This window comes from Sporosarcina sp. FSL K6-6792 (assembly GCF_038004885.1).
GTDB lineage: Bacteria > Bacillota > Bacilli > Bacillales_A > Planococcaceae > Sporosarcina > Sporosarcina psychrophila.
The window spans coordinates 865073-922743 of sequence record NZ_JBBOSA010000001.1 but is presented as its reverse complement, the minus strand read 5'-3'; the positions used below and the strand labels follow the sequence as shown (position 1 = coordinate 922743).

Below are 57671 nucleotides of genomic sequence, written 5' to 3'. Positions count from 1 at the left end.
TGCGGGAAGGGTACATCCCCTATTTGCAACAGTATTCTCGATACTACTATTCCTAACGCTAGGGCCGATTTATGTGGTTCCACGAACAACATCGGTGGTCTATGAAATTGCGATCAATCCGTTAGTGCTAGATAAATCAAACACCAGTCTCTTTCTTTTTATTTTCTCGTTGTTATTTATAGTCCTGACGATTTACCTATCATGGAACACAACGAAGTTTGTGGATCGCTTAGGCAAAATCATAACGCCGATTTTTGTAGTGCTCTTAATTGTACTTGTTGGCAAGTCCATTATTACACCTATGGGGAGTTTTGGGGAACCCCAAGGTGATTATATAAAGGGGGCCTTCTTAAAAGGATTCACCCAAGGGTATTATACAATGGATGTTCTCGCGGCTTTTGTATTCGGTGGAATATTTATCAAATCAATTAGTGCCTTTGGTATAAAGTCTGAAAAAGAAGTATCCAAGTTATTTATTAAAGCTGGAATAATTACAATTATTGGTTTGGTGGCTTTACAAATCTCAATGGCATGGATAGGTGCTTCCAGTGTTAATCCAATTGGCTATATGGCTAATGGTGGAGAAGTATTAGCGCAAAGTGCTATCGTCTTATTTGGACAGTTCGGGATTTATATTATCGGAACTGTTATTTTGTTAACAGGAATCACGACAAACGTTGCTTGTTTAGCAGCTGTTGCGGAGTATTTTGAAAGAATTATGCCTACTGTTTCATATAAAAAGTGGTTGATAGTATTTGCTTCTTTAGGTTTAGTTATTACAAACTTTGGACTTACGACTATTCTGACGTTGGCGTCTCCAATTTTGCTTTTACTCTACCCAATAGCAATCGCTTTAATCGTTCTAATATTTGCAAACAACTTGTTTAATGGCCATCAATCGGTTTATGTAGGAACTGTGATTGGTGTCGGTTTTGTTGCAATTCTTGATGCGTTAAAGGAGGCGACTATTTTTCCAGAAGCCATCAATACGATGTTTGGATTTATCCCTTTATTTGAAAATGGTGCGGGATGGGTTGTAACGGGGATCATTGGATTTGTTATTGGTCTAGTCGTAGCGAAATCGAGAAAAGAATCTGTTACATTAATCAATATCGCTGGTGAAGAAGTCCATTAATGATTAGTGGATTGAATAGTAGTTAGTTTTTATATGAAAGGTAAAATGCCGCAGGGGACATAAAAACTCCTGTGGCATTTTTATATCAAAGTTTTTTAAGGAACCTATACAAGATATACCGTTGAAAGTTTAACTACCTCGCGCCAACTCATTGACTTCTATAAATCACATACGTATAATACCTAGTAAACAGGTAAGAATAGTTTTTTGGAGAGTATCCTTGAAAGGGTGTTTACTATGACAAGTAAAGCGATTTCAATTTATGCTAATCAACTTTATCTTTCGGGGGTTCTTCATTTTCCAGAAAGAGTGCATCATAGAAAGGTTCCGCTTATTGTATTATTACATGGATTTGTCGGTAGCAAAGTCGGAGAACATCGGTTATTTGTGAAAGCAGCACGGTATTTCACAGCGAAGGGTTATGCGGTTTTTCGATTTGATTTTAGTGGTTGTGGGGAAAGCGACGGGGATTATGCGGATGTTACGGTCACGAAGCAATTAAGTGAGGTTCAGGCGGTGTTAAATTATGTATCCATGTTACCTGAAATAGATGCAAACAATATTATATTAATCGGTCATAGTCTTGGAGGTGCTGTCGCTTCATTAACTGCTGCAGTAGATTGTCGAATTCGTAAACTTATTTTATGGTCACCAGTTGGGAAACCTTATAAAGATATTACCGGAATTTTAGGCGAGAACGCTATGAAAACAGCGGCACTAAATGGGGTAGTTGATTATCATGGGTTTTATGTGAGTCAATCATTTTTAACTGATTTGAAAAACCATCACCCTCTTGAAGCGATTCGTTCGTACCAAGAGGCAGCGTTGATCATTCATGCACAACAGGATAAGGATATACCGAAAGAACATGCTGCGCGTTATTCTGCATCATTGCAACAAAGACTTGTTCCTGACCGAGTAAACACGCATTATATTGAGGATGCAGATCATACATTTTCAAGCTACACATTTGAAAATGAATTATTCATGAAATCTACCGAATGGCTTGGTGATTGTTATGAGCATCCTGGAAAAGTAGCATTGTAGTTTTAAAGATGATTCAAAGAAGTTGATGGACTTAAAAAAGAGTCCGTCAACTTCTTTGAATTTCTTTTTAAAAAGAGTATCCCTTCTTAGATTCCAACAGTTTACAGAAGAAAACTCTTTTATTAATAATATTGATGTTGATGAAAAACAAAAGGACCATAAATAACTTAGTATTAAGGGTGCTAAGTTACTCCTGGCCTTCTAATAAGAATAATTGCTCCCTTTCACTGGACTATTACGAATACTTTGATTGAGAAATGGTTTGTGATAGTCAAACAGTCATTTTTCTTTCATTTCATGATATAGGTTGCGATTATCCCAAGAATGATTCCAATTATTATGGTAGCACCAAATATTAATACTTGTTTCAATTCTCCATCCCTTCATTGTTATTATTTAAAGTTTATTGACGAGGTCTGGAACATATTCAGTGGAAAAAATAGATATTCAATATAGTTTTGAAGATCTCCCAGGTGACGCGATTATTCGTATACATGGTTTTATAAAGAAAATGATGGTCGTATCACTTTGGGCGTAAAAGCCCTATATATACAATAAAAACAATTATCCTTGAAATTTTTTTTCGTAATTGGTAAGCGCAAGCAAAGGAAAGATATATTGATAGCTATGATAGTGGATATAAAAACCTCCACCCATTCCTTGTCCAACCGGATAGAATAACGTCCAATCGACTTTATTATAGGTTTCTAGCAAATAGGAAATCCCTGCATCAATTACGGGTGTTGCCTTTTCTGAAACCGCAATGAGTGTATCCAGTGCCCATGCTGTTTGAGTTAGGTTGCTGGAACCAAGAGGGATGTACTTAGATGCGAGGTCACTTTTGCAAGATTCTCCCCAACCGCCGTCATGATTTTGTATCGAAAGTAACCAGTTTACAGCTTTTTGAATAGTTGGACTCCCTGGGCTTACACCTGCCGCGATAAGACCAGTAATTGCCGCCCATGTTCCGTAAATATAGCAAATTCCCCAGCGCCCGTACCATGAACCATCCACTTCTTGATTATGAATTAGCCAATCTACCCCGCGTTTCATAAGGTCATGATTTTTCGGTAAGTTCGTATATTCACCTAGAAATTCAAGTGTTCTACCGGTTAAATCGGCACTGCTTGGATCTGTCAATAAAAATTTACCGCCTTCAATTGGAAGCAAGTTCAATAATTGATTATCAACATTTTTTTCGAATGCAGGCCATCCACCGTCACTATTTTGCATAGACATTAGCCAAAGAATTCCTTTGTCCCAAGCTTGATGAATGCGAGTGTCTTTCTGAACTAGCTGTGAAATAGCCCTTAGTGAAGCCGTAGAGTCATCTATATCAGGATTCATCGTATTTACAGCTGAGAATCCCCAGCCCCCGGGTAAAACTCCAGGATTATGAATCGCCCAATCGCCATATTTAGTTTGCTGCTGCTCTAACAAGTATTCGTTTGCCTTTTCGATTACCGAATCAGTCGAAGGAACTCCTGCTTTTTGAAGAGCATAGCTAATTAAGGACGTATTCCACACCGTTGCAGTTGTATATTGTATATGCTGCTTACCATGAATCGTGCATTTCATCGCTTTTAGTCCTTCGACCGCCTTTAAAATTATCGGGTCGCTGTTGGAGTGACCAAGAGAGAGCAGGGAAAATATCATCAGAAACGTAGAACTAAAATAACTGTAAAGGGTTCCATCTGGCTCAATGTGATTGAGCATATACTGTTTTGTTTGATTGAAGGCTAAAGAATTGAAAGTTTGAGATATACCCAGAAAACTTTTAAGGTCATGTTCAATTATAGAAAAAAGTTCTTGGATATCTTGTATATTGAAAAAATCATCAGCTGTCTCTGGAAGGAACAATTCAGATAGATTAGGGCTGCTTTTTGTTGTTTTTACGTATTTCTTATTTGCTAAAATCATAATCGGAGCAAGATTTGCTCTTCCGTACACGGAAAGATCATAGAAATTGATGGGGAAATTGAGCGGCAAGAGGATAATTTCAACCGGTATTGGGAAATATGCGGGCCATGGATATTGACCGGTTAACGCCAGCATGATTTTTGTTAACATATGTGAATTTTCAAGACCACCGTTTGCCAAAATAAACTTTTTTGCCGCAAGCAATCTATAGTCTTCCTTGCTGACATAGCCTGAATAAAGAAGTGAGTAATAGGCTTCAACCGTAGCGGATATGTTCCCATCACCTTCATCATGGAAAAGCTTCCAAGCGCCATTTGCCTCTTGTTTACTCAATATTCTTTCAGCTAAATCGCGAACTAAATTTTCATCATCTATTTCCAGTGTCCTTACTAAAATAATCATATAGGCATCGGTTGAAATACCCGTTTCAAAGGGGTAATCCCATGAACCATCGGGTGTCTGGTCAGTTTTTAGTTGTTGGACTAATTGGCTAATCAACTGTTCGGTACGATATGTCAACGTCTCATCATCTCCTTAGTAAAGGTTATTCATATCTATATATCCCTATTCATAATCCTAAAGGAGGAATGATTTTTAGTAGGGGGGCGGCCCGTGTTCAATTTATTAAGAAAAATAGGGGGAAAACAACAACTTCCGGAAAGTTTACTATTAATTAAAGCTGATTTGAAGAAGTATAACTCTGTTTCTATTCTGGAGGAACAGCATTTATCTTGGGGGGATCAGCAACTTCTTCAACTGATTCGTTTAAAAACGAAACAGTTGAACCTGAATAATTTGACGAGAACAAAAGCTTACCTCGATTTCTATATTTTTCGGCCAGAAATTCACTGGGCATTCCTAGGACATATGGTTTCGAGAAATGGCGGATGGAATATGACAGATTTAAAAGGAGAGTTCCTTTCTAGACTCATGAATGAAAAAACAAAACAAGATTTCTATTCATTCTTGGAACGTGGGAACTGGCTTATATTCCAAGATGTATATCCGCAGTTCTTATTATATGAAGAAAGTCTATTTCAAAGTCGGAATTTGTTTTATTTGTTGCCTTACTTAAATGTTTCTGCTTTTATGGAAGTGATTTGGAATCGTTTCTGGGAGGAAAGTGATTCCTATACGCTTGCGATTGCGCTCATAATTAATGAACAAAATTATTTGGAGAACAGAATCGTGCGAAATTCCTTCTATCAAAGAAAGGTTTTTCAGACGTTCGAATTCGTACTCCAGGATCTGCTATCATTCAATCAAATTTTGTTTCCCTTTACTGACAGTGGAAAGCCGACTGAAAAGGCACCTCTTACGGGATTAACGCTCCATCAATTTGGATCGCTACATGAACGTATTATGCTCGGAAAGGATTTGTATCGATTACTATTTCATGAGGCAGACCTACTAGAAAAAGTTTATCGCTGGGCAACTACCCACCCACATACTGGTTCACGTAAGGACTATTGGCCGGATGTTTTTAACGATGTATTCGAAGGGGTGCCAGGATTGGCTATTACGAGGAGGTTAAAGTCTTGTGCGCTAAGAAAAGGAGCGCTTAGGTTGTATAGCCCGCGGCTTGAGTATGTGTGGGAAAACATCCCTCATCATGAAGCGGAAGCTGGAGATTGGTTCGAGCATTGGCGTGTTGTAGATTACTTAATAGAAGTAAAAGAACCGATTAATGGAAAGGTGATGGGTGAATATTGTGAAACACTTGAAAGGCTTGAACTCGCCGCTATCGCGAAAACGGCTATCTTCACGTAATGCATTCTTGTATTTGCCATCTATTTTAGTGGCTTCTTTACTGGGTACCTATTTAGATTTGTATTTTGTTGGAAAACAATTATATCAGTTCCCGGTTCGCCCTTTCCCAGATGTATTTTCGATTAATATTGTATTTACATTAATCATCCTACCTATGTTAATAGGGCTATATCTTTATTTGGTAGATAAAATGTCAAAATGGAGTAGGCTGATTTTTACTTTTTTTCTTAGCGCACTCGTGCCATTCATTGAGAAAAAGTCAATGCAATTAGGTTTTTTTTATCATGAGAATCAATGGAACCATATCTATTCGTTCATAGGTTATTTCCTCTTTCTGTTGCTGATTTGGAAGATTTTTGAATGGGTGAAATCAGAAGTTAGAAATTCGTAATGAGGAAAAGCTGAATAAGTGAAATTTGTTCGAAGTTAGACTATTTATGTTGACATAAAGAATTCTCTCAACAATGCCCGCGCTAGGGGGAGCCTTCGCTGGACATTATATAGAATCATTAGTGCAACATATATAGGTCTGTATATGCTGAAGAATCATGGAGAGGAACTTATTTATTCTAGAGCCTAGACTATAGCGGTTAGTCTGGTGTCACCGCTATAGGAATAACGAAAGAAAAAATAACCGGAGATGAAAGTCAAGGAGTTAGTTGCTAAACGAAGTACAATTGAAGCTTTCGGAAATTTTTTTCAAGCGATAGGGAACACAGCACTATTCAACAATGAGCTACTTAAAAAAGCAGTGATTGTCGGTAATAAGCGATAATCACTGCTTTTTTATTTTGAAATTCAACTTATGGGTATCTGAACTAAGTATGATTTAAAGTATATTGAATTACATGAGTACCTTTTTTTACGTTTGTATGACAAGGGGAAAATCAATTATAAATATAACTTGATGCAGCTACAGCGAAGCGAGGGATACAATTGAATCAGGAAATACCATTTAGCATCAGTGTAGCGCCGACAAGTAGTGAGACGGTTGTAGTAACTTGATACGTCTGATGATAGTGGTCGGTACCATGAATGGTGAAAATAGTGTTAGCACCATTCATGGAAGAACGATCTAGACATTGGTTGGTGGGGAGCAGGTACACCAAGCAATACTAAAATAGTACTCCCAATTGTATAGGAGACACCTATAAGAGGTAGAGGTCAAAGTTGTCACCGTAGGCTAGGGTGGACTATTAGTTCCGTTAGAATATACAGTTGCAAAAAAATGCACCTATAATAATCATTTCTACTATTTATGTCCTTCCGCTATTGAATTTTTTTAGCACAGTTTGCTAATGTGTGTAATAAAAAATAAGTCGTTACCACTCTCAAAAAGCGGAATCCTTGCGGTATTCTATTTTATCTGATAAATGGTATACTAATAGGAAGAAATGAAATTGCTTTACTACCATTTAGGGGGTTCATAATGATTAATTTTCCGAAACCAACAGTCGAGCAATTTTTCCGTACGTATACGATTACAAACTTTGCAGTAAGTAGCGATGAAAAGCGATTAGTGTTTAACGCTAATTTAAATGGCAAAATGAATTTGTGGGCGATGGATTTGCCGGACACTTATCCATATCTGTTTGCTCATAGGGATGAATCATGTAATTTTATAAAATTCGATCCAGAGAACCGGTATGTGTTAGCGGGATTTGATAAGGATGGAGATGAGAATTATCAAATTTATGCGATACCAAACGAAGGTGGATTGCCGCTTCCGCTTATTACAGGAGATGCATCTGAAAAATATTATTTTAGCCATCTGAGTGCAGACGGAAAGCGCGTGTACTATGAGACATCAAAAGAGAATCCGTCTTTTTTGAACACGCGGATTCGTAACTTGGAAACAGGAGAGGATAGACTGCTGAATGTCGGAGAAGTATCAACTACCGAGCTAGCTGCAGTATCCGAGAATGAAGAATCATTTGTTTATTTACGAGCATTTGCCAATACATATATCGTTGGCTTTGTAAAGATGGGGGAAGAGACCTTCAACATTACACCAGACCCAGAGAAGGTCCATGTAGCCATGGAACCAGTTTTCACCGATAATGAAACAATTTACTTTGCAACGGATTACGACAGCGATGAAATGTATTTGGCTAAGTTCGATTTGACATCCAAAGAGTTTTCCAAAGTCCTAGCCTTTGATGGGGAAAGTATTCAATCGGTTAAATGGGATAAGGACAACAAAGCGTTCTATCTTATCACTGTCAAAGGTGTTACAGATATTTTATATCGGTATGACGTTGCCAACGACAAAGTTGAAGAATGCTCGTTGCCTGTTGATATCATAGAACAAATACAAGTGGCGAAATCGGGAAATCTTTATATATTAGGACGCAGTGCAACCGTACCACATAATATCTTTCAATCGTCTAACGGTGTAGAGTGGAAGCAATTGACGAACAATCGTGTCTTGGGGTTAAGTCCAGAGGATATGGTGGAGCCAGACATTGTTTCCTATACAAGCTTTGATGGAATGGAAATCGAGGCTTTATTGTTCAAAGCGAAGCCCGAAAATGATAACGGTTATACGATTTTCTGGCCACATGGTGGACCGCAATCAGCTGAGCGGAAAATGTTCCGTTCGATGTTCCAATGCTTCATTAATAGAGGCTATACAATTTTTGCGCCGAACTTCCGTGGAAGTACAGGATATGGATCGGCATTCACAAAGCTAGTTGAGCTGGATTGGGGCGAGGGACCAAGACTTGACTGTATCGCTGGAATCGAGTGGTTGTTTGAAAGTGTGTTTACAGACCGAAATAAGCTGTTCCTTGTCGGCGGTAGCTATGGCGGATACATGGCACTATTATTGCATGGCCGACATTCAGACTATTTCAGAGCAGTTGTTGATATTTTCGGGCCGTCTGATTTGTTTACCTTCATCAACTCTGTTCCACCACACTGGAAGCCGATAATGGAACGATGGCTTGGAGATCCCGAGCGCGATAAAGAACGTTTCATCAAAGACTCACCTGTTACTTACTTAGACGGCATGGTAAAGCCTATGCTTGTCATTCAAGGAGCAAAAGATCCACGAGTCGTCAAAGAAGAGTCTGACCAAATTGTTGCAAAATTAAAAGAAAAGGGCCGTGATGTCGAATATCTCGTTTTGGAAGATGAAGGACATGGGTTCTCGAAAAAAGAGAATGAAATTAAAGTATATAGTTTGATGCTGGCATTTTTGGAAAAGCATCAGGCGTAGATTATTAATTCAATACGAATAGCTGCTTTGAGAGATGGAAATCCAAATCTTAAAGTAGCTATTTTTTCATTAATCCATGTCATATGGCGTTGAAATTTAACCTAGACAAACACTAATGTATTGATTCACACTCAAATTAGTGAATCGACATGAAATCAATCTATGGAGACAAGAACAAGCACTTGGCCCAAAAAAGTAGTTTACAAGAACTATTGAAAAGTAATATTTCCTGTCATACCAATAACTGCATGATTGGATTCAGTCAATGCTAAGCATTCACATCCTCCCGTAAGACCTTCTTAATAGGTATCGAAAATTAAAATAACATGATTAGTCTTTAGATTTTCACGAATTATAATTTAATGTATTAAAACACTCTATTGGCAGAAGATAAGAACAAGTCTTAGCGATTTACGGATGAATTGTATTTATTGTGACCATTCCTGAAGGTATCATCCAGACAGCACTCGGGAAAGACCTTACGATGAGAAAAAAGAACATTTCATTAGTGATTGCGGCGGCGATTAGTTTATAAAACGGAATAGTAATATGGAGGAGGTGTTAATTCATGAGAGCGATACAACGGATTGCTTTGGCATTAGTAATTATTGGTGCTATTAACTGGGGTTTAATTGGGATTTTTAAATTTGATTTAGTAGCATCAATATTTGGTGGGCAAGAGGCATTTTTGTCAAGGGTGATTTATGTTCTTGTTGGTCTAAGTGGACTGGTTTGCTTAGGGATTTTGTTTAAACCAATGGAAGAAGTAGTTGAGGATGCAAATCATCGCAACTTTAGAAATCTCAATTACGACACGGAATTTGGGGAAGAGACAGACTTTTCAAAGGTACAAGCATCTTCCGAAAAGAAATCAGGTGGAAATAAAGTTAAAGGTAAAAATAAGAGTAAAGGTTCTTCAAAAAAGAAGAAATAATGAAAACAGTGTGAAGTTGCGATATTTTTGGAAATATCCCTGTCCATGTCAACAGAACATAGACAGGGATATTTGCTTGAAAAAGTATCTGATCCAAACACAATGAGTAATATTCAGGGCCCTAGACTGGGCGTAGTTTGGAAACCTAATTGCAATTGCAGATCTGGTTGCGATGGATAATACACTTAGTATTCCTCAATGGGGAATAGGGATTGTAATCGTAGCTGTATTGGTTTCATCATTTTAGGTGGAGTTAATCTAATTCTAGGTGTTGCAGAGATTATCATTTCGTTCATGGCATACATGTTGGTTGCATTCGTATTCATCATAATGAATATCAATCTATAACTTAAAGTCTACGCTTTGATTTTTTAAAGTGCTTTTGCCATGAATCCTATTCTTGAATCTAAGAAGATTTGCATGCTGAGGTTTGGGAATAGGACTATAAGCTGGATTCTTATAATCGTTTAGAATGTTAGGATTACCATTCTTGCCTATACTTAGTATTTATACATATAGAAAAGTGGAGGGGATTTGCTTCTACTATAATTCTGAATTAGACTCAAAAAATAGTTGAAATCAGCCATGTATATGAATGGCTGATTATTTCGTGCTTTCATTCTTTCAAATAAAATTGTTCGTCATATTGTGTCATGAGACGGTCCTTATATATGTGGACAAATACGTTAAATGTAGTGTGGTAAAATAGGGTAGGCAACGATTTGTGGAGTTGAACCGAATCAAGAGCAAACAGATTATTTACGATGTAAATGGGGGGAAAATATGAGGTTGAATCAATTTATTAGCTCATCGGGGCTTTGTTCCAGGAGAAAGGTCGATGTGTTGATAAAAGAGGGGAAAGTGACAGTGAATGGGAATCAGATTTCACTAGGACATGTGATTTGTGAAGGAGACCGGGTAGAAGTGGATGGGCAACTTATAAAAGCGAAAGAAAATGATATTTATCTTATGCTCAATAAACCACCGGGTGTGACGTGCACCGCAGCGAGCCGTATTGAAGGGAATATTATCGATTTCGTCAATTACCCGGAAAGAATTTTTCCTGTTGGACGTCTAGATAAGCAGTCTGAAGGATTAATTCTTCTGACGAATGATGGCAGCATTGTAAACGAGCTTTTACTGGAAGAAAATAATAATGAAAAAGACTATATGGTCACAGTTGATAAAAAAATAACGGCGGCGTTTATAGATGAAATGGCTAAAGGCGTGGAAATTTATAATCCTAGAAAAAAAGGGAATGTACTAACAAAGCCGTGTATAGTCATTCAAATAGATGATAATTGTTTTAAAATCACCTTGTCACAAGGATTGAACCGACAAATTAGAAGAATGTGCAGACGGTTTCAAATTAATGTCACTCGTTTACAACGGGTGAGGATTAAAAAGCTCCCTCTTGGTACATTAGCACTTGGTGAATGGCGTCAATTATCGAAAGAGGAAATAGCTGGGTTGAAATGAAATTGTATGTAAGTAGTAATTTTGAAAATTCGAAAGTTCGAAAGTTCTTAATCTCTATGAAAAGTACTGGCTTTTTCTAGTGTGTTTACTCATGGGGTTGAATTGACATAAATGAGTTTGGCTCGAAAAGTGAAAAAATTATGGGAGTGTACATACGCCTTTAGGACATACTACAATTTGAACGGAAAAATTGTAGTATGTCTATAAGGAGGTGAAAGAACTAATGACGAAAAACAAAAATATCAATAGTGATCACAATAACGATAAAGGGAAGAAAGCCACTAGTGTAACGCCTCAAGGTTATGGAGATACTGAATTCGCTGAAGAGCCAAAAAGCAAACTGGAAGAAAGAGCTAAAAAGAAAAATACCAAATAGACTTTAGGTGTTCAACACATTGGTATGACCAGATAGAAAATGCCCTGTCTCGAAACAAGAGACAGGGCATTTTCATTTTTACTATAAAAGACTTTTTACGAATCACAGGACTTGTATTTTGTTCCGTTGGTTCTTATTTTTTCGTATTTGATAAATAGCAATCAGCAAAATGAACCAAACAGGAGTTATGAACAAAGCAACACGAGTATCTTCTGCAAGTGCTAGTACGACAAGAACGAATGCAAGGAAAATAAGGATTAAGTAATTGGAAAATGGATGAAGTGGCATTTTAAATTTGTTCACTTTCGCAAGGTCTGGTCTAGTTTTACGGTATTTCAAATGACAGATGACAGTTATTCCCCAAATAAAGATGAAACACACTGTAGAAATACTTGTAATCAGTGTAAATACGCCTTCCGGCATCACATAGTTCAAAACAACAGCGATCAGAATAATAACGGTTGAAAAGAACAGTGCATTGGAAGGGACTTTGTTGGTAGTCAATTTTGTAAATGGTACAGGTGCATTATTATCTTTAGCTAGCGAGTATATCATACGGCTTGTGCTGAAGACGGCGCTGTTACATGCCGAAGCTGCAGATGTTAGGACGACGAAATTGACGATACCAGCAGCTGCAGCGATACCGACTGCAACGAAAACTTGAACAAACGGGCTTTCCAGTGGATTGATAGCGTTCCACGGATAAATACTCATAATAACAATCAGAGCACCGATATAGAATATTAATATCCTAATAGGAATATTATTGATTGCTTTCGGGATAACTTTTTCCGGGTCTTCGGTTTCTCCTGCTGTCAGTCCTACAAGTTCAATGCCTACAAATGCAAATACAACCATCTGGAATGATAGGATAAAGCCATGAATGCCATTAGGGAACATACCACCGTGGCTCCATAGATTAGAGAAGCTGGATGGACCTGAATCGGTAGAAAAACCTTTTATAATCATGAAGATTCCGATAACAATGAGTCCAAGAATCGCGATGATTTTAATTAAAGCAAACCAAAATTCCATTTCGCCAAAAAGTTTAACAGTTGCAAGATTCATAAATAGCAAAATGACAAGTGCAATTAATCCTGGCATCCACTGTGGCACTGTAGGGAACCAAAACTGGGTATACAGACCAACGGCAGTTAAGTCAGCCATTGCGATTGAAATCCAGCAGAACCAATAAGTCCAGCCTGTAACGAACGCAGCCATATTCCCCATATAGTCTTGTACAAAGTCAACAAAAGAGTTATATTCCAAATTGGTTAAGAGCAGTTCTCCAAGTGCGCGCATGATTAAAAAGCAAACTATGCCTGTAATCAAATAAGCAAATAAAATGGAGGGTCCTGCTAAATGAATCGACTTTCCGGCACCAAGGAATAATCCTGTTCCGATTGCTCCCCCAATGGCAATTAGTTGTACGTGCCTGTTTTTTAGGCCTCTTGCCAATTGTTGTTCCTGCATACGAATTTCCCACTCTCTACTAGTTATATGTCTTGTTTAAAATATCATACAATTGCAAATTAATACCCTAATGAAAGTTTAACATGTTTTCAGTTAACCGAACAATAGAGGGGTTAATAGTCATTATATTGCGATAAAAAAGTTTTATCCAAAACTATTCTAGGTGTCTGCAGTAATGCTTCTTTATTGTTTTATTTTGAACTTCAAACTACGCTTGATTCTGAAGAGGTTGGTATAGTGAATTGAAAGAACCAAATTCACCGGACTAGGCTAAAATAGGACATAAGTATAAAAAAGCGTATCGATTCAGCAACTTTTGCTGTCCAATACGCTTTTACAAGACATGATTTTCTGTTTCAATAAATGTTCCGGAAACCGAAATTGAATTCGTTCCAGTTCTGAATTTCATATGTAGGTTTAGCGGTAGTTGAGTTTTTCTTTTGTTGCGGATTGAACCAACAAGTATCGATACCAAAGTTATTTCCGCCTTGAATATCAGATGAAAGTGAATCCCCAATCATTAGGACACGGGACTTGTCTGTTAGTTGCAATTTATTGAATGTATACTCGAATATCTTTGACTGTGGTTTTTGGTAACCTGCCTCTTCAGATGTAATAATAGCTTCGAAAGAGTTTTTTAAGACTGATCCACCGATTCGAGCTAACTGAACATCTTTAAATCCGTTCGTCAATATCGCCAATCTGGAACCTTTAAGGCTACTCAGCATTTCTGTCACACCGTCAATAAGATGAACTTCTTTACCCAAGTTATCAAGATAAGTTTGCCCAAAAACTTCCGCATTCATATCGAGGCCGTGTTGCATGAACAATCGCTTAAACCTTTCTGTTTTTAACTCCATCAGTGTGATATGCGCTTGTTCCAAATCATCCCATAGCAACTTGCTGATTGCGTTGTAACTATCCCTATAGTCCTTCAACCCATTCGGAAAGCCGTTTGATTCGAAAGAGTGAGTGAACGCACGTTTTTCTGTTTCGCCAAAATCAAACAATGTATCGTCTAAATCAAATAAAAATACATCATATATCATAAAAATTTCATCCTTTACAAATTAAAATTTTCTATTGGATGATAGTATAACATGGTTTACACTTTTAACATCAGCAATAATTGGCACACAGAACTAGTTCCATTCATTAAAAAAGTGCGACTGCAGAACTAGCTCATCTGCACGCGCACTTTTTAGATTTTCGGAAATAACTTTCTTGCTGCTATAAATAACCAAGTACATAAGATGAAAGGGAACGTTAGCGCAGGCAGACCAAGTGGATCGAGAAGGAACTCCAATCCTGCAGTAATTGGAACTGTCAAGGTGGCAGCTACTATTCCAGTCAGCGGCGTTTTTTCTGGTTTATTATCAAATACGAGACTGACGGCTATGATTGTCAAAACAGCGTTGTAATTATATAAACCTAAATTCAATGATTGCGCATCTACACCCATAAAATAAGCAGCAAGCCAGGATACAAACGTACCGATAATTGCATAAACTCCAAATCGCCAACCTGCCAAGAAAAGCCCTACAAGAATTAGGGAGCCTGTCAAAAGAGAGTCAATGATGAAAACTTCACCGATTCCTTTTATCAATCCAACTAATAAAGTTGGCGTTCCCTCAGTTTGTAAATTCCAACGCGCGGGGGAGCTAATGACAAAACCAGGATCCATGTGAAGCACGTCGGTCCTGTAAGTAACAAGTAGCCCAATCCAAGTAATAAAAACGAATGGCACTGTTAGTATAGGGATTCCCCATTTAGCAATCCATTTCGTTAGTATAGCCATTGATAAAGCAGCAATTGCAGCGGCAATCAGTGCAATCAGCCAGCGATTTCCCCCAGTTAAAAAAAGAACTGCGGCCATTCCACTTAGAACGGAATTAAAACTGTAAATTCCAGCCCGAATCAGCGAATGATCTCCACCGCAATACCGCGCGGTAAGGGTTCCTATTATAGAAGATAGAAAAGCCATAAGACCAAGAAATGGTGAATGAAGCGTAATCCCCATTAGTATTAAAAACCCTGAAAAAGCATTATCAACTAAAATAACTTGCGAAAAGCCTTTTAACGACGCTGAAATAAGAATTATAAACTTATTAAGAAGTGTGGGATTTGAATTAATTTGCCGCATTTGGACATCTCCTGTTTATTATTTGCGTTAAAGAGTTCATAAATTAGTTGTCCAATGAGCGCAAAAAATAGTGATATAAAGTACCTTTTAAATACTATTTAAGTATAGTACCACGAAAAGGGCTTTACTTATACAAGAAAAAGTGTAAAATGATAATTTGTAAATAAAAACTCATTTAGGAGTGTCCAATGAAATTATCAGAGAAAAATGTTCTGATTGCCACAGGCGTATTGTTTGTAATTGTCGTCGCCATGTTGAACCTTGGTAATAATGAGACTGCTAAGCAACTTGAGAAGCATTCTAATATAGAAATCTCTTCATCATCCTATAATGTGAATGATGGAAAATTAACATTGGGATTCGAGAAACCGACTAAAGAATTTGAATTAGCACGAATAACGATAATTGATAAGAACAGTAATTCGTTTAATGGAGAGCCTACGAAGCAGAAAAATTATATACTAATTGATGCCTATATCCCTGAATTAACTAAAGGGGATCTATTGAATATAGTAATCGAAGATACTATTTCAACAAAGGAATTAAAGATCGAGTACCAGATTCCTGAAAATATAAGTATCACGATTTAATTATAAGTTGAAGACATTCGAGGGCTTTTAGGTGCAATATCCTTGTCTTCATTATAAGATTGAAAAACCTGTGACTGATTGTTTCCGAATATGGAGCAATCAGTTTTTAGTTGTCCAAATATAGGTCTGGAAATGTGGCCTTTATAAATCAGATTAACTGTCACCTCTATTAGTAATTGAACCAATTGAGTGATTGTATACATTTATCCTGAATACAGTGTCATACTTAAGAATAGACCCAATTTACGAAAGGAAGGCATGCTTAATGGGACATAAATCAACCATAAATGTGGCGATGCGCTGTGGGCTTGAAATTACGGCTAACGCACGCAAAGAACTCATAAAATGGTCAACGGATGAGCACGCCTTTTTTTCGATGCAGGTTGCCTTCGATGTACATATTGAAAAGCGTCCCAATAATAGACAGGGCAATATGTCCTTTTCGTTGTTCTTCGACAATGGCTCAAACGAAGCTTTGTCGAAGCGTTTAAACGATAGAGTAGCTGTAATGGAATGTGTTTATCAAAATGATGGTTTTTTAGCGACTGGTTTCCACGTTAGGGGCCGTAGAGAACCCGTACAGACGAACAGACGTCTTCCAGTACGATTGAAGTTTCTTGTAGGCCGTAGTGCCGGCGTCGCGATGCCTATCGATTTGTACACAAGCATTAGAGAATTACCGATTGCACAAGAACGTTCTGAGTACGTGAAGAAAAGAATTGCCAGCTGGGAAGGTTATTTACGAATTCAAGAAAATAATGCGGATGTTGCAGATTTGACAACAACTTTTTCAATGGCCAGTTTTAATGAAGATTTCAGTAAACTAAGTATTGTTTGCAGTGGATTAAAAGGAAATGAATGGAATACAATTAAAGGTTTTAGTGCCAAGATGAAAGGGCTATCAAATGACATTGGTAGCGTCATAAATACAGATAGGTCTAAGAAAGTTATTGAAATCGAACTGAGTCGGAATTATAAAGAGATGGCAAGACGGAATGAATGGCATCCGAAATCGTATAAGGAAGTTGTATTTAGTAACTTTGCTGAACTTAGCCAAGTAAAAAGATTAAGGAAAGGTTTTAAAGATCTCCAAGATGGTCTAGCTGCAAATGCAAATTTAGAAAAGGTCCTTTTCGAGGAGCGGCCAGTCGTTCGTATTTCAAAAAAACAGCAAGAGCTTGTTTTTCATAATGAATTAAATGAGTTTCAACAAGAAGCTGTAACTGGGGCCATGACGTCAAATGATTTGTACGTGATTCAAGGGCCTCCGGGGACCGGAAAGACGACAGTTATCTCTGAAATTTGTCATCAAAATGTCAAGGCGGGGTTGCGTACACTCGTCGCCTCACAAGCAAATCTAGCGGTGGACAATGCACTCGGTAGATTATTAACGCATCAAGATATTCGGATTTTACGTTACGGTCGGACAGATAGTATTGAAGAAGAAGGAAAAAAGTTTATTGAAGAAAATGTAGCTTTGAACTGGAAAAACGTAACGTTAAATGCAGTGAATAATCAACTTCAGTCAAATACTGAAAAAGAAGCACAGCTTCAAGATGAGTTAGTGAATTGTGAAGTGCGATTGAAAAAACTTCAACAGGACCTGCTGTCGCTAGATGAAAAAATAAAGCAAAAAGAAGAGGCCGAAGCACAACATCTTCTCCTCTCTAGCGAAATCATGAAGCTCAGTAAAAAAGCAGTAATCTATAAAAAGGAATGTGAAGAATTAGTAGGAAATGAAGCTGACTTCAACAAATTAGCGGACGCATTAAACAAGGAAATCACTCAACTTGAACAAGTTATACAAGTTGAAAACATAAGTCCAGAGACAATTGAACAGATGGAGAAATTAGAACCTCAATTAGAGCAAATGCGTTTTTACATAAGCTATCGTCAAACAATACACATGATTGACGAGTCAGAAAATGCTATCGCAAGTATAGGTAAAGAACTGGAACTAAAAAGCAATAAAATTGATACTATTCATGTGTTTGTGAAACAGTTAGATTCAATAACCAAAATTGACTTATTGAAAAATCGACTAGAGTTTTTCGGAATAGTGCCGACATTCAATACGAATTGGAAAATGACCGAATTAAATAAGTTGATTGATTCAATTAAATCCGACACGTCTAGTGGCGAATACAGTGAATGGCAAGAATTACAAAAAAGACTTTTAGCGGCTATTGAGATGATAGAGCGTTTGTTGAAAGAGCATGGATTTTTGCCAAATGCAGTTAAAAGAACTGTGAACCAAAAGTATAGGTCAGTAACAGATATTCATGGGCTCATTGATCGTGTTGGGAAATTTCTAATCGATCCAGCGACTAAAAGTAGTCTTGAAACGAGGAATTATTCGGCTCAAAAATATGATAATCTCGATAAAATCGCGATTGCTTTAGAAATGTTACGTGAAAGAAAGAATTATGTGCAGACACAGGGCGGAAATTTGGAAAAACAAAATCAAATTAGGTTGGATGCCAAAAAAATGTTTGCTGTTATTAAGACAGAAATAATCGATCATACCAATCATTTTATATCAGAAATAGAACAGGAAAGAAGCGCAATGCAGCGTAATGCAGAGAGTCACCAAATAACGCTAAGTGACCTTCAGCGAACTGCTGAAAAAATTCAAGAAGAAGTTGGAACTGTCGATGAAACGGTATCACTTAGAGCAGTGAAAGAGCAATTGAAGCAAAAAGAACAAGCCTATGCCGACTATATGGATAAGAAGGCGACACTTAAACGATATATCAATGAGTTGGATGCTAAAAACAGTGAAGTTGACGTTAATACTCAAAGATTACAAAACAATAGAGCTAGGCTCCAAGTCATAAGTGAAGAACTTGATTCGGTAAATGCAGAGCGCCTGGAGCAGGAAAGCCTACTAGCACCTTTAGTGGAATTGCTAGCTCAGAATCCCGAAGAACAGCGTCAACAAGCGCAAACTTCACTCATGATTTTATCGGAAAAAGTGAAGAAACTCAAAATCGTCAAAGAACGTTTGCCTATCAACCATTCACTTCAAGAAGAATGGAGGACACTGCTCACGGAAGCGAATGAATATGATCTTGACGAAATCCGAAAACTATATGTACAGCATGCGAATGTCATAGGTACAACTTGCGTCGCGTCTGCGAGACGAGATTTCATGGAGGAGTATCCGACATTCGATGTGGTCATTATAGATGAAGTTTCTAAAGCAACACCTCCCGAATTATTGCTACCAATGTTAAAAGGGAAAAAGATTATTTTAGTGGGGGATCATCATCAGTTACCACCACTTATGGGGCAAGATACACTGGAGGAATTACTTGAGGAGAGCGACAATACTGAAGAAAAGAATGAACTAGAAAAATTGTTGAAAGAATCATTATTTGAACGTCTTTTTAGAACATTACCGAAGCAAAACAAAACAATGTTAGCCATCCAGTATCGTATGCACGAAAGTATCATGGAAACTATTACGCCTTTTTACAAAGAAGGCAATTATGGTCTTCAGTGTGGTTTAACGGACTCAGATTCTGTTCGTGATCACTTGATGGAATCCCGCTATGTGCAAAGGAAAGATCATCTTCTCTGGTTTGACATGCCAAATGAACCGCAGTATTTCGAGGAGAAGGTTAAAGGGGGAACAAGTCGCTTTAATCAGGCTGAATTGACGATGATAAAAAAACTCTTGATGGATTTAGATAAGGCAACTGAAAATGCGAAAAATGCTGGAAGAATGAAGCAGGAAGACAAAAAAAGCGTTGGTGTAATAAGCTTCTATGGTGAACAGGTGAAAAGAGTAGACCGGTTAATTCAGCAAGAATTAATCCCGCAGCATCTACATTGCAGAACAGGTTCAGTGGACAAGTTTCAAGGCATGGAAATGGACGTCATTATTTTAAGTTTCGTTCGGAATCACCAAGATAAGGGTGGTGACATCGGATTTGCGAGGGACTACAGGCGTCTAAATGTTGCTTTGTCACGTGCGCGGGAGTTGCTCATAATCGTGGGGAGTTCGGGTATGTTCACGATGAGGACAAAACATCCAAGTTCAAGGGAAATGTATGGACGTCTTTTAGAAAGCATCAAATTGAAAAATGGGCTTAGGAATCTTGAAGGAACTGCAAAAGTATGATTTATAGGGGGATCCCTGTGTATGAATGACTTAAAGGGACGGTTAACAAAAGAACTTCAACAGGACTTTAATGTAAAAATAAAGGGTTCTCTATCATGGAGTTTACCTGTTAATTCAGTCGAAATTGTCTACCAAACCGTTATGCGCACGAAAGTGGATATTCTGATGAAAATGATGTTGATTGCTTTTGGAAAAGCCGATATTGCAACTGCTGAAGAGTTGAGTGATATTCTACTCGTTGAACAGCTTTTTATCAATGATTTGATTGATAAAATGTCGAGAACTGGTGTAATCGAAAAAAGAGAAGGTTTTTACTCTTTAACAGAAGTTGGGGTCCGGCAGTTTAAAACGGGTATTTTCGTACATGAACCAGAAAGTGGATCAACACATGCGCTTTACAGTCCATGCCATCGAGCATTTCTGAATGGAGAAATAAAGAATATTGCATATGAAGAGAAGGAACTTTATCGCTTTAAAAGCGAAATTGATGATTGGTCTGTAGCGAAGCTTGAGGATTCAGTTCTAATAGACGCGCTTAAAACGATGGGCATAGAATCAGGTGAAGGAAACGTTCAGATTGTAGTGTCTGAAATTGTATCCGCTTCTGACATTCAAGTCGATTTGGTTCCTTGCATTGAATTTCATCTGTATAACGAGGCAGAGGATTTACTCTATGCAAGGGTGTGGAATACGCTGTCAGAACACTGGGATGAGACGCTCGAAGCACAATTGAATGAAAAAGAACGGAAAAAGTGGCGAGAGATATATTTATAATGAATTTGATACAGATATCTAGGTGAAACGGGAGAATCCTTTAGTTGGGGAATCTCCCGTTTATTAATTGCATAAACTTCGCCTTGTAGTTGTCCTAGTAGTACGTATGAAATAATTGTTAGAGTGTCAGATAGAAGTATTAAAAGGTCTCTTATTTGGGTGGATAGAATCAAAAACTTGTGCTACAGTTAATTCGCAGACAAGTTCAACTAGTTTAGTGCATAAAAAATAAGAAATGTAGGGATGGAATATATGAAAATAGTAGCAGTGGATATTGGGGGAACATCTATTAAGATGTGTATAGCTGATGAGAAAGGGAATGCTTCTGCTTTTAAAGAATTCGATTCTGAAGCTGAGAAGGGTGGACCACATTTAGTTGATAATATAATCACGAAAATCATAGACGCTTATACAGGATTTGATGCCATTGGTATTAGTACAGCCAGTCAAGTAAATAGTGAAGAGGGCTCTATCATTTATGCGAATGAAAATTTTCCGAATTATACAGGTATGAAAATAAAAGCGATTTTTGAAGCTAAGTTCGGTGTTCCTGTGAAAGTTGAGAACGATGTGAATGCGGCTGCACTAGGGGAAAACCATTTTGGTGCTGGTAAGAACTTTAACGATTTCTTATGTTTAACTTACGGAACAGGTATAGGCGGAGCAATAGTAATTGATTCCACTGTTTATAAGGGGCTTAATGGAGGTGCAGGTGAATTTGGACATATGATTTTGCATCCTGGAGGCGAGAAGTGTAATTGTGGCTGTGTGGGATGTTACGAGATGTATGGATCGACCACAGCTTTAGTAAAAAAAGCATCGCAACTTGATAAAAAGTATATCAATGGTCGAAAGATTTTTGAAGGTCTTGAACAAGGTGATGTGAAATTAGAAGAGGTTCTTAATGACTGGGTACTTGAAGTAGCATATGGCCTCGTTTCACTAACACATATCTTTAATCCTCCTGCGATTATTATTGGCGGTGGGGTCATGGAGCAAGATAGATTAGTAGCAATGGTGACTAATAAAACAAAAGAATTAATGTTGAAAAGTTTTTCTAATGTGGAAATATTGAAAGCTTCCCTTGGTAATAAAGCAGGATTATTAGGTGCGGCATCATTGCATTTTCCTAGCAAAGACTAGAGAAAGTATTCACTATACAGCTTTGTGAAGGTCGAAACTTTGAGAGATAGCTCCTTTTGTTACTTCTATGATTGAGAGTGATCACATTAAGTGGTTAACTCTCTTTTTGGTATTTGTACACGATGACACTATTCAATTTAGAAAATAGGGAGTGATTTATGTATGAACAACAAAACGGGTTTTATGGGTGGCTTGTATGCCATTAGTGAATGGATTATGAAGTTTTCTTTGATTAATCTATTTTGGATACTCTTTAATATACCAATTGTTTTTTTACTTTTAAATCTATTATTTATTGAACAAATAGAAGAATTACCCCTTTTATTGATTCCCTTAATACTATTAATGCCAATTTTATTCTTCCCCGCAACGACCGCAATGTTTGGGATGGTAAGAGGGTGGATTATTAAAGATGAAGATAGTAGTCATCTTTTCAAGACTTATTGGCGGTACTATAAAGAAAATTATAAAAGAAGTGCTTCAAGTGGCCTTATTTTAACAATAGCGTGGATGATTTGGGCGGCAGATGTCTATTATTTTGTTGATAAAAGTAGTATTTTGATGTTTCTTTTTATGATTTTGGGTATTATCTTATTTGTCTTTTCAATCAATCTTTTTTCGGTTACAGTTCATTATCATATGAAGTTGGTTACTGCATTAAAAAATACATTTCTTCTAACGATAGGAAGTCCAGTATTATTTATCGCTGTGGCAATTAGTAGTGGTGTAGTCCTATACATAAGCCTAAACGTTTTCAGATTCTTCCTTCCCTTTTTAACAGGCTCTCTTATTGCCTTTTTATGCTTTTCCGCTTTTTATAGAAATTACCTAAAAATAATTGATAAAAGTAAAAACTGAAATCACCTAAAATTTAATAGAAACTAATAAATCAATTATTTGTATTGCACAATTTGAAATTGGGTGTTAGTCTGAAGATGTAAATCAATGCAACCGGTTTCATGATTGGTCTAGGGGGATAAGTCGATAATTAATGGCTACTAGAATTAAAATGTGCAACCGCTTTCATTGGGGAAAACAAAAAAGGGGAGATTATATTGAGAAAAAAGAAGCGTTTTTGGGGTTTAGTTTCCGTATTTCTAATTTCTAGTCTTGCATTAGTGGGATGCTCAGCTTCGGAAGGCGAAGGAAAAGACAATGCATCTGGGGATCAGGTAACAGTTGATATTTTTCAATTTAAAGTAGAAATTAAAGATCAATTTGAAAATCTTGTAGAAGTATATGAAAAAGAAAATCCTGATGTAAAGATTAATGTTAAAACTGTCGGTGGGGGAAATGATTATGGCGCATCTTTAAAAACGGCATTTTCTTCAGGTGAAGAACCAGATATTTTTAATGTAGGTGGGCCATCTGCTGTTGAAGAGTATAAAGACTATTTAGCAGACGTATCCGATACAGATGCAGCAAAAATAGCCCTTGAAGGTACACTAGACACTGTGCGAAATGGTGATGAAGTTCTGGGATTGCCGTTTAATCAAGAAGGCTATGGCTTAATTTATAATAAAAGAATTTTTAAAGAGGCTGGAATTAATCCAGATGAAATTATTACTTTTGACGATTTAGAGAATGCGGTTGAGTCATTGGACAGCCAAAAGAAGAAACTAGGCATTGACGCTGTATTTGCACTTGCAGCTAAAGAAAAATGGGTAATTGGAAACCATTTAGCAAACATCTTCTTTGCACCAGAATTCAATAATGATGCTATAGAGGCTTTTAATGGTAAGACGATAGCATTTGAAAAAAGTGATGAATTGAAAAGGCATCTTGACCTGGAAAATAAATATTCTGTTCAACCTGTTCTCAGCTTAGATTACTCCCAACAAGTAGAACAATTATTTTCTTTAGAAAAAGTTGCTATCATTCAACAAGGTAACTGGGTTTATAACTCGATTTATGATATGGATCCAGAATTAGCTGAAAATAACATCGGTATTATTCCAGTTCCTGTTGAAGGATTGGAAGGTCATATTCCAGCCGGAGTTCCGATGTATTGGGCTGTAAATAGTAATAGTGATGAAAAAGTAGTTCAAGCAAGTAAAGATTTCTTGAATTGGATGTATACATCTGAGACTGGTAAAAATGCTGTATTAGAAGACTTTAAATTTATTCCTGCGTATAAAGATTATGATTCATCTAAAATAGCAGATCCTCTATCTCAAACAATTTATGAATATGCTTCCAAGGGGAACACTATACAAGGATGGGTGTTCCAGGGGGCTCCAACGGGCTGGAGTGAAAATGTACTTGGAGCGAGCATGCAAAAGTATTTAAGTGGTGGTATCGCTTGGGATGAAATGATTAATGAAGTACAAGTTAAATGGGAAGAAGAACGAAAATGATTTGATCTACAGAAAAATACAGCTAACAAAAATTCATGCAAATTTTTGTTAGCTGTACTACATATTGGGGGTGCAAGTAATGCGTAACCGTGATTTATCATTTTGGTTATTTCTAATGCCAGTGATTTTGAGTTTAGGTATTGTGATTATTATCCCATTTATTTATGGTGTTATTTACTCCTTTACAAATTGGAATGGTATGGTAGTAACTGACTTTGTCGGATTTAAGAATTATATCACTTTATTTAAAGATGCAGAATTCAGAGCAGCGATATGGTTTACGACTAAATTTGCAGTAACTTCCGTCATACTCCTTAACTTTTTAGGACTAGGTCTAGCTTTGCTAGTGACACGGAAAATGAAAACGAGTAGTTTTATGCGAACTGTTTTCTTTATGCCAAACTTAATTGGTGGGCTCATTTTAGGATTCATTTGGCAGTTTGTTTTCATAAGTGTTTTTGGAAGATTAGGAGATTTACTGGGAATTGAGGCCTTAACAGGTTGGTTGTCTACGACCGCAACTGGCTTTTGGGGACTAGTCATTTTAACATCTTGGCAAATGGCTGGGTACATTATGATTATTTATATTGCTTACTTGGAAAACATACCAAAAGATTTGATTGAAGCGGCAGAAATTGATGGAGCATCTAGCTATCAGCGTTTTTGGAAAATCACTTTTCCACTAGTAGCACCTGCATTTACGGTTAGTATGTTTTTAACACTGTCTAGTTCATTTCAGATCTATGACCAAAACCTGTCGTTGACTAATGGCGGACCTTATAACTCCACGCAAATGGTTGCGATGAGTATTGTTAAAGCAGCTTTTACTGAAAATAAAATGGCCTATGCCCAGACGCAAGCCGTTATCTTCTTCCTGATTATAGCCGCTGTTGCCGTAACGCAAGTTTACTTTAATAAAAAAAGAGAGGTGGATTTATAATGAAGCAAAGTAAACGTAATTTATATATTATAGAATTTTTTGGCCTATTGCTTGCTTTATTATGGCTCTCACCTTTTTACTTAATGATTGTTAATGCATTTAAAACAAAGCGGGAAATTTTCACGGATGTACTCGGATTACCTAAAGAATATACGATTGATAACTTTGTGAAGGCTTTTATTGATTTAGACTTTATGAGTGCCCTTTTGAACTCTATACTAATTACTGTTTCAGGTGTAGGAATTATCATTATTTTCTCATCTATGGCGGGATATGCATTGGCACGGAATAAGAGTAAGCTTAGTGGCATTATTTTCTTAGTTTTTGTTGCTGCTATGTTAATTCCATTTCAATCAGTTATGATTCCACTTGTCTCATTATTTGGACAAGCGGATATGTTGAATCGTCCAGGCCTTATCTTTATGTACTTAGGATTTGGTTCTAGTTTATCTATATTTTTATATCATGGTGCAATGACTGGAATATCAAGTTCAATGGATGAGGCTGCCATTATCGATGGAGCGAATAGATTTCAAGTGTTTTGGAAGATCGTATTCCCATTACTTAAGCCTATTTCAGTTACAGTAGGAATATTAAATGTGATTTGGATTTGGAATGATTACTTATTACCATCTCTGATATTATCGGACTCGAGTGCGACAATTCCTATAAAAATGTTCCTATTCTTTGGTCAATACACAAAACAATGGCATTTAGCATTAGCAGGGTTAACAATCGCCGTGATTCCAGTTATTATCGGTTATTTCTTTGCGCAAAAGCAAATTATCGAAGGGGTATCAGAAGGTGCCGTTAAATAAAACTATAAAGGATGAAGGTTATGTCAGTAACGATTAAAGATGTTGCGGCTCAAGCAAATGTAGCCCCATCTACGGTTTCACGTGTAATTTCAGATAGCCCCCTCATTAGTGAGAAAACGAAACGAAAAGTCCAAAAAGTTATGGATGAAATGGGTTACCATTTAAACTATAATGCGCAAATGCTTGCTACACAATCAACGAAGACAATCGGTATTATAATGAAAAACTCTACGTCAGAGTTTATGCATAGCTCCTTTTTCCCAGAAGTTATTCGGGGTATCAGCGCCTTGTGCAGTAAGCATGACTTCAGTATCAGTTTAACTACAGGGGAATCTGAGGACGAAATCTTTACTGATACTGTTAAAATGGTACGCGGAAAAAGAGTGGATGGCATGATCGTTTTATACTCAAAAAAAGATGATAAAGTCGTTCCTTATTTAATAGAATCTGGTATCCCATTCGTCGTCATAGGAAAACCTCTAATTCAATCCAGTAAGATCATGTTTGTAGATAATGACAACGTCCAAGCGGCGAAAGAAGCTACTGATTTTTTACTAAACCTTGGACATAAAAAGATTGCATTTATTGGTGAAGATGATCAGTTTGAAGTAAGTGAAGCCAGGTTAAATGGCTTCATACAAGCGGTAAAAGCGCAGGGGTTGGCTGTATCAGAGGGCTATATCAAAAATATTCAATTCGATCCTCATCATGGGAAACAAGTTATCACTGAATTAATGGGCTTAGCTGAACCGCCTACTGCATTAGTTGTCTCAGATGACTTAAATGCGTTAATTGTGTTGACTGCTTTGAGTGAGAAAAACATTAAAGTACCAGACGATATGAGTATGATTGTTTTTAATAATTCAGTGATATCGAAAGTTGCCAATCCACCATTAACAACTGTGGATACACAAATATTTCAATTAGGGTATGAATCGGCAAACTGTTTAATAGAACTTGTAAAAGATCCACAAATGTTTAGAAAAAGTGTCATCATACCAACTGTTATTGTGGAAAGAAATTCGTGTTCAGCTTTGTAAATAAGAAGAATACGTAATTTTATATATAAATGCAACCGGTTGCTTAAATTCGTGCAACAGACTATTTGAAGGAGGAACTATTCATGAATATCGTCGTATGGAATGAAAATCGTCATGAACAAAAAAATCCAGTTGTCTCGGGTATTTATCCAAAAGGAATACACGGAGCAATTGCAGATTTCTTACAACAGGACGCTCATCATGTAAAAACAGCAACACTCGATGAACCAGAGCATGGTTTAACCCAAGAGGTTTTGAGTGATACAGATGTACTCGTCTGGTGGGGTCATCTTGCGCATGATGAAGTACAAGATGAGGTAGTAGAAAGAGTTAAGAAGCGTGTATTGGAAGGTATGGGCTTAATTGTTTTGCATTCGGCTCATTTTTCTAAAATATTCAAGACGTTGATGGGAACGACTTGTGATCTTAAATGGCGCGAAGCAGATGAGAAAGAACGATTATGGGTTGTTGATCCGAGCCATCCCATTACAGAAGGCATCGGGGAGTATATCGAACTTGAAAAAGAAGAGATGTATGGGGAGCATTTTGAAATCCCAGCACCTGATGAGCTAGTCTTTGTTAGTTGGTTTGAAGGTGGGGAAATATTTAGAAGTGGCGCAACATTTAAGCGTGGCAAAGGGAAGATCTTCTATTTCCGACCAGGACATGAAACATATCCTACATACTACAATAAAGATGTGCAACAGGTGATTCGTAATGCAGCGAAATGGGCTGCCAATTCGAACACACCAACGCCAATCTATGGCAATGCTAAACCGTTAGAGAAAATCACTAATATGTTGAACAAATGAATACTTTTATAACTCAGTGAAGCCCTCTTAAAGGGATAGTCGCAATCCTAAGGCTGGCGGGGAAAATCCTTGGTTTAGGCAGTAGGTAGCCTCTCACGCTGTAGCGGGTGTAATGGGATTCTTAATTTCAACATATATATTCATATAGAATGAAAACAATAAGAGGAGTGAAAAAAGTGTCGAAATTACGAGTTGCTGTTATTGGATGTGGAAGTATTGCTAAAAATAGACATTTAGGAGAATTTAATAGCCATTCCGGAGTAGAAATTGTCGCAGTCTGTGACATTATCGAAGAAAGAGCACAGGAGATTGCACAACAATATGGAGCAAAAGCTTATACTAGCTATGAAAAGTTATTTGAAGTGGAAAAGCCGGATGCAGTGAGTGTTTGTTTACCAAACTATTTACATGCTCCTGTTTCCCTTGCTGCTTTACAAGCGGGCTGTCATGTCTTATGCGAAAAACCGATGGCAACATCGAGAGTTGAAGCCACGGAAATGATTGAAGCTGCAAAAAATAATAATAAAAAATTGATGATCGCGCATAATCAACGCTTTGTAGCATCGCATGCTAAGGCTCGAGATTTAATTGCAAAAGGTGAGGTAGGTAAAATCTATAGCTTCAGAACTGCATTTGGACATGGCGGACCTGAAGGATGGAGTGTTGACGGTAAAGACAGTTGGTTCTTCAATAAAGAGCAAGCCTTTATTGGTGCGATGGGGGATCTTGGCGTACATAAAGCTGATTTGCTTCGCTACTTACTTGGTGAAGAATTTGTCGAAGTAGCTGGTTTTATTGAAACAAGTGCGAAAGAAAATACAGATGTTGATGATAATGCCGTTTGTATTTTGAAATCTGAAAGCGGTGTGATTGGAACACTTGCAGCTAGTTGGGCTTATACGGCAAAAGAAGATAATTCCACGATTATCTATGGTGAACATGCTACATTACGTCTAGAAGATGATCCAAACTATTCGTTAATTGTTCAGTATAAAAATGGTGAAGTCGTTAACTATGAATTAGGTGGAATTCAGTCTAATGCCGAAGGTGGTCAAACAACAACGCACATCATCGAACATTTTGTGGACTCGATTGTGCAAGATACTGAACCACTCATTGATGGTGAGGAAGGTATGAAGTCATTAGAGGTAATTCTGGCGGCTTTAGAATCAATGGAAACAAAACGGTTTACCAAAATTTAACTAACCATTGGAGGTACGATTCATGAAACTAGGCGTATTTGCAGTTTTATTTTCACAAAAGCCATTTGAGGAGATGCTAGACTATGTAAAAGATGCAGGTTTACAAGCAATAGAAATTGGAACGGGTGGAAATCCAGGGGATGCCCATTGTAATGTAGATGAGCTACTTGCAAGTGAGGATAAACGGAAGGCGTATCTTGATAAAATTCAGTCACGTGGATTAACGATTAGTGCGTTCAGCTGTCACGACAATCCAGTTTCTCCAAATAAACAAGTTGCACAAAACGCTCATGACACATTCGTGAAAACGGTTAAACTAGCACAGTTATTAAATGTGCCTGTTGTCAATACATTCTCAGGAACGCCGGGATCACATGAGGGCTCAAAACATTCAAACTGGCCGATATCTCCATGGCCAACAGAGTACTCGGATATTTATAACTGGCAATGGGAACAAAAACTCATTCCATATTGGAAAGAACAAGGGATATTTGCGGAAGATCATGGTGTGAAAATAGGGATTGAGCTTCATGGAGGGTTTTCAGTACATACACCTTATACCCTGTTGAAATTAAGAGAAGCAACTTCACCGGCCATTGGAGCCAATTTGGATCCAAGCCATCTCTGGTGGCAAGGGATCGATCCGGTTGCGGCTATTAAAATTTTAGGGAAAGAAAATGCCATTCATCATTTCCATGCCAAAGATACTTTTATTGACCAGGACAATGTGAACATGCATGGCTTAACAGATATGCAACCCTACGGAGATGTGCAATCACGCGCGTGGACATTTAGATCTGTCGGCTGTGGGCATAGTATCCAAGAATGGTCGGATATGATGAGTGCATTACGCACATATGGCTATGATTATGTTGTGAGTATTGAACATGAAGATCCGTTAATGTCGGTGGATGAAGGGCTTTCACGTGCAGTGATGAATTTGAAATCTGTAATGATTAAAGATCAGCCTACTGATATGTGGTGGGTGTAACAAACGGAAAAAAGTTGCGTTGTATGAGGTAGATTTTCATGCAGCGCAATTTTTTTGACGAGTAAATTAATGCATGTATTCATATAGTAGACCTGTATTGAATGATCAACAACAACTTATAGTCAATCCAAAACGAAAAGAGTGTTATGAATGAGTGTATTGAGAGTTGGAATCATTGGTGCTGGGGGAATTGCAAGTGGTGTACACATCCCTAGTTATTTGAACAGCGGGTATAAGGTGGAAATAGTCGCTATTGCTGATGTTATAGTGGATCGTGCACAACAAGTTGCAGAACAATTTACAATTCCTCATGTCTTTACTTCCTATAAAGAAATGCTTAAGAACGTAGAATTAGATGCGATAAGCGTTTGCGTGCCTAATAAATTTCATGCAGAAGCCACGATTGCTGCGCTTGAGGCAGGTTGTCATGTATTATGTGAAAAACCACCGGCAATGACTGTGGAAGAAGCACAATTGATGGTAAAAGCGGCTAGCGATTCAGGGAAAATTTTAACGTACGGTTTCCATTATCGCTATCGACCTGAAGTAGAAATCGCAAAATCGTTTATTGATGCTGGAGAAATGGGCGATATTTACTCAGCACGCATTCATGCTATCCGTAGGAGAGGTATTCCGGGTTGGGGGGTATTTACGAATAAGGAATTACAAGGCGGTGGTCCGCTAATCGATATTGGCGTTCATATGCTAGATACCGCGCTCTATCTCATGGGCTATCCAGAGCCTGAAGTTGTATTGGGGAAAATCCATCAACAAATTGGCCATAAAAAAGGAGTAGGGCTGTTTGGTGAGTGGGACTTTGAAAACTATACAGTAGAAGATATGGCTATTGGTATGGTGACATTTAAAAATGGAGCTACCTTAACTTTGGAAACTGCTTTTGCTGCAAATGTCGAAAAAGATGAGACGATGCAGGTTTCCTTGATGGGGAATAAAGGGGGAGCCGATATTTTCCCTTTGAAAATTTATCAAGAGAAATACAACACATTAATCGATAGTACTCCTGCTTATCTACCAGAAGTAAATGGACATCAACTTGAAATCAATCAATTTGTAGCGTGCTGTTTGGAAGGCAAGACCCCATTAAGTACGCCAGAACAAGGGTTAATTATTCAAAAGATTGTTAATGCGATTTATGAATCTGCGGAGACTGGGAAAGCGATAGAGTATTAAAAAACTAGGTTAGGAATAATTGACTACGTGGGATTAAACCGTCTCTAAAACTTTAAATTGATATATAGATTGTTTAGACATGAAAAACTAAATTTGGTGCGCTAGGTAATTTGCTAACTACAGCAGCTACCTAGCGCATTTTAGTAGGGGAATTTTGTGAAGGGGAAAATTGCAATATGATATCGAAGTAGTTCAAATATCAAATTACTTAGTAATACATATATTCAAAGTAAGAATCAGCTTCATTTTAATCGAATACACATAAAATTGAATTATTATATTGACTGAAACGTAGAATAATGGTAATATTCAGATTGTAATCGATTACATTGCAAATAGATTTCGAAAGTAGGCTGTTAATATGGCTACCATTCAAGATGTCGCTCGAAAAGCAGGAGTTTCTGTTGCGACAGTTTCAAGGGTGTTGAATAATCAGAATGTCGTAGCTAAGGAAACGACTATTAAAGTAGAAAAAGCAATTAAGGAATTAAATTATGAACCGAGTGTGCTGGGCCGTAACTTGAGGACGTCGGAAAGTAGGCTACTTCTTGTGTTGATCCCTAGTATTGCGAATCCATTCTATACTGAAATAATAAAAGGCATTGAAGATACTGCTATTGAAAAAGACTATAATATTCTTCTTTGTGAAACAGGTTCCAATCCAAAAAGAGAAGCGATTTATATAAATCTAGTAAGAAATCGCTTAGCAGATGGAGTAATTTCTATGGATCCAGCTGTAGATAAGGTTAGGTTGACCGAGCTGGCAAATAAGTATCCAGTTGTTCAATGCAGTGAATATGACAAGGCTGGTACTATTTCCTACGTAACTATTGATAGTGAATTAGCTGCATACCAAGCAGTAAGGTACTTAATACAGATAGGTCATAAGAGAATTGGACTTATCAATTCGGATAATAAATATTTGTATGCTCGTGAACGGTATGAAGGTTATATAAAAGCTCTAAATGAATTTGAAATACCAATTAACACTGATTGGATCTACAATGTTGAAAGTGTGAAATTCCAAGATGGTCAGCAAGCAATGAGGAGCCTATTAGATCAGCCCGATAGGCCAACTGCAATATTTGCTGATTCAGATGTTCTAGCTATCGGCGCTTTAAAGGAAATTAATTCTAGCGGATTAAATGTACCAAAGGATATTGCGTTAGTCGGGTTTGATAATATTGATTTTTCAAATATGACATATCCAACTTTAACTACTATCTCACAACCAATGTATGAAATGGGTAGTGCTTCAGCAAATATGATTATTCAAAAAATTAGTGGTAAAAAAGTTGGGAATATTATTTTAAACCACGAATTTGTCATTCGTGAATCTACTTAATTTCATCCTTTAATAGATTGACACTTCAATCACTATAGTATAAAGTGTTTTTTGTACTTGAAAATGGAAATAATGATAGATTATAGTTATTTTGCTTTTTTTTACAAGAGAAAATTTTCATATAAATGCAATGAAATTGGAGGCCATGACTATGAAATAAAATCATTTATAGAATTAAATGTAAGTTGAAGAACCATTTATTAATACGGTTTTAATTTTAACGAACTAATGTAATCGATTACATTCTTGGCGGTTCAAGAATGTAAGCTTTAACATCATCAAAAGGATTTTCCATGGTACCACCGAAATCCTACCAAAAGGAGAAATGACAAATGCGTAGAATACCAATTGCTCTTCAAATGTTTTCATTACGGGATGAAAGTGAAAAAGATTTTGTCGGGACTTTAAAAAAAGTTGCTGATATGGGGTACGACGGAATAGAGTTTGCTGGTTATCACGGATTAGGTGCAGAAGAATTAAAAAAAGTATTGGATTATCTCGGTTTGAAAGCAGCTTCTAGCCATGTTCCACTAACCACATTAGAGACAGAACTGGAGGAGATAATTTATTATCAGCATATTATAGGTAGTAAAAATATTGTTTGTCCATTTCTTCCACCTGAAAGACGGGGAAAAGAAGACTACTATAATCTAATTCCAATCCTCAACAATGTAGGTGAAAGATGTTTTGATGAAGGTATTAGCTTCTCATACCATAATCATGATTTTGAATTACTTGAATTAGATAATGGGAAAAGACCACTGGAATTAATAATGGAAGAGACAAATCCTAAATGGGTGCAAACAGAATTGGATATTTATTGGCTAACCAAAGCCGGTGAGAATCCAGTCGAGTGGATTGAACGCTATCAAAATAGGACTCCATTAATTCATTTAAAAGACATGACCACTGACGGTGAACAGTTTTTTGCTGAATTAGGCACTGGAGGAGTGGATATTGATGGGGTTTTAGAGCAAGCAAGCAAGTCGAATTTGGAATGGTGGGTTATAGAACAAGATCAAAGTAGACGTACGCCATTGGAAAGCGTCAAAATTAGCATTGATTATTTAAAAACAAAGTTTTCAACTGTTTCTTAAATATTAAACTTAACTAATAGGGGGATTGGAATGAAAAGATTATTGTTCATGTTAGTAGCTTGTTCAATGTTTTTTTTAGTTGCATGTGGAGGTAAAGATTCGTCAGGAGAAAAGGATACTGGGACTGATAAAGGTGATAAAGTAATTGAGTTTTGGCATATTGAACCGGGTGAAAAAGGAGAAATATTTGAAGAAGTGGCACAACAATTTGAGGAAGACAATCCGGGAGTTAAAGTAAAGTTAACCCGTATTCCTAATGATTCATTTAAACAAAAGCTATCGGTAGCAATGTCCGGTGGAGAGGTACCCGACATATTTCAAAGTTGGGGTGGCGGATGGCTAAAAAACTTTGCCGATGAAGGAAATGTTTTAAATCTTACGGATGATGTAGACGAAGGTCATTTTAATAAGCTAGCTTTAGATAATTCTACTTACAATGATAAAGTATATGGACTGCCAATAGGTCTAACGATTGATCTGGTGTTTTACAATAAAGAAATATTTGAAAAATACGGATTAGAAGCACCAGTGACATTTGAAGAATGGCTTAAAGTTATTGATGTGTTGAATGAAAATAAAGTTATCCCGATTGCTCTAACAAATCAAACTAAATGGCCAGGAGCATATTATTTAATGAATTTTGCGGCTCGCATTGGCGGACCTGATTTGTTTAACAGTGCGTTAAATCGTGAGGGTAAAGGATTTGATGATCCTGCATATGTTCAAGCGGGAGAATACATTCAAGAATTAGTTAATAGAAATGCATTTAATCCAGGCTTTAATGCTGTTCCATATGATGAGGGACAAGGTCGACAATTATTGTATTCAGGACAAGCGGCAATGATGGATATGACAATCTCTCTAGTAAATAATATAAGAGATGAAGCTCCGGAATTTGAAGAAAAGTTAGATTTTTTCGTTTTCCCTACAGTTCCTGGGGGAAAAGGTGATCAAACACAAGTTGGGGGATCGGCATCTCCAGTATTTTCGGTTGCGCAGGATAGTGAACATGCTGACTTAGCGGTAGCGTTTATCAAAGCGCTTACAAGTGAAAAAATAGCACATGAATATGTAGCACGTACTGGTTCTTTGAGTGCTGTTGCTGGAATCGAACCAAAAGATGAGTTAGTCAAACGATTTTTTGATATCACGGAAAGTGCTACACACATCCAAATGCCTTATGACCAAACTTTACCTCCTGAATTAGGAGAAAAACATAAAGATACTACTCAAGCAATCTTTGGTTTGGATATGACACCAGAAGAAGCTGCAAAACAAATGGAGGAAAAAGCGGTGGAATTGTTAGATAAATAATAGTGAGGGGAGAGTACATCATCTCCCCATCTTCAATTATTAAATAGAGTAGGAGGTACATCGTGGAAACAGAACTTACTGCTTCTAAATCAAAGGGAATGAAATCAAAACGAAAAACAATTGATAAGAAGGTTAAAAAAACAATAACGATTAGCCTATTTATTGCACCGGCGTTAATCATTTACTCCTTATATGTTATTTATCCAATTTTAACTACATTAAATTATAGTTTTTTTGAATGGAATGGCATAAGTGATAAAGTATTCATAGGTTTGGATAACTACTCAAAGATGCTTAACGATGATGTTTTTTGGTTATCTCTCAAAAATAATGCTTGGGTAGTACTTGCATCGGTTTTTATCCAGATCCCATTAGGATTATTAATGGCATTGTTCCTCTTCGCCCCAATTAGGGGTATTCGATTCTTTAATGGTATCTATTTTATCCCTTTTCTTATGTCGACAGTTGCCGTTGGTATATTATGGAGATTGATGTACGATCCAATTAACGGAACAATAAACCAGTTAATAAACTTTTTAGGTTTTGAAAATATTGCGTGGCTAAGCGATAAGAACACAGCTATATTTTCAGTTTTGTTGGTAATCGTATGGCAATTTGCACCGTTTTATATGATTCTTTTTAAAGCGGGAATTGTAGGGATATCAGAGGAAATGTATGAGGCTGCAGACATCGATGGAGCAAATTATCTACAAAAATTTGCTAAAATCACTTTGCCATTACTAGCACCGACAATTGTAACATCATCTATCCTAGCTATTGTAGGTTCTTTGAAATCATTTGATCTATTTTACATTATGACAGGTGGCGGTCCGAACCATGGGACAGAGATACTTGGAACTTACATGTATAAGCAAGCTTTTGTGAATTTTAATATGGGGTATGGAAGTGCTATTGCTTTTGTAATGTTTATACTTGCCTTAGTTGTAGTAATAATCATTCAGTATCTTGATTATTATCGTAAAAAGAAAGGTGATTTACTATGATTACTATACTTAAGAAAGGTTTCTTATACCTATTTGCCTTACTATTGTTAGTATTTACTGCTTATCCATTCGTTTATATGATATCAACTGCATTAAAGAGCCAACCGGAATTTTATGAGGCTCCATATGCTTTATTTTCATCATTCAATTTAGAAAACGTTAAAACAGTGTTTGAAATGGGGTTAACTCAATACTTTACAAATAGCGTTTTAATAACCGTAGCATCTGTTTTGGCTGTTATGTTGTTTGCATCAATGGCGAGTTATCCTTTAAGTAGGATGAAATTTAAATTAAATGGTCTAGTATATTTAATTTTTATCGCTGGAATGATGCTTCCAATTCATGCGACATTAATACCGATTTTTAAACTCACGCAAAGTATGGGGTTATATGATAATCTCTGGGCATTATTAGGACCATATATAGCATTTAGTTTACCAATATCAGTTTTCATCTTGACTCAATTTATGCGGGATATTCCTAAGTCACTAGAAGAGGCCGCAGAGTTAGATGGTGCTTCTCACTTCAGTATATTTTGGAGAGTAATCTTACCGATGGTTTCGCCAGCATTAATGACAGTATTGATTTATAATTTTATCCACTTATGGAATGAGTTTGTCTTTGCGCTTGTGTTAATTTCTACACCAGAGAGAATGACACTTCCATTAGGTCTGCAAAATTTCAAGGGAGAGTTTTCTGTAAATATACCAGGACTAATGACCGCTTTAGCATTAGCTAGTATTCCAGTGTTACTGGTTTACTTGTTTTCCCAAGAAAAAGTTACTTCAGGATTAGCTGGTGGGGCAGTAAAGGAGTAATAACTGTTGCTTGATTTTTTCGAAATTAATTGAAAATTGGGGGATTGGAATTTATGGGGAAATTAAAAATAGGAGTAATAGGGTGTGGAAGTATTGCAAGAAGACGGCATTTACTCGAATATGCGGCGAATACAAAGGTAGAAATTATAGCAGTTTGTGATATCGTTTCCGAACGAGCAGAGGAAATGGCTATAAACTATAATGCAAAAGCATTTGTAGATTACAAAGAATTATTAGCTATTGATGATCTAGATGCTATTAGTGTTTGTCTACCGAATTATTTACATGCGACAGTTTCTATTGACGCGTTAAATGCTGGATGTCATGTGTTATGTGAAAAACCAATGGCGATATCTAAAGAGGAAGCCGACAGCATGATCAAAGCTGCAGAAAAAAATGATAGAAAATTAATGATTGCCCATAATCAGCGTTTTGTTTCGTCGCATCAAAAGGCAAAACAGTTAATTGATAATGGAGAGCTCGGAAAAATTTATAGTTTTCGAACTACCTTTGGACATCCGGGACCAGAGAAGTGGAGTATTGACGGAAGGGAGAGCTGGTTCTTTAATAAGGAGAAGGCATTTATTGGTGCTTTAGGAGATTTAGGAGTACATAAATCAGATCTAATGCGCTATCTCTTGGGGGAAATTACCGAAGTAAGCGCATTTGTAGAAACAAATGCAAAAGAGAATACAACAATTGACGATAATGCCGTTTGTATCGCGAAAACTGCAGATGGTGTGATTGGCACCCTAACTGCTAGCTGGTCTTATGTTGCGGGGGGAGACAATTCTACAGTGATTTATGGTGAAAAAGCGACACTAAGATTAGAGGATGATCCAGTTTATTCTTTAATTGTACAGTATGGAAATGGAGAAACGGTAAATTATGAATTAGGTCAGATACAGACAAACGAAGCGGGGGGCCAAACAAATACACATGTAATTGATCATTTTGTCGATTCAATTATTCAAAACACTGAGCCATTAATTAATGGAGAAGAAGGCAAGAAATCGTTAGAAGTTATTTTAGCGGCACTTGAATCGAGTGCTACAAAGAAAATTATTCAATTAAATACGGAAAAGTAATTATGGGTAAATCAAAAATAATCACAACCGTATAGAATTAAAGAGGGTTTTTTAGTAGAGTGTATTGTTCATTAAGCCCTTGAATACAAATGTATGATTATATTGGCGGAGGTGAATAATGTGGAAAACTCTACTAGTCTTATGGGATCTCTTCACGGTTTATGTGATTGGATTATGAGATTTTCAATTATTAATATGCTTTGGATACTTTTTAATATCCCAACTATCTTAGTAACTATACTAATAATATTTTCAGATTCAAAAGAAGGCTATTATGTTTTAGTAGGATTGATTATTCTATTGATGCCAATCCTATTTTTTCCTGCGACGACAGCAATGTTTGCATGCGTAAGACAATGGGTTATGCAAGGAACGATAAGCCCTTTGTTGAAATCTTATTGGACTTATTTTAAAGAGAATTATAAGAAAAGTTTTCTTGGGGGACTTGTTTTAACAGTTGCATGGGCAGTACTGATTGCGGATTATTATTATTTTGTTAATAAAGGCACTATTTCATTGTATATTGTCCTCATAATAGGGGTTTTCCTATTTGTTTTCTCGATGAATTTCTTTTCAGTTGTGTCACATTACAACTTGAAATTGGGCCAATTATTTAAGAATGCATTACTTGTTACAGTGGGGAACCCGTTAATGACTGTTGTGGTTTTTATAGGAAGTATTATTATTTTCTATGTCAGTTTCTATGTTCTGTTATTTCTAATTCCGTTGTTTTCAGGAATACTAATTGCCTACTTATCATTTGTACTTTTTTATAAAATGTACTTAAAAACTAAGAATTTGCAAATGGATTCGAATTGAAATACGGCTAAAATTTGTCTTGAAATTAATTGTTCAAGATAGAACTAATAAGAATTAGGAGGTTAGAAAGATGAAACTCGGTGTATTTGCAGTTTTATTTTCACAAAAATCGTTTGAAGAAATGCTAGATTATGTGCAAGCGTCAGGTTTAGATGCAATTGAAATTGGGACTGGTGGTAATCCTGGAGATGCGCATTGTAATGTCGACGAACTTCTCGCAAGTGAAGACAAGCGAAAAGAGTATCTAGAGAAAATCCATTCGCGTGGATTAACAATCAGTGCATTCAGTTGCCACGATAATCCGGTTTCCCCAAATGAAACAGTGGCAAAAAACGCGCATGAAACGCTTGTGAAGACGATTAAACTCGCACAGTTATTAGACGTGTCTGTCGTTAATACTTTTTCAGGAACACCGGGTTCGCATGAAGGTTCCAAGCATTCGAACTGGCCGATATCCCCGTGGCCCACGGAGTACTCAGAAATATTTAACTGGCAATGGGAACAAAAATTGATTCCTTATTGGAAAGGAATCGGGAAGTTGGCAGAAGATAGCGGCGTGAAAATCGGGATTGAGCTGCATGGTGGATTCTCAGTGCATACCCCTTACACATTGTTGAAGTTAAGAGACGTGACTTCACCTGCAATTGGTGCGAACCTAGATCCTAGTCATCTGTGGTGGCAAGGAATCGACCCGGTTGCGGCGATTAAAATACTTGGAAAAGAAAATGCGATTCATCATTTTCATGCGAAAGATACCTTTATTGATCAAGAAAATGTTAATATGCATGGTCTAACGGATATGCAGCCTTACGGGGATGTACAATCGCGTGCGTGGACATTCCGTTCTGTCGGTTGTGGTCATAGCATTCAAGAATGGTCGGATATGATGAGTGCACTTCGCACTTATGGCTATGATTATGTTGTCAGCATTGAACATGAAGATCCGTTGATGTCAGTAGACGAAGGGTTTTCGCTTGCAGTCACAAATTTGAAATCAGTATTAATTAAAGATCAACCTGCAGATATGTGGTGGGTGTAAGTAATAAGTTGTGACATGTGAATTTACAATTCATATATCGCAACTTATTTGTCTATCTGTTGGTCAAGTGAAATGGCTTCAATTCAACCATTAAAAGGGAGATGGCATGATGAAATCGATTAATATCGGTATGATAGGCTATAAATTTATGGGGAAAGCACACAGCAACGCTTACCGGGCATTGCCAATGTTTTTTCCAAACAGCATTCAACCAAAGATGAAAGTTATCTGTGGAAGAAATGAAGAGTCTGTCTCCGTGGCAGCTGAGCAATTCGGCTGGGAAGAATATGCGACAGATTGGAAAGAGCTGTTGAAACGGGATGATATTGATTTAATCGATATAAATGCACCTAGTAATGTGCATAAGGAAATTGCGATTGAAGCCGCTAAAGCAGGCAAACATCTTTATTGTGAAAAGCCATTAGCTTTTACATTAAAGGATTCTCGTGAAATGTTACGGGCTGCTGAAAAAGCTGGTGTAAAACATATGGTTGGCTTTAATTATCGTTTTACGCCGGCTGTCATACTTGCAAAAAAATTGATTGAAGAAGGTCGTTTAGGAAAGATCTATCATTACCGGGGATGGTTTTTACAAGATTGGATTACAGATCCAGACTTTCCACTCGTATGGAGGCTTCAAGAAGAGATTGCTGGCTCGGGTGCCCACGGTGATTTGGGAGCGCATCTTATTGATATGGCCCATTATTTGATTGGTGACATATCGGAAGTAATTGGTATGAATGAGACATTTATTAAAGAAAGACCACTACCTACAGAGATGGATGGATTAACAGCAACAAGTGGAGAAGGCACTGAAAAAGGCCCTGTTACGGTCGATGATGCAACATTATTTTTAGCGAAATTTGCAAACGGAGCACTCGGTAGCTTCGAAGCTACACGTTTTGCGACTGGACATCGTAGTACGAATTCATTTGAAATCAACGGTAGTAAAGGAAGTGTTATTTTTGATTTTGAACGAATGAATGAACTGCAAGTTTTTTTTGAAGATGACGCAGAAGATGTCCAAGGATTTCGACGTGTGCTAGCGACTGATACTGGACATGCGTATTCGGAAGCTTGGTGGCCTTCTGGACATGCAATTGGCTACGAACATACATTTACTCATGCCTTTGTTGAATTAATGGATGCTTTTCGTGAAGATAGGCAACCTGTCCCGAACTTTGAGGATGGGGTGAAATGTCAACAAGTTCTTGAGGCAGTTGACCTGTCAATAGAACAGAAGAAATGGATTAAAGTATCTGACCTGTAATGCTTATGGCGAAAGGAGCATTGACAATATGAAGAAAAAAGCACTCATTGTATATGGTGGTTGGGATGGTCATGAACCAAAAGAAGTGGCTGACATTTTTAAAGGAATCCTTGAAAAAGAAGATTTTGACGTGGAAATATCTGAAACGCTTGATACCTATAGCGACGTTGAAAAACTGAAAGGGTTAGATTTAATCGTACCTCATTGGACAATGGGGGAGATTGAACAGGAATATGTGAATAATATTTCTGAAGCCGTGATGAGTGGTGTTGGTTTGGCTGGATGTCACGGTGGTATGTGTGATTCCTTCCGGAAAAACGTAGACTGGCAATTTATGACTGGCGGCAATTGGGTGGCGCATCCAGGAAATGATGGAATTGAATATACGGTTAATATTAAGCATTCTTCGAGTAGTGTTTTAGAGGGGATTGAAGATTTTGAGGTTGTGAGTGAACAGTATTATTTGCATGTTGACCCTGCTGTTGAAGTACTTGCAACAACTCGTTTTCCAATCGCCGAAGGGCCACATTCTTTAAATAAGGCAGTGGATATGCCTGTTGTTTGGACAAAACGCTGGGGGCTAGGTAGGGTTTTTTATAATTCAATAGGTCATTCAGCTAGCACTGTGGCGATGCCAGAAGTATCAAAGATAATGCAGAATGGATTTTTATGGTCAGCAAAAGGAAAAGAACTAGCAGTGGAGGTTGTTAGTTCAGGTAATGATAGCCTTTATACTGGTATGGGGGACAATCAATAATAAAAAATGGGGGCAAGAAAATGGTGAAAGTTAGAGTGGGTGTTATTGGTTGTGGGACAATTAGTTCTATTTATATGGAGAACATCCCGACCTTTGAAAATCTTGAACTAGTAGCATGTGCAGATTTAGATTTAGATCGGGCACGTGCTCAGGCGGAGAAATATCAGATTCCAGAAGCGTCAACAGTGAAAGAACTATTAGAAAATCCCAATGTAGATTTAGTTATCAATTTAACGATTCCTAAGGCACACGCTGAAGTCGCGATTGAGGCGCTTAAAAATGGCAAGCATGTCTATGGTGAAAAACCTTTGGCAGTCACACGTGAGGAAGGTAAAGAAATCTTGGCAGTTGCAAAAGAAAACGGGGTGTTTGTAGGAAGTGCTCCAGATACATTTTTAGGTGCAGGTGTTCAAACAGCTATCGATTTAATTGAAAAAGGGGAAATCGGTGTTCCGATTGGTGTTTCAGCCTTTATGATTGGACGCGGCCCTGAACATTGGCATCCAGATCCGATCTTTTATTATAAGGAAGGCGGCGGGCCGATGTTTGATATGGGTCCCTATTATTTAACCGCACTCATTGCTTTATTGGGGCCAATTAAGCGGCTTTCTGGTTCAGTTGGTATTAGTTATCCAGAACGAACGATTTTAAGCGAACCAAAAGCAGGTACAAAGGTTACGGTAGAGACCCCGACACATATTGCAGGAACACTTGATTTTGTTTCTGGTGCAATCGGAACGATCACTACTAGTTTCGATGCATTCGGTGGTACAACTCTTCCGCCAATCGAGATATATGGAAGTGAAGGCACTATACTTGTTCCTGATCCCAATACGTTTGGTGGCCCTGTTCGACTTCGAAAGCGAGATGAAAAAGAATTTGTTGATATCGAACTAACCCATACTCACGATGGAAATAGTCGTGGAATCGGTGTTGCCGACATGGCAAAGGCAATTTTAAGTGGTGTTCCATATCGAGCGAATGGGGAACTTGCTTACCATGTGCTTGAAGCAATGCATGGTTTTCATGATTCTTCTGAAAAAGGTTTATTTTATCAGATGCAAAGCACTTGCGAGAGACCAGAGCCACTGCCTGTTGACAATCAGTTTTTACATGCGTAAGCGTCAAATAAATACCCACCTATTTTGTGGGGGAGGGATTATTCACAAATAAGGAATTGCAAGGTGGAGGTCCGTTGATCGATATTGGCGTAAAAATGCTAGATGCTTCCCTCTATCGGATGGGCTATCGTGAACCTAACGTTGTGTTAGGAATAACGCATCAACAGGTTGGTCACCAAAAGGATGTTGGACTGCTTGGAAAGTGGAAATATGAAAACTATACAGTGGCGGACATGCTGTTGGTAGGGTTACGTTTACAAATGGTGCACCTTTAACAGTGGAGGCTGCTTTTGCCGCAAATGTTGAGAAACATGATACGATGCAAGTTGCTTTGATGGCCAATAAAGGTGGAGCTAAAATTTACCCTCTGTAAAAATATCAGATGAAATACAACACATTAATCAATAGTACACTAGAACAGGGACTTATCATTCGGAAAATTGTCGCTGCAACTTATGAGCCTGTAGAAACGGGGAAGGCTGTAACAAGTAATAAAAAAGGTTGTGCAGTATGAATGTTGAATTCATACTGCACAACCTTTTTTTATAAAGTAAGAACTTTTGTCACACTGCGAGAAATTTCATGCGTATTAATTGTAGATTCTATTTGATTATTTTTCACGCATTTTATAAACTCTTCAACTTCATAGTACATAGTATTAAATTCATGTTTAATAGAAATATCCTCAGTTTGACCGTCTTTGTATTTAATAATAATTTTTTCCGGATCACTGATTTTATCGATTTCGATGACGCCATTCTCGCCCTGTATTTCATTTGGTGAATGGGAATCTGAAATTTTTGAGTACATAATAACAGCTTCAAATTCATCGTAATTTAAGATCATACTTCCTTGACCATCTGCACCAGTGGATAGTAAATAAGTATTTTTAAGTACAGATTTAGGTTCGCCGACTAGATGCACAATAGGCGCGATACAGTAAACCCCTAAGTCTGTTTTAGCGCCATTCCCCAGTTCGGGTTTAAAAGCATTTTCAATAATGCCATCCTTATATTTATCGTAACGCGAAGAATACTGGTTATAATGAAATACGAATCGTCGGAGTGGACCAATCTTAGCTAGGTTCTCTTTTAAGTTGAGAAATGTAGGTGTAACTGTTGATTTCATTGCTTCCATATAGGTTGTTTGATGGTCATTAGATGCTTTAATTACTTGATCCATTTCAATTAAGGAAGTGACAGCGGGTTTTTCGCAAAGAACGTGAATGCCATTATTCATAGCTAAAATACTTTGTTCTGCATGAAACGCATTGGGTGATGCAATATAAACGGCTTCAATATCACCGCTTTGAAACATTTCTATCATATCTGTATACACATGTTCGATATTATGTTTCTCTGCAAATGCTCTCCCTGTCTCCTCAGTCCTTGAATAGACTGCACCGACACTAAATTCGGGATGTTCTTTAGCTGCTGTCAGTAATCGATCTGTAATCCAATTCGTTCCGATAATTCCAAACTTCATAGTAATAGCCCCTTTTAGTTATATATGTTGATGTAAAGAATTTCATTAAAATCGCTACTGCGCTCGGGGATGCCTCACGCTCTAAGACGAGCAGCTTCGCTCAGTTTATATAGATGTTCATTTGTACAATATATAGTTGATAATAAGTAGTTCTTGCCCTATAAGGCGGATCTAGCCCTCAATGCCAAATGAAAACACTGTTTGTTTGTCATATAATTCATGGGCCTCTAAGATAACGGAAGGAAAGCCCTTGTGATGCAATGAGGCAGGGGAGGCTTGTGTTTCAAAACAGACACCTAAATAAGGTTTTGAATTACCTTCTGCTAGATTAAGTCCTTCATCGAGAGTATTCGATGTGTACATAACCACGCCTGGTTGGTTGGTCTTAATCGTCATCAGGCGGCCACTCGTTTCTTCTTTTACACGGATGTTTTGTTGTTGAGTTTGATTGAGAATAAAGTAATGATCATATCCATGATTAGCAACCCTATTTTGTGTTGATATGGAGTTAATGCCGTCAACAAGTTTTCTTCCAGTTCGGAAATCAAATGGCGTATTCACTACATTGATTTTTTTACCTGTTGGAATTAGTTCCGTATCCAGTTCAACAAAGTCATCACTCTCCATTGTAACATGATGGTTGTGGATCGTGGCGGCTAGATTTCCACTTAAGTTAAAATAGGAATGATTTGTCATAGTAAGCACAGTCGCTTTATCGGTTGTTCCTGAATAATCAAGGATGAGCTCGTTATTATTAGTCAATGTATAGGTAACAGCAACTTCAATAGTACCAGGATATCCACCTTCACCATCTAAACTTTTATGGTTTAATTTCACGCCAACTGTATCATCTGACTGAAAGGGACTAGACTGCCAGATTACTTGATGAAATCCTTCATCTGCTCCATGTAAATGATGGCCACCTTCATTTGCTGCCAATGAATATGGTTGATCTTGGATAGTAAATGAAGCATCTTGAATTCTTCCGGCAACGCGGCCGATTATCGCACCAAAAAAATTTGGGTTTTCTTCATAATCGGTATAATTTGTATAGCCAAGGACCACATTTTCTAGTTGATTATGCCTGTTTGGAACGCTTATGTCAGTGATGATACCACCGAAGTTCAAAAAACTTACTGTCATACCGTTATCATTTGTTAATGTATACAACTTCCACTTATTCAGTATATCTTGGGTCTCTATTTTCATCTGGCTAGCCACCTACCTATTTAATGTTTGGATGAATCGTTCACACTCACTTTGTACTTTAAAAACGCCTGCATCTCCAAGCACTTTGGCGAATTTAATCCCAAGTTCTTTTTCTAAAATGGACTCAATTTGCTCTAGGTTTGATAATTCTCCATAGTTAGCTTTCATTTGCTCTGCCCATTGTTGATGATAGGGGGCTACAGAAGTTGTTTGATCGAGTAAAAACTTCTTGATTTCAGCTAATTCATCTTTAAGACGAGCCGGTAAAACTGCCAGACCCATTACTTCAATAAGCCCAATATTTTCTTTTTTTATATGATGGACATCTGCATGGGGATGGAAAATCCCTAGTGGATGTTCTTCAGTTGTTCGATTGTTGCGTAAGACGAGATCGAGTTCAAACTTGTTAGCACGCATTCGGGCAATCGGTGTAATTGTATTATGTGGAGTTTCATTACTAAAGGCTCTGATATCCGCTTCCTCATCACTATAACTTTTCCATGTGGTAAGGACATGGTCAGCTGCTTGAATCAATGGCTCAATCTCATCGCTCTGCAAGCGAATGGTTGTTAACGGCCATTCCAGGACAGATGCAGTTATGTTTGGAAAGTTTTCTAAAGTAAACGAAAGTGCAGTTGTTGCAGTTGTCATTGGAAAATTATAACTTCCTGCTTGATAATGATCATGATTCAAAATAGAGCCACCGACAATAGGTAAATCGGCATTTGAGCCAATAAAATAATGTGGGAATTTCTCTATAAAAGTTAGTAACCGTTTAAAAGTATCCTTACCAATTTTCATATCACGATGTTCTTCAGCAAGTAAAATACTATGTTCATTATAATAAACATAGGGTGAATATTGCAGATACCAATTTTCATTTACAAGTGGTACTTGAATGATACGATGATTTGCCCTAGCTGGATAACCTGTCCGACCAGCGTATCCTTCATTTTCGATACATAATAGACACTTTGGATAATTGACATCATGTTTCAATTCGCTTTCTCTCTTGATTTGTTCAGGATCTTTCTCGGGTTTTGACATGTTAATGGTTATATCCATTACACCATAGATTGTTTCGGCTTTAAAATGGATGTTTTTCTTGATGCGGTTCATCTGAATATAATTGCTGTTTTTACTTAACTCATAAAAATAATCTGTTGCGTTTTTTGGGGAGTTACTATATTTTTTCTGGAAAATTGCGTTGATAACAGATGGCCTTTCCACAAAGCAATTCATGATTGTGGCTGAAAGTATTTCTTTGTCATCAAAAACATTGTCAATGACATTATTTTCGGTAGCATAGGCAATAATTTTGTCGAGTAGATTTGGAATTGAATCATCTGTTGTACCTTCAGTTGTTGCAGGCATAGATTCGAGATGGAGCAGTGCAAGTACTTGATTCGTCACATAATTCTGATCAGCGGTATCGATTAGTCCCACTTCGATACCTTTTTGAAGGAGTCCTCTAATATCTGAGTAAATCATTTAGCTGTCACGTCCTTCTGGTAACCATTTGGGTTGTTGACATGCCAGTTCCAAGCATCTTGAATGATTTTTTCAATTGAAGTTCGCGTTGGCTGCCAACCTAAAAGAGTGGCAGCTTTATCAGAGCTTGCGATTAGGATACTAGGATCACCCGCACGACGTTTACCTGAATTCTCAGGGATTTCTTTACCTGTAACTGTTCGTGCTGTATCCATCATTTCTTTGACTGAAAATCCTTGATTACTGCCAAGATTGAAAATATCGCTTTCTCCATCATTTTTTAAATAATTAAGTGCTAGAAGATGCGCTTGAATAAGGTCTTCTACATGGACATAATCACGGATACATGTGCCATCGGGTGTATCATAGTCTTCTCCGAAAATAGTGATATTTGAACGTTGTTCGAGTGCTGCTTGGAGAATGATTGGTACGAGATGTGTTTCAGGATGATGATCCTCGCCGATTTCTCCAGATTCCCGTGCACCGGCCACATTGAAGTAGCGTAATGCAACATAGCGAATGCCATAGGCCTGTTCGCACCATTTCATCATTTTTTCCATCGTCAGTTTTGTTTCGCCATAGGTACTTGTCGGATTGGTTGGCATCTCTTCTGTGATTGGGACAGATTCTGGCTCCCCGTATGTGGCTGCTGTTGATGAAAAGACAATTTTTTTGACATTAAACTCTGTCATCACTTGCAGTAATATTTGTGTGCCATAGACATTATTATCATAATACTCCAATGGATTTGCCATGGATTCACCGACAAGGGAATTCGCAGCAAAATGGACAACTGCATCAATAGGTTCATTAGTAAATACGTTACGCATAAACTCGATGTCTCGACTATCACCTTCGTAAAATGTCGCATCAGGATGGATAGCTTCTCTGTGCCCAGTTTGTAGATTATCAATCACTACGACGTCCGTCTGTTGATCAATTAACTGATAAACCGCATGTGAACCGATATATCCAGCTCCACCTAGAACTAATACACTCATTTAGTACACTCCCTCAGTAAGTTCTCTTGCTCCGTCACCAATTGCAGCGGTGTAAAATGATGCCTCATAACCAATTTTTCCTCTATATATTTTATTTACATTGTTCTTGAAGCTATCAACTTTGTCTATTTCAACAATTGCAATTGCACAACCACCAAAACCTGCGCCTGTCATGCGGGCGCCCACAACGCCTGGTTGATCCCATGCTGCTTGGATAATCGTATCTAGTTCGATGCCTGTTACTTCATAATCCAGTTGAAGAGATTTATGTGACTCATTCATTAATTGCCCAAATGCCTCTAAATTGGCTTGTTGTAATTGCTGAAGAGCCTCAACAGTCCGTAGATTTTCATAGACAGCATGTTTTGCACGTTTTTGGTTTGTTTCATCAGTAATAAGGTGTTTTTGTTGTTCAAATTGTTCTTTCGTCAAATCACCGAGCCCTTTAATTTGAAGAGCTGTTTGCAAGTTTGCCAAAGCCTGTTCACATTGCACGCGACGTTCATTATATTTTGAGCCAGCAAGTGTTCGTTGTTTATTGGTATTAATGATGATAATCACATGGTCAGCAAGCTCGATAGGGGCATAGTTGTAGGCTAGAGTTTGGCAGTTTAATAGGATGGCATGCCCTTTTTTACCTTTACCAATTGCAAACTGATCCATAATTCCACTGTTGACGCCGATATAATCATTTTCTACTTTTTGCCCAAGTTGAATCATCTTTACACGATCAATATTTAAATCAAATAGTCCTTCCAAAAGGACACCAGTGACCATTTCAATAGAAGCAGAAGAGGAGAGCCCGGCGCCGGTAGGAATGTCACCATAAAATAAGATATCCATTCCAGTCGTTATTTGGAGTCCGCTTTCCTTCATATAATGAATCATACCTTTGGGGAAGTTCGCCCAATCATGTGCTTCATTATAGTCTAAATCGGCAAGATCACATTCAATGGTCCCAATAGAGGGGAAGTTCAACGAGTAAAAACGTAACTTTTGATCATTGCGTTTTTGAGCAAGTGCGTACGTTCCAAATGAAATTGAGGCGGGGAATACATGGCCTCCATTATAATCCGTATGTTCACCAATTAGATTAATTCGTCCTGGTGCAAAAAACGTGCGTGGCGTTTCGGTAGTGTCGAAGATTGATCGGAATTTATTTGGCAGATCTGAATTAGTCAAAGGTGTTACCTCCCGAAGTTAATAAATTAATTTAATTAAGTATAGTGTACTATACTTTGAAAGACTATTCAATATAGTTTGTCATATGTTATAGTTGCGGATAAAGATGAATGTTCGATCACTATAGCTTTTGAAGCGTGAAAATCCCTAATTCGATTTCCGCTAAACCAGTGATTACTATAGAAGGAATAAAATCAAGTTAATGGGGGAGTTATATTGACTATAAATGTAGGGATTATTGGAACAGGTTACTTCAGCATGTTCCATGCAAAGATTTTATCGGGTTTAGCAGGTGTCAAAATAACAGCTATATATGGGACAAGTATAGAAAAAGCGGAGTCAATGGCATCAAAGTTTACGCATGCGAGAGGGTATAACAATTTGGAAGGTATGCTGGACGCCATTCACTTGGATGCTGTCTATATTTGTGTCCCGCCAATGGCACATGGAGAGATAGAACTGGAATTAATTAAGCGAGGAATTCCGTTTTTTGTGGAGAAACCATTGAGTCAAGACAATGAAACACCTTTAACTATATTTACGGAGATCAAACAAAAGTCTTTGCTTACATCAGTAGGCTATCATTATCGCTATAGTGATTCGATTTCGCATTTAAAAAGTATACTAAATGACCAGAATATCGGTATTGTCCTTGGGCAGTATATGGGGAGTATGCCAAAAGTGCCGTGGTGGCGAAATCAAGCTAGTTCCGGGGGACAATTTATCGAACAGACAACGCATATTGTCGATTTACTTCGCTATATTTGTGGGGAAGTCGAAGAAGTTTATGCGGTATTTGGTAGCCAGATTCTTTCTACGCAAGACGAATCTGTCACAGTTGCTGATGTAGGAACGGTAACCATGAAACTACGTAATGGGATTGTAGCTAATATATCGAATACTTGTATACTCCCAGAAAGCGTTGGGGAATCGGGAATCACCTTATTTACAAATCAAGGAATGGTAGATTGGTCACCCAAACGTTTAGAGATTAAGATGAAAGGGTCTACAGCAGACTATATCGACACGGTTAATCCTTATCAAACAGAAAATGAAGTATTTATCAATGCAGTACGCACAGGTGATCCATCTAGAATTTTGTCAGACTACGGAGATGCTTATAAGACGCATAAAGTAACCACGGCTGCGTTAGAATCGGCAATAAAAGGATCACCTGTGAAATTGAGCAATGCATTTTGAGTTAAAAAATAGATGATTGCTATGTATCGATAAAAAACAACAAAGAAACTCCTCTATAATTAGATAGACAATCGAAGAGGGGGATTTTGATAGATAAAGGAACTATAAGTTTTTCGATATGGAACAGTGTCTATGTCCATCTGTCGGCTTCTTCGAGTTGCCTAAGAATTGATGGCAATGGACAAGATTGCCCTTTCCATCAATTCCTCCAACGCTTTCGCAATAAGGAGCGATTGAACGGCATCCCTCCTTATTGCGAAAGGATGTCGTGAACTAAGGCTACGTTCAAATATAACGGTGCCTTACGACTTGCTTAATTTAAAGTTGACGTTGCAGAATAGCTTCAATTGCTAATCCAACACCATCATGTTCATTTGTTGTTGTGATTTCAGTGCAAGCAGCTTTAATTGCCGCTGGAGCATTACCCATAGCTACAGCGCGTCCTGCACGTACCATCATTGATAAATCATTATAGCTATCACCGATTACCATAACATTTTCCATTGAAATCCCTTTACTCTTGGCGTATGTTTCGACTGCTATTCCTTTTTGCGCATTGATGTCTGTAATCTCGAGATTTCCCGCTCCAGATGAACTGATAGCAAGTCCAGGCAACAACTGAAGTGCTTTTCTAGCTTTATCCAAATTCAGTCTATTAAAGGACGTTCCAAATACTTTGTAAATTTCACTTCCGTGTTGGTTTATCAGCTCTTTGTAAGAATCAACTTGGCGGATATAACCTTGTTCTACTCTATCCATTACTTCTTGTCGAATTTTATCTATAACGGGGATCTGGTTAGCTGCTTCAGCAAGTTGAATGAAAGTATCGATTTGATCTTCAATACTATTAATATAAATGAGCGTATCAATATATAATTGATAATCGATTGTGTGAGTATCTAAAATAGATGTGATTTTTGTGATGTCATTTTCGACTATATGGGTTGCGGAAATCAATTCCCCAAATGCATCTCTAATTTCTGCGCCATTAAGACAAATGTATGAAAGATTCAATCCACTATCCCTAACAGGACCATAGGCTTCTGAGAAACCTCTTCCAGTAGCGATTACAACCTCAATTCCATTTGACTGCGCAGCTAAAATTGCTTGTTTGTTTCTAGTACTGATGCTGTGGTCAGGGCTTAATATTGTTCCATCCATATCAATTGCAATTAGGCGTATCATAATTGTCCCCTTTCTTATACATAGAGACTGATAATACCAATGAATGCGATAAATATCAACTTGCCTGTTCGACGGCAACTTGATATTACCGTTGTGTCGATGAATATCACATGTATCCTAATAGGGATGTTTTATTGGTAGTTTTGAACCTTTCATACATGAAACGAAACTGTCTGTCTATTCAACTAAGGAGAGAAGTGATACTATTAAAGCTTAAGAGCGATTCGTGTAATTTCAATAAAGGTTAGCCTTTCAAGTATAGATTGAGAAGCGAATGTATATACCGCTTTGGGTGGTAGTATAAATCAGTGTGTTAGAAGTAAATAGGGATGTTATTTGTCTATCAACTCTATAATAGGGGGCTTTAATATGCGGCAAGGCACATTCCAGTGGATGAAATCAGTAAACAAGTCCATTATATTAAATAAAATAAGGACGGACGCACCCATCTCTAGAGCGCAAATTGCTAAAGAGACAAAATTAACGCCGCCTACGGTTAGTAGTAATGTGAAAGAGTTGATTGAGCAAGGGCTTGTAAAAGAAAGTAAGCTTGGTGAGTCTCAAGGTGGCCGTAAGCCAACGATGCTCTTAATCAATAACCAAGAATTTTATGTAGTAGGAGTAGACGCGGGACCGGAAATGATAGAGTGTATCCTCACCGATTTGTCGGGGGAAATTTTGAATCGGACTTTAAGTAAGTTGACTACACCACTAACAAACACCCAATTCCTCATTATTTTAAAAGACTGTATTCACAATTGTATAAAAGACATACCCTCAACTAGTAAAAAAATTATTGGTATAGGTATAGCTATGCATGGAGTTGTGGACGTAGAAACTGGTACATCATTGTTTGCTCCTATTTTAAGTCTGACAAATGTTCCGATTAAAGAAGAATTGGAAAAAGAATTTGAACTGGAAGTTAAAGTGGAAAATGATGCACGCGCAATGGCGTTAGGCGAATCTTGGTTTGGAGATCACGGTGAATTAACGAGTATGTTAGTTGTGAATATTGGACGGGGTGTCGGTGCGGGCCTGATCATTGATGGGGAATTATACCATGGGGCACAAGATATTGCAGGTGAAGTGGGACATATGACAATCGATTTGAACGGAGAAATTTGTGAATGTGGTAATCGCGGTTGTTTGCAAACGTTCACAACGGGTCCCGCGATTGCTAGGCGAGCAATGAAGAGCATATCCCAAGAACTTATCACTGCAGAGGAAGTCTATGAATTAGCTATTAGGGGTAATGAAGAGTTTGTGACGTTATTAAAAGAAACTGGAAGAGTTATTGGGATAGGTTTAACAAATTTAATACATATCATTAATCCGCAAAAAATTGTACTTGGTGGTGGGGTAACAAAAGCAAAAGATTTTATTTTACCAGTCATACTAAAAACGATTGAAGAATGTGCATTGACACCACGGGCAAAGCAGACTGAAGTAACCATAACTAAACTGGGGGATGATGCAACACTTATAGGTGCTGTATCTTTGCTTTTAGTTGATGTATTTGACCCAAATTGAATATATAATTAAACTAGAATGGATATCTATGCATAGATTCTGAATCGTACTTTCGCTTTTATAATTACTTGGGAGGTCGTTTATATGACATGGCAAGTTGAAGCAACAAAGTGGCTAAATCAAGAGAATCTAGAAGTTACACTCAAGCAACAACTTCTGGGTGAAAAAAATAACCAAGAATTACTGGAAGATTGTTTTTATAAAAATCTCTCATTCGGCACGGCTGGCTTGCGCGGAGAACTGGGGTTTGGTACGAATCGGATGAATATCTACACTGTTAGGAAAGCGGCACTTGGGCTTGCTTTATATATAAAAAGCTGCGGGGAGGTTGCAGAAAATAGGGGCGTCGTAATTGCTTATGACCCGAGGCATCAATCTGCGGAATTTGGGCTTGAAGTGGCCAAAGTCCTTGGGTTTAATGGCATTCGTTGTTATTTGTTTGATGAACTTCAATCTACTCCATTGTTATCCTTTGCAGTGCGGGAATTGAATACGTTTTCGGGCATTGTCATTACCGCAAGCCATAACCCATCAGAATACAATGGACTGAAGGTATACGGAGAAGATGGTGGACAAGTAACTTTAGAAGCCGCAAATGCGATTACTGCTCATACGGAGAGTATTAATAATCTATTTTCGGTTGAGGTCGCGGAAGAGGCTATTCTCTTAAAAGAGGGATTGCTGACTTATTTGAATCATGAAATGAGCGACCGGTATGTATTGCATTTGAATGGAATACTTTTAGGCGGAGAGCCGGATAAAGATCTCTCGATTGTATATTCGCCACTTCACGGAGCGGGTGGCAAATTAGTTAGTAGAGGACTAGAGGTAGCAGGCTTCTCGGACGTAACCATAGTTAGTGAACAGGCAATTCCAGATCCGAATTTTACAACCGTTAAGTACCCAAATCCGGAGGAATCACAAGCCTTCGAAATGGCACTTATATATGGCCATAACGTGAAAGCGGATCTACTCATAGCTACTGATCCGGATGCAGACCGAATGGGAGTTGCAGTACGGGATTTAGAAGGAGAATATGTTTTTTTAACAGGTAATCAGATTGGCGCATTACTATTAAATGCATTGTTGGAAGATAAGTCGGACCGCGATACAATGCCGAAAAATGGTGTTGTATTAAAAACAATTGTCACATCAGAACTTGGTAGGGCGATTGCAGATAAGTATGGTGTTAAAACCATGGACGTACTTACAGGGTTTAAATTTATAAGTGAAAAAATCTTGGAATTTGAAGAAACTGCAGAGTCAACTTTCTTATTTGGTTATGAAGAGAGCTATGGCTACTTGATTGGTGATTTCGTACGGGATAAAGACGCTGTCCAAGCATCGGTTTTAATTGCTGAAGTGGCCGCTCGTTATAAAGCAAAAGGCCAAACATTATTGGAGGGACTACACGAACTGTATGAAGAGCACGGCTTTTATCAAGAAAGTTTGGAATCGATAACGCTAAGAGGGAAGACTGGAATGGCGAAAATTGATGAAATCGTGAATTATTTCCGGTCGACATCATTTGTAAAAGAGTTTACCAAACCCCTTTCAATCATTGAAGATTATTCATCTGGACATTTTGTTATCGTTGAAACGGGGGATCGGCGGCCACTCAATTTACCTATCGCGAATGCTCTTAAATTTATATTGTCTAATGGTGCATGGTTCGCCATCCGTCCATCTGGAACAGAACCGAAAATTAAGTTCTATTTTGGAGTGAAGGGCGCGACAAAAGTTGAAAGTGACGCGCTTTTATTGAAATTAAAAGAGGCAGTTATGACGGTAGTAGAGGGGGTAACTTCTGACTCGTAATAAGGAGGCAAGTAGAAACTGGGAATGTTGAAAAGGAAACTTTGAATTAGTAGATATAAAGTTGTTAGAACTAATGAGCAAGATTTTTTGCTATTGGGGATAGCAACTTTTTTGAAGTCAATGAATCGATAGATATTCCTTTCGAACAAATTACTAGTAGACTAAAGGATCATAGTAATTGAAAATAAATTGATTGACAATTTAGAATATCGGTTCTATAATTCGTTGTAAGCTCATATATTAGTTTTTAAACAAAATCTAAAACGATTTCGCAAATGGTCATATTGAGCATCTCAATCAAAGCGTATATTTTTTTAGTTTAAAACTAAAACGTTTTCGTGAATTAATGAAAGCGTATTCACTGAAGGGAGGACTTTCATTGTATGATGAATTATTCGCAAGGTAAAGGAGAACTCAAGAATTGGGTTGTTTCCGAAGTTGAGTTTTCTCCTGATACATTAGGGAAAAGTGAATCAATTATGTATCTTGGAAATGGATATATGGGATTGAGATCTACTACTGAAGAGCCATACATAAAAGACAAAAGAAATTTGCTAATAAGTGGAACATTTAATAGAGCTGAGGAAAATGAAGTTACGGAGTTACCAAATTTAGCGGATGTTACAAGGTTTGATATACGGATTGATGGTGAACGTTTTAGCCTTGAATTTGGAGAAACGAAGAATTACCAGCGACAATTAAATCTAAAAACGGCTGAGCTGACAAGGTATTTTGACTGGACTTCACCAAGAGGAAAAGAATTACGATTCCATTTTAGACGGTTTGTTTCATTGGATAACTTACATTTAATTGGGATGAAAATGATGGTTGAAAGTCTTACAGATCCAGTTCGAATTTCCCTTGATTCCGGTATTGATGCACAAATGAGCAATTCTGGATCACAACATTTTCTTGAAGGTGAACGAAGGATTTTTGATAAGCAATTCATTCAGTTAGTCCAAACAACTAATGAATCTAAAATTGATGTTGTAATTAACACAACTCATAAAATTACGGTTAATGATGAGGAAAGAATCAAAGTTCCTGAGATGAATATGGATCGTCGAAAAGTATGGTTGACTTATGATTTCAGTCTTCAGCCTACTGATAAACTGGAAATAGAAAAAATAACAACAGTGTTCACTAGCCGAGATAAGGAATTCGAAAAAGCTGAATACAATATACAACAACTTCGCGACCATTCATTACAAGATTTACAAGACAGCTCCGGAAAAGGATATGATACACTTTTTCAGTCACATTTGGAGACGTGGCAGAACAAGATATGGGAAGCATATAATTTCGAGATTAATAGCGATGATGACTTTGATCAACTTGCATTGCGTTTTTCGCTTTACCATTTAACCATTATGACACCAGCACACGATGACAGAATGGGAATCGCAGCAAAAGCGTTAAGTGGAGAAGGTTATAAAGGACATTCGTTTTGGGATACAGAATTATTCATTCTTCCATTTTTCATCTATTCTAATCCCAAAGTTGCAAAATCGCTATTAACCTATCGTTACCATGGTTTAGTAGGAGCAAGGAAAAAAGCTAGAGAAAATGGTTACCTTGGTGCGATGTATCCGTGGGAAGTAGCCTGGCTGACAGATGGAGAAGTAACGCCAGTTTGGGGAGATATTGATATCGTTACTGGAAATCAGACGAAAATTTGGTCAGGATTTATCGAACAGCACATTACTGCAGATATCGCCTTTGCTGTTTATCAATACTATAATGTTACAGCTGATCAGGGATTCATGGACCACTATGGTTATGAGATTATTTTTGATACAGCAACGTTTTGGGCAAGTCGGCTTGAGTGGAACGAGAAAAAACAAAAATATCATATCGATGATGTAATTGGTCCGGATGAGTACAAAGAACATGTAGATAACAATGCCTTTACGAATTATATGGCGTATTTCAATATGAAACTAGCAATCCGCTATTATGAAAAGTTAACAATGGAAAACCCGATGTGTTTAAAAGAACTAACCAAAAAGTTGAATTTGGATAAAGCATATCAACATTGGCAGGATAAAGCAGGGAAAATCTATTTACCTGAACCGCGTGAAGAAGATCTAGTAATACCGCAAGATGATACGTATTTACTGTTAAAAGAAATTGATCTCGCGAAATATAAAAATCAGGATAAAGTTAGAGGGATCTATCGAGATTATAATTCGGAACAAATAAATAAATTGCAGGTTACGAAACAGGCGGACACATTAATCTTGTTTTACTTGTTAGAACAAACTTTTTTAAATGATGATGAACGCATTTCAGAAGCTGTTAAACGAGCAAATTTTAATTATTATGAACCGAAGACATTACATGATTCATCGCTAAGTTTGGCGACACACGCAATCGTAGCAAATGATATTGGTGACATTGATTTAGCCTATTCTTTA

48 protein-coding genes (2 of these 48 running past the window's edge) are annotated in these 57671 nt (G+C 37.5%); 37 read left to right on the top strand and 11 right to left on the bottom strand.

The genetic code is table 11. The annotated features are described in order from the left end of the window. Positions 1–1135, top strand: the 3' portion of a protein-coding gene (gene brnQ, locus MKZ26_RS04505) for a branched-chain amino acid transport system II carrier protein (RefSeq protein WP_340764663.1). 218 nt of this gene lie to the left of the window's left edge; only the last 1135 of its 1353 coding nucleotides appear in the window; the start codon falls outside the window, past its left edge; its stop codon occupies positions 1133–1135. A 237-nt stretch (positions 1136–1372) separates the two neighbouring features. Beyond that, positions 1373–2182 carry an alpha/beta hydrolase family protein gene (locus MKZ26_RS04500; RefSeq protein WP_340764661.1) on the top strand — a complete coding sequence of 270 codons (810 nt, stop codon included), beginning with the start codon at positions 1373–1375 and terminating at the stop codon, positions 2180–2182. A 564-nt stretch (positions 2183–2746) separates the two neighbouring features. Here the strand turns inward: MKZ26_RS04500 and shc are convergent. Beyond that, positions 2747–4621, bottom strand: coding sequence for a squalene--hopene cyclase (gene shc, locus MKZ26_RS04495; RefSeq protein ID WP_340764659.1), 1875 nt, complete (start codon positions 4619–4621; stop codon positions 2747–2749). 93 nt (positions 4622–4714) lie between these two features. Here shc and MKZ26_RS04490 point away from each other — a divergent pair, with 93 nt between their 5' ends. After that, positions 4715–5872: a DUF2515 family protein gene (locus MKZ26_RS04490; RefSeq protein WP_340764657.1), complete on the top strand. Its 1158-nt coding sequence runs from the start codon at positions 4715–4717 to the stop codon at positions 5870–5872. After that, on the top strand, positions 5805–6263 hold the full coding sequence (locus MKZ26_RS04485; RefSeq protein ID WP_340764656.1) for a CBO0543 family protein: 459 nt from the start codon (positions 5805–5807) through the stop codon (positions 6261–6263). The genes MKZ26_RS04490 and MKZ26_RS04485 overlap by 68 nt, the downstream gene beginning before the upstream one ends. 550 nt (positions 6264–6813) lie before the next feature. On the opposite strand, the gene MKZ26_RS22310 is transcribed toward MKZ26_RS04485, so the two are convergent. Further along, entirely contained in the window at positions 6814–6978 is a 165-nt protein-coding gene (locus MKZ26_RS22310) for a BclA C-terminal domain-containing protein (protein WP_445683400.1), read from the bottom strand. Positions 6979–7301: 323 nt separating this feature from the next. Here MKZ26_RS22310 and MKZ26_RS04480 point away from each other — a divergent pair, with 323 nt between their 5' ends. From MKZ26_RS04480 to sspL, 4 genes are all read left to right on the top strand, one after another. Beyond that, positions 7302–9092, top strand: coding sequence for a S9 family peptidase (locus MKZ26_RS04480; protein WP_340764654.1), 1791 nt, complete (start codon positions 7302–7304; stop codon positions 9090–9092). 568 nt (positions 9093–9660) lie between these two features. Further along, positions 9661–10026: a DUF378 domain-containing protein gene (locus MKZ26_RS04475; RefSeq protein ID WP_340764652.1), complete on the top strand. Its 366-nt coding sequence runs from the start codon at positions 9661–9663 to the stop codon at positions 10024–10026. A gap of 783 nt (positions 10027–10809) precedes the next feature. Next, positions 10810–11505 (top strand): pseudouridine synthase, encoded by a 696-nt coding sequence (locus MKZ26_RS04470; RefSeq protein ID WP_340764650.1) that lies wholly within the window; start codon positions 10810–10812, stop codon positions 11503–11505. Positions 11506–11728: 223 nt separating this feature from the next. Further along, the gene (gene sspL / locus MKZ26_RS04465; protein WP_067208623.1) at positions 11729–11881 is read left to right on the top strand and encodes a small, acid-soluble spore protein L; all 153 of its coding nucleotides are present in this window, start codon (positions 11729–11731) and stop codon (positions 11879–11881) included. 102 nt (positions 11882–11983) lie between these two features. Here sspL and MKZ26_RS04460 read toward each other — a convergent pair whose 3' ends face one another. The 3 genes from MKZ26_RS04460 to MKZ26_RS04450 form a co-directional block, all read right to left on the bottom strand. Then, complete coding sequence (locus MKZ26_RS04460; protein ID WP_067208625.1) at positions 11984–13354, bottom strand: amino acid permease; 1371 nt, start codon at positions 13352–13354, stop codon at positions 11984–11986. Between the two features lie 356 nt (positions 13355–13710). Beyond that, positions 13711–14403, bottom strand: a complete 693-nt coding sequence (locus tag MKZ26_RS04455) for a YjjG family noncanonical pyrimidine nucleotidase (protein ID WP_067208628.1) — start codon at positions 14401–14403, stop codon at positions 13711–13713. 152 nt (positions 14404–14555) lie between these two features. Then, positions 14556–15497: an urea transporter gene (locus tag MKZ26_RS04450; protein WP_340764649.1), complete on the bottom strand. Its 942-nt coding sequence runs from the start codon at positions 15495–15497 to the stop codon at positions 14556–14558. Positions 15498–15685: 188 nt separating this feature from the next. Here MKZ26_RS04450 and MKZ26_RS04445 point away from each other — a divergent pair, with 188 nt between their 5' ends. The 25 genes from MKZ26_RS04445 to MKZ26_RS04325 all read left to right on the top strand — a co-directional run bounded on the left by MKZ26_RS04445 (position 15686) and on the right by MKZ26_RS04325 (position 43428). Continuing rightward, positions 15686–16087 (top strand): hypothetical protein, encoded by a 402-nt coding sequence (locus tag MKZ26_RS04445; RefSeq protein WP_340764648.1) that lies wholly within the window; start codon positions 15686–15688, stop codon positions 16085–16087. A 265-nt stretch (positions 16088–16352) separates the two neighbouring features. After that, positions 16353–20213, top strand: a complete 3861-nt coding sequence (locus tag MKZ26_RS04440; protein WP_340764647.1) for an AAA domain-containing protein — start codon at positions 16353–16355, stop codon at positions 20211–20213. Positions 20214–20234: 21 nt separating this feature from the next. Beyond that, a complete protein-coding gene (locus MKZ26_RS04435) occupies positions 20235–20987 on the top strand; it encodes a hypothetical protein (protein ID WP_340764646.1) in 753 nt (250 codons plus the stop codon). Positions 20988–21239: 252 nt separating this feature from the next. Continuing rightward, positions 21240–22130 (top strand): ROK family protein, encoded by an 891-nt coding sequence (locus MKZ26_RS04430; RefSeq protein WP_340764645.1) that lies wholly within the window; start codon positions 21240–21242, stop codon positions 22128–22130. A 162-nt stretch (positions 22131–22292) separates the two neighbouring features. Further along, on the top strand, positions 22293–22988 hold the full coding sequence (locus tag MKZ26_RS04425) for a YesL family protein (RefSeq protein ID WP_340764644.1): 696 nt from the start codon (positions 22293–22295) through the stop codon (positions 22986–22988). Between the two features lie 197 nt (positions 22989–23185). Continuing rightward, positions 23186–24487: an ABC transporter substrate-binding protein gene (locus MKZ26_RS04420; RefSeq protein ID WP_340764643.1), complete on the top strand. Its 1302-nt coding sequence runs from the start codon at positions 23186–23188 to the stop codon at positions 24485–24487. Between the two features lie 79 nt (positions 24488–24566). Beyond that, a complete protein-coding gene (locus tag MKZ26_RS04415; RefSeq protein WP_067208651.1) occupies positions 24567–25427 on the top strand; it encodes a carbohydrate ABC transporter permease in 861 nt (286 codons plus the stop codon). Then, positions 25427–26245: a carbohydrate ABC transporter permease gene (locus tag MKZ26_RS04410; protein WP_340764642.1), complete on the top strand. Its 819-nt coding sequence runs from the start codon at positions 25427–25429 to the stop codon at positions 26243–26245. Before MKZ26_RS04415 ends, MKZ26_RS04410 begins: the two co-directional genes overlap by 1 nt. A gap of 20 nt (positions 26246–26265) precedes the next feature. Further along, on the top strand, positions 26266–27285 hold the full coding sequence (locus MKZ26_RS04405) for a LacI family DNA-binding transcriptional regulator (protein ID WP_340764641.1): 1020 nt from the start codon (positions 26266–26268) through the stop codon (positions 27283–27285). An 83-nt stretch (positions 27286–27368) separates the two neighbouring features. Next, positions 27369–28097 (top strand): ThuA domain-containing protein, encoded by a 729-nt coding sequence (locus tag MKZ26_RS04400; protein ID WP_340764640.1) that lies wholly within the window; start codon positions 27369–27371, stop codon positions 28095–28097. A gap of 176 nt (positions 28098–28273) precedes the next feature. Continuing rightward, positions 28274–29299, top strand: coding sequence for a Gfo/Idh/MocA family protein (locus tag MKZ26_RS04395; protein WP_340764639.1), 1026 nt, complete (start codon positions 28274–28276; stop codon positions 29297–29299). A gap of 22 nt (positions 29300–29321) precedes the next feature. Further along, positions 29322–30290 (top strand): sugar phosphate isomerase/epimerase family protein, encoded by a 969-nt coding sequence (locus tag MKZ26_RS04390; protein ID WP_340764638.1) that lies wholly within the window; start codon positions 29322–29324, stop codon positions 30288–30290. A gap of 150 nt (positions 30291–30440) precedes the next feature. Then, positions 30441–31481, top strand: coding sequence for a Gfo/Idh/MocA family protein (locus tag MKZ26_RS04385; RefSeq protein ID WP_340764637.1), 1041 nt, complete (start codon positions 30441–30443; stop codon positions 31479–31481). Between the two features lie 361 nt (positions 31482–31842). After that, the gene (locus MKZ26_RS04380; protein ID WP_340764636.1) at positions 31843–32826 is read left to right on the top strand and encodes a LacI family DNA-binding transcriptional regulator; all 984 of its coding nucleotides are present in this window, start codon (positions 31843–31845) and stop codon (positions 32824–32826) included. Between the two features lie 332 nt (positions 32827–33158). After that, positions 33159–33923 (top strand): sugar phosphate isomerase/epimerase family protein, encoded by a 765-nt coding sequence (locus MKZ26_RS04375; protein WP_340764635.1) that lies wholly within the window; start codon positions 33159–33161, stop codon positions 33921–33923. 30 nt (positions 33924–33953) lie between these two features. Further along, a complete protein-coding gene (locus MKZ26_RS04370; RefSeq protein ID WP_340764634.1) occupies positions 33954–35237 on the top strand; it encodes an ABC transporter substrate-binding protein in 1284 nt (427 codons plus the stop codon). Positions 35238–35299: 62 nt separating this feature from the next. Then, positions 35300–36241 carry a carbohydrate ABC transporter permease gene (locus MKZ26_RS04365; RefSeq protein ID WP_340764633.1) on the top strand — a complete coding sequence of 314 codons (942 nt, stop codon included), beginning with the start codon at positions 35300–35302 and terminating at the stop codon, positions 36239–36241. Beyond that, the gene (locus MKZ26_RS04360) at positions 36238–37059 is read left to right on the top strand and encodes a carbohydrate ABC transporter permease (RefSeq protein ID WP_340764632.1); all 822 of its coding nucleotides are present in this window, start codon (positions 36238–36240) and stop codon (positions 37057–37059) included. The genes MKZ26_RS04365 and MKZ26_RS04360 overlap by 4 nt, the downstream gene beginning before the upstream one ends. A 53-nt stretch (positions 37060–37112) precedes the next feature. After that, positions 37113–38147: a Gfo/Idh/MocA family protein gene (locus MKZ26_RS04355; RefSeq protein ID WP_340764631.1), complete on the top strand. Its 1035-nt coding sequence runs from the start codon at positions 37113–37115 to the stop codon at positions 38145–38147. 120 nt (positions 38148–38267) lie between these two features. Next, entirely contained in the window at positions 38268–38966 is a 699-nt protein-coding gene (locus MKZ26_RS04350; protein WP_340764630.1) for a YesL family protein, read from the top strand. 70 nt (positions 38967–39036) lie between these two features. Next, positions 39037–40005 carry a sugar phosphate isomerase/epimerase family protein gene (locus tag MKZ26_RS04345; protein WP_340764629.1) on the top strand — a complete coding sequence of 323 codons (969 nt, stop codon included), beginning with the start codon at positions 39037–39039 and terminating at the stop codon, positions 40003–40005. A 109-nt stretch (positions 40006–40114) separates the two neighbouring features. Beyond that, positions 40115–41275 (top strand): Gfo/Idh/MocA family protein, encoded by a 1161-nt coding sequence (locus tag MKZ26_RS04340; RefSeq protein WP_340764628.1) that lies wholly within the window; start codon positions 40115–40117, stop codon positions 41273–41275. A gap of 28 nt (positions 41276–41303) precedes the next feature. Beyond that, complete coding sequence (locus MKZ26_RS04335) at positions 41304–42032, top strand: ThuA domain-containing protein (protein WP_340764627.1); 729 nt, start codon at positions 41304–41306, stop codon at positions 42030–42032. Positions 42033–42052: 20 nt separating this feature from the next. Further along, positions 42053–43153 carry a Gfo/Idh/MocA family protein gene (locus MKZ26_RS04330; protein WP_340764626.1) on the top strand — a complete coding sequence of 367 codons (1101 nt, stop codon included), beginning with the start codon at positions 42053–42055 and terminating at the stop codon, positions 43151–43153. Between the two features lie 74 nt (positions 43154–43227). Beyond that, entirely contained in the window at positions 43228–43428 is a 201-nt protein-coding gene (locus MKZ26_RS04325; protein WP_340764625.1) for a hypothetical protein, read from the top strand. 268 nt (positions 43429–43696) lie between these two features. On the opposite strand, the gene MKZ26_RS04320 is transcribed toward MKZ26_RS04325, so the two are convergent. The 5 genes from MKZ26_RS04320 to MKZ26_RS04300 form a co-directional block, all read right to left on the bottom strand. Further along, positions 43697–44638, bottom strand: a complete 942-nt coding sequence (locus tag MKZ26_RS04320) for a Gfo/Idh/MocA family protein (RefSeq protein WP_340764624.1) — start codon at positions 44636–44638, stop codon at positions 43697–43699. A gap of 171 nt (positions 44639–44809) precedes the next feature. Then, entirely contained in the window at positions 44810–45847 is a 1038-nt protein-coding gene (locus MKZ26_RS04315) for an aldose epimerase family protein (protein WP_340764623.1), read from the bottom strand. Positions 45848–45859: 12 nt separating this feature from the next. Further along, the gene (galT, locus tag MKZ26_RS04310; protein ID WP_340764622.1) at positions 45860–47338 is read right to left on the bottom strand and encodes a UDP-glucose--hexose-1-phosphate uridylyltransferase; all 1479 of its coding nucleotides are present in this window, start codon (positions 47336–47338) and stop codon (positions 45860–45862) included. Next, on the bottom strand, positions 47335–48339 hold the full coding sequence (gene galE / locus MKZ26_RS04305) for a UDP-glucose 4-epimerase GalE (RefSeq protein ID WP_340764621.1): 1005 nt from the start codon (positions 48337–48339) through the stop codon (positions 47335–47337). Before galE ends, galT begins: the two co-directional genes overlap by 4 nt. Continuing rightward, positions 48340–49521, bottom strand: coding sequence for a galactokinase (locus MKZ26_RS04300; RefSeq protein WP_340764619.1), 1182 nt, complete (start codon positions 49519–49521; stop codon positions 48340–48342). It lies immediately after the preceding gene. A gap of 216 nt (positions 49522–49737) precedes the next feature. Between MKZ26_RS04300 and MKZ26_RS04295 the strand changes: the two genes are divergently transcribed. Then, the gene (locus tag MKZ26_RS04295; RefSeq protein ID WP_340764618.1) at positions 49738–50721 is read left to right on the top strand and encodes a Gfo/Idh/MocA family protein; all 984 of its coding nucleotides are present in this window, start codon (positions 49738–49740) and stop codon (positions 50719–50721) included. Between the two features lie 318 nt (positions 50722–51039). On the opposite strand, the gene MKZ26_RS04290 is transcribed toward MKZ26_RS04295, so the two are convergent. After that, the gene (locus tag MKZ26_RS04290; protein WP_340764617.1) at positions 51040–51906 is read right to left on the bottom strand and encodes a Cof-type HAD-IIB family hydrolase; all 867 of its coding nucleotides are present in this window, start codon (positions 51904–51906) and stop codon (positions 51040–51042) included. Positions 51907–52275: 369 nt separating this feature from the next. Here MKZ26_RS04290 and MKZ26_RS04285 point away from each other — a divergent pair, with 369 nt between their 5' ends. The 3 genes from MKZ26_RS04285 to MKZ26_RS04275 all read left to right on the top strand — a co-directional run. Next, positions 52276–53436 carry an ROK family transcriptional regulator gene (locus MKZ26_RS04285; protein ID WP_340764616.1) on the top strand — a complete coding sequence of 387 codons (1161 nt, stop codon included), beginning with the start codon at positions 52276–52278 and terminating at the stop codon, positions 53434–53436. 84 nt (positions 53437–53520) lie between these two features. Beyond that, positions 53521–55254 carry a phospho-sugar mutase gene (locus MKZ26_RS04280; RefSeq protein ID WP_340764615.1) on the top strand — a complete coding sequence of 578 codons (1734 nt, stop codon included), beginning with the start codon at positions 53521–53523 and terminating at the stop codon, positions 55252–55254. A 383-nt stretch (positions 55255–55637) separates the two neighbouring features. Continuing rightward, on the top strand, positions 55638–57671 hold the 5' portion of the coding sequence (locus MKZ26_RS04275) for a glycoside hydrolase family 65 protein (protein ID WP_340764613.1). 339 nt of this gene lie beyond the right edge of the window; the window shows 2034 of its 2373 coding nt (coding positions 1–2034); its start codon is at positions 55638–55640; its stop codon lies beyond the right edge, outside the window.

What these genes read in the sequence shown, in the direction of transcription:
- galE (WP_340764621.1), bottom strand. Translation starts at nt 48,339, where the DNA reads ATGAGTGTATTAGTTCTAGGTGGAGCTGGATATATCGGTTCACATGCG.
- MKZ26_RS04440 (WP_340764647.1), top strand. Translation starts at nt 16,353, where the DNA reads ATGGGACATAAATCAACCATAAATGTGGCGATGCGCTGTGGGCTTGAA.
- MKZ26_RS04330 (WP_340764626.1), top strand. Translation starts at nt 42,053, where the DNA reads ATGGTGAAAGTTAGAGTGGGTGTTATTGGTTGTGGGACAATTAGTTCT.
- MKZ26_RS04500 (WP_340764661.1), top strand. Translation starts at nt 1,373, where the DNA reads ATGACAAGTAAAGCGATTTCAATTTATGCTAATCAACTTTATCTTTCG.
- MKZ26_RS04340 (WP_340764628.1), top strand. Translation starts at nt 40,115, where the DNA reads ATGAAATCGATTAATATCGGTATGATAGGCTATAAATTTATGGGGAAA.
- MKZ26_RS04320 (WP_340764624.1), bottom strand. Translation starts at nt 44,638, where the DNA reads ATGAAGTTTGGAATTATCGGAACGAATTGGATTACAGATCGATTACTG.
- MKZ26_RS04375 (WP_340764635.1), top strand. Translation starts at nt 33,159, where the DNA reads ATGCGTAGAATACCAATTGCTCTTCAAATGTTTTCATTACGGGATGAA.
- MKZ26_RS04445 (WP_340764648.1), top strand. Translation starts at nt 15,686, where the DNA reads ATGAAATTATCAGAGAAAAATGTTCTGATTGCCACAGGCGTATTGTTT.
- MKZ26_RS04460 (WP_067208625.1), bottom strand. Translation starts at nt 13,354, where the DNA reads ATGCAGGAACAACAATTGGCAAGAGGCCTAAAAAACAGGCACGTACAA.
- MKZ26_RS04335 (WP_340764627.1), top strand. Translation starts at nt 41,304, where the DNA reads ATGAAGAAAAAAGCACTCATTGTATATGGTGGTTGGGATGGTCATGAA.
- MKZ26_RS04380 (WP_340764636.1), top strand. Translation starts at nt 31,843, where the DNA reads ATGGCTACCATTCAAGATGTCGCTCGAAAAGCAGGAGTTTCTGTTGCG.
- MKZ26_RS04470 (WP_340764650.1), top strand. Translation starts at nt 10,810, where the DNA reads ATGAGGTTGAATCAATTTATTAGCTCATCGGGGCTTTGTTCCAGGAGA.
- MKZ26_RS04480 (WP_340764654.1), top strand. Translation starts at nt 7,302, where the DNA reads ATGATTAATTTTCCGAAACCAACAGTCGAGCAATTTTTCCGTACGTAT.
- sspL (WP_067208623.1), top strand. Translation starts at nt 11,729, where the DNA reads ATGACGAAAAACAAAAATATCAATAGTGATCACAATAACGATAAAGGG.
- MKZ26_RS04430 (WP_340764645.1), top strand. Translation starts at nt 21,240, where the DNA reads ATGAAAATAGTAGCAGTGGATATTGGGGGAACATCTATTAAGATGTGT.
- galT (WP_340764622.1), bottom strand. Translation starts at nt 47,338, where the DNA reads ATGATTTACTCAGATATTAGAGGACTCCTTCAAAAAGGTATCGAAGTG.
- MKZ26_RS04315 (WP_340764623.1), bottom strand. Translation starts at nt 45,847, where the DNA reads ATGAAAATAGAGACCCAAGATATACTGAATAAGTGGAAGTTGTATACA.
- MKZ26_RS04435 (WP_340764646.1), top strand. Translation starts at nt 20,235, where the DNA reads ATGAATGACTTAAAGGGACGGTTAACAAAAGAACTTCAACAGGACTTT.
- MKZ26_RS04450 (WP_340764649.1), bottom strand. Translation starts at nt 15,497, where the DNA reads ATGCGGCAAATTAATTCAAATCCCACACTTCTTAATAAGTTTATAATT.
- MKZ26_RS04290 (WP_340764617.1), bottom strand. Translation starts at nt 51,906, where the DNA reads ATGATACGCCTAATTGCAATTGATATGGATGGAACAATATTAAGCCCT.
- MKZ26_RS04415 (WP_067208651.1), top strand. Translation starts at nt 24,567, where the DNA reads ATGCGTAACCGTGATTTATCATTTTGGTTATTTCTAATGCCAGTGATT.
- MKZ26_RS04405 (WP_340764641.1), top strand. Translation starts at nt 26,266, where the DNA reads ATGTCAGTAACGATTAAAGATGTTGCGGCTCAAGCAAATGTAGCCCCA.
- MKZ26_RS04475 (WP_340764652.1), top strand. Translation starts at nt 9,661, where the DNA reads ATGAGAGCGATACAACGGATTGCTTTGGCATTAGTAATTATTGGTGCT.
- MKZ26_RS04385 (WP_340764637.1), top strand. Translation starts at nt 30,441, where the DNA reads ATGAGTGTATTGAGAGTTGGAATCATTGGTGCTGGGGGAATTGCAAGT.
- MKZ26_RS04455 (WP_067208628.1), bottom strand. Translation starts at nt 14,403, where the DNA reads ATGATATATGATGTATTTTTATTTGATTTAGACGATACATTGTTTGAT.
- MKZ26_RS04285 (WP_340764616.1), top strand. Translation starts at nt 52,276, where the DNA reads ATGCGGCAAGGCACATTCCAGTGGATGAAATCAGTAAACAAGTCCATT.
- MKZ26_RS04355 (WP_340764631.1), top strand. Translation starts at nt 37,113, where the DNA reads ATGGGGAAATTAAAAATAGGAGTAATAGGGTGTGGAAGTATTGCAAGA.
- MKZ26_RS04425 (WP_340764644.1), top strand. Translation starts at nt 22,293, where the DNA reads ATGAACAACAAAACGGGTTTTATGGGTGGCTTGTATGCCATTAGTGAA.
- MKZ26_RS04390 (WP_340764638.1), top strand. Translation starts at nt 29,322, where the DNA reads ATGAAACTAGGCGTATTTGCAGTTTTATTTTCACAAAAGCCATTTGAG.
- MKZ26_RS04345 (WP_340764629.1), top strand. Translation starts at nt 39,037, where the DNA reads ATGAAACTCGGTGTATTTGCAGTTTTATTTTCACAAAAATCGTTTGAA.
- MKZ26_RS04370 (WP_340764634.1), top strand. Translation starts at nt 33,954, where the DNA reads ATGAAAAGATTATTGTTCATGTTAGTAGCTTGTTCAATGTTTTTTTTA.
- MKZ26_RS04280 (WP_340764615.1), top strand. Translation starts at nt 53,521, where the DNA reads ATGACATGGCAAGTTGAAGCAACAAAGTGGCTAAATCAAGAGAATCTA.
- MKZ26_RS04360 (WP_340764632.1), top strand. Translation starts at nt 36,238, where the DNA reads ATGATTACTATACTTAAGAAAGGTTTCTTATACCTATTTGCCTTACTA.
- MKZ26_RS04410 (WP_340764642.1), top strand. Translation starts at nt 25,427, where the DNA reads ATGAAGCAAAGTAAACGTAATTTATATATTATAGAATTTTTTGGCCTA.
- MKZ26_RS04400 (WP_340764640.1), top strand. Translation starts at nt 27,369, where the DNA reads ATGAATATCGTCGTATGGAATGAAAATCGTCATGAACAAAAAAATCCA.